At 32.7% G+C, this 57671-nt stretch carries 51 protein-coding genes, 3 tRNA genes and 1 pseudogene; 28 read left to right on the top strand and 27 right to left on the bottom strand.

What is annotated here, in order from left to right; genetic code table 11:
* The first annotated feature begins 50 nt into the window (after positions 1-50).
* The 3 genes from RCH19_RS09750 to tsaB all read left to right on the top strand — a co-directional run bounded on the left by RCH19_RS09750 (position 51) and on the right by tsaB (position 3477).
* Complete coding sequence (locus RCH19_RS09750) at positions 51-1421, top strand: TolC family protein (RefSeq protein ID WP_343023052.1); 1371 nt, start codon at positions 51-53, stop codon at positions 1419-1421.
* A 6-nt stretch (positions 1422-1427) separates the two neighbouring features.
* The gene (locus RCH19_RS09745) at positions 1428-2729 is read left to right on the top strand and encodes an efflux RND transporter periplasmic adaptor subunit (protein ID WP_343023051.1); all 1302 of its coding nucleotides are present in this window, start codon (positions 1428-1430) and stop codon (positions 2727-2729) included.
* A gap of 79 nt (positions 2730-2808) precedes the next feature.
* Positions 2809-3477 (top strand): tRNA (adenosine(37)-N6)-threonylcarbamoyltransferase complex dimerization subunit type 1 TsaB, encoded by a 669-nt coding sequence (gene tsaB / locus RCH19_RS09740; RefSeq protein ID WP_343023050.1) that lies wholly within the window; start codon positions 2809-2811, stop codon positions 3475-3477.
* 17 nt (positions 3478-3494) lie between these two features.
* Here the strand turns inward: tsaB and RCH19_RS09735 are convergent, their stop codons facing one another.
* The 4 genes from RCH19_RS09735 to RCH19_RS09720 form a co-directional block, all read right to left on the bottom strand.
* A complete protein-coding gene (locus RCH19_RS09735; protein ID WP_343023049.1) occupies positions 3495-4352 on the bottom strand; it encodes a mechanosensitive ion channel domain-containing protein in 858 nt (285 codons plus the stop codon).
* A gap of 80 nt (positions 4353-4432) precedes the next feature.
* Positions 4433-5335: a hypothetical protein gene (locus RCH19_RS09730; protein ID WP_343023048.1), complete on the bottom strand. Its 903-nt coding sequence runs from the start codon at positions 5333-5335 to the stop codon at positions 4433-4435.
* A 287-nt stretch (positions 5336-5622) separates the two neighbouring features.
* Positions 5623-5823 carry a dodecin family protein gene (locus tag RCH19_RS09725; RefSeq protein WP_343023047.1) on the bottom strand — a complete coding sequence of 67 codons (201 nt, stop codon included), beginning with the start codon at positions 5821-5823 and terminating at the stop codon, positions 5623-5625.
* An 81-nt stretch (positions 5824-5904) separates the two neighbouring features.
* Positions 5905-6804: a NifU family protein gene (locus RCH19_RS09720; RefSeq protein WP_343023046.1), complete on the bottom strand. Its 900-nt coding sequence runs from the start codon at positions 6802-6804 to the stop codon at positions 5905-5907.
* 166 nt (positions 6805-6970) lie between these two features.
* Between RCH19_RS09720 and RCH19_RS09715 the strand changes: the two genes are divergently transcribed.
* Both RCH19_RS09715 and RCH19_RS09710 read left to right on the top strand, forming a co-directional pair.
* Positions 6971-7969, top strand: a complete 999-nt coding sequence (locus tag RCH19_RS09715; protein ID WP_343023045.1) for a type IX secretion system membrane protein PorP/SprF — start codon at positions 6971-6973, stop codon at positions 7967-7969.
* A gap of 13 nt (positions 7970-7982) precedes the next feature.
* Positions 7983-8495, top strand: coding sequence for a gamma carbonic anhydrase family protein (locus RCH19_RS09710; protein ID WP_343023044.1), 513 nt, complete (start codon positions 7983-7985; stop codon positions 8493-8495).
* Positions 8496-8509: 14 nt separating this feature from the next.
* Here the strand turns inward: RCH19_RS09710 and murI are convergent, their stop codons facing one another.
* From murI to RCH19_RS09670, 8 genes are all read right to left on the bottom strand, one after another.
* Positions 8510-9286: a glutamate racemase gene (gene murI, locus RCH19_RS09705; protein WP_343023043.1), complete on the bottom strand. Its 777-nt coding sequence runs from the start codon at positions 9284-9286 to the stop codon at positions 8510-8512.
* A gap of 108 nt (positions 9287-9394) precedes the next feature.
* Positions 9395-9895 (bottom strand): OmpH family outer membrane protein, encoded by a 501-nt coding sequence (locus RCH19_RS09700; protein WP_121923986.1) that lies wholly within the window; start codon positions 9893-9895, stop codon positions 9395-9397.
* A gap of 21 nt (positions 9896-9916) precedes the next feature.
* Entirely contained in the window at positions 9917-10927 is a 1011-nt protein-coding gene (locus RCH19_RS09695; RefSeq protein WP_343023042.1) for an OmpH family outer membrane protein, read from the bottom strand.
* 38 nt (positions 10928-10965) lie between these two features.
* Entirely contained in the window at positions 10966-13695 is a 2730-nt protein-coding gene (gene bamA / locus RCH19_RS09690; RefSeq protein ID WP_343023041.1) for an outer membrane protein assembly factor BamA, read from the bottom strand.
* Entirely contained in the window at positions 13628-14368 is a 741-nt protein-coding gene (locus RCH19_RS09685) for an isoprenyl transferase (protein WP_343023040.1), read from the bottom strand. Before RCH19_RS09685 ends, bamA begins: the two co-directional genes overlap by 68 nt.
* A gap of 4 nt (positions 14369-14372) precedes the next feature.
* Positions 14373-15059: a DUF6089 family protein gene (locus RCH19_RS09680; protein WP_343023039.1), complete on the bottom strand. Its 687-nt coding sequence runs from the start codon at positions 15057-15059 to the stop codon at positions 14373-14375.
* Positions 15060-15223: 164 nt separating this feature from the next.
* Positions 15224-16108 (bottom strand): NAD kinase, encoded by an 885-nt coding sequence (locus RCH19_RS09675; RefSeq protein ID WP_121923991.1) that lies wholly within the window; start codon positions 16106-16108, stop codon positions 15224-15226.
* Positions 16109-16202: 94 nt separating this feature from the next.
* Positions 16203-16862: a CBS domain-containing protein gene (locus RCH19_RS09670; protein WP_343023038.1), complete on the bottom strand. Its 660-nt coding sequence runs from the start codon at positions 16860-16862 to the stop codon at positions 16203-16205.
* Positions 16863-16976: 114 nt separating this feature from the next.
* Between RCH19_RS09670 and RCH19_RS09665 the strand changes: the two genes are divergently transcribed.
* From RCH19_RS09665 to RCH19_RS09630, 8 genes are all read left to right on the top strand, one after another.
* Positions 16977-17690 (top strand): pyridoxine 5'-phosphate synthase, encoded by a 714-nt coding sequence (locus tag RCH19_RS09665; RefSeq protein WP_343023037.1) that lies wholly within the window; start codon positions 16977-16979, stop codon positions 17688-17690.
* A gap of 77 nt (positions 17691-17767) precedes the next feature.
* Positions 17768-18526, top strand: a complete 759-nt coding sequence (locus RCH19_RS09660) for an alpha/beta fold hydrolase (protein ID WP_343023036.1) — start codon at positions 17768-17770, stop codon at positions 18524-18526.
* A gap of 51 nt (positions 18527-18577) precedes the next feature.
* On the top strand, positions 18578-18922 hold the full coding sequence (locus RCH19_RS09655) for a phage holin family protein (protein WP_121923995.1): 345 nt from the start codon (positions 18578-18580) through the stop codon (positions 18920-18922).
* 353 nt (positions 18923-19275) lie between these two features.
* Entirely contained in the window at positions 19276-19857 is a 582-nt protein-coding gene (locus tag RCH19_RS09650) for a DUF3347 domain-containing protein (RefSeq protein WP_343023035.1), read from the top strand.
* Between the two features lie 2 nt (positions 19858-19859).
* Positions 19860-20420, top strand: a complete 561-nt coding sequence (locus RCH19_RS09645) for an AraC family transcriptional regulator (RefSeq protein ID WP_343023034.1) — start codon at positions 19860-19862, stop codon at positions 20418-20420.
* Positions 20421-20505: 85 nt separating this feature from the next.
* Complete coding sequence (locus tag RCH19_RS09640) at positions 20506-22995, top strand: heavy metal translocating P-type ATPase (RefSeq protein WP_343023033.1); 2490 nt, start codon at positions 20506-20508, stop codon at positions 22993-22995.
* Between the two features lie 47 nt (positions 22996-23042).
* Positions 23043-23183: a hypothetical protein gene (locus tag RCH19_RS09635; RefSeq protein WP_343023032.1), complete on the top strand. Its 141-nt coding sequence runs from the start codon at positions 23043-23045 to the stop codon at positions 23181-23183.
* A 234-nt stretch (positions 23184-23417) separates the two neighbouring features.
* Positions 23418-23489 (top strand) — tRNA-Glu (locus tag RCH19_RS09630).
* 94 nt (positions 23490-23583) lie between these two features.
* Here RCH19_RS09630 and nhaA read toward each other — a convergent pair.
* The 4 genes and pseudogenes from nhaA to RCH19_RS09610 all read right to left on the bottom strand — a co-directional run bounded on the left by nhaA (position 23584) and on the right by RCH19_RS09610 (position 27071).
* Entirely contained in the window at positions 23584-24750 is a 1167-nt protein-coding gene (nhaA, locus tag RCH19_RS09625; RefSeq protein ID WP_343023031.1) for a Na+/H+ antiporter NhaA, read from the bottom strand.
* A gap of 534 nt (positions 24751-25284) precedes the next feature.
* The gene (locus RCH19_RS09620) at positions 25285-25641 is read right to left on the bottom strand and encodes a helix-turn-helix domain-containing protein (protein WP_121924001.1); all 357 of its coding nucleotides are present in this window, start codon (positions 25639-25641) and stop codon (positions 25285-25287) included.
* A 95-nt stretch (positions 25642-25736) separates the two neighbouring features.
* Positions 25737-25859: pseudogene (locus RCH19_RS09615) on the bottom strand (type II toxin-antitoxin system HigB family toxin); the annotation flags it as partial.
* Positions 25860-26195: 336 nt separating this feature from the next.
* Positions 26196-27071 carry a hypothetical protein gene (locus tag RCH19_RS09610; RefSeq protein ID WP_343023030.1) on the bottom strand — a complete coding sequence of 292 codons (876 nt, stop codon included), beginning with the start codon at positions 27069-27071 and terminating at the stop codon, positions 26196-26198.
* Between the two features lie 473 nt (positions 27072-27544).
* Here RCH19_RS09610 and RCH19_RS09605 point away from each other — a divergent pair, with 473 nt between their 5' ends.
* The 4 genes from RCH19_RS09605 to serB all read left to right on the top strand — a co-directional run bounded on the left by RCH19_RS09605 (position 27545) and on the right by serB (position 32699).
* Complete coding sequence (locus tag RCH19_RS09605) at positions 27545-28870, top strand: trigger factor (protein ID WP_343023029.1); 1326 nt, start codon at positions 27545-27547, stop codon at positions 28868-28870.
* Between the two features lie 398 nt (positions 28871-29268).
* Positions 29269-29976, top strand: a complete 708-nt coding sequence (gene clpP / locus RCH19_RS09600) for an ATP-dependent Clp endopeptidase proteolytic subunit ClpP (protein ID WP_343023028.1) — start codon at positions 29269-29271, stop codon at positions 29974-29976.
* 87 nt (positions 29977-30063) lie between these two features.
* Positions 30064-31296: an ATP-dependent Clp protease ATP-binding subunit ClpX gene (gene clpX, locus RCH19_RS09595; RefSeq protein WP_121924005.1), complete on the top strand. Its 1233-nt coding sequence runs from the start codon at positions 30064-30066 to the stop codon at positions 31294-31296.
* A 161-nt stretch (positions 31297-31457) separates the two neighbouring features.
* Positions 31458-32699, top strand: coding sequence for a phosphoserine phosphatase SerB (gene serB / locus RCH19_RS09590; RefSeq protein ID WP_121924006.1), 1242 nt, complete (start codon positions 31458-31460; stop codon positions 32697-32699).
* 50 nt (positions 32700-32749) lie between these two features.
* Here the strand turns inward: serB and RCH19_RS09585 are convergent, their stop codons facing one another.
* Positions 32750-32899 (bottom strand): hypothetical protein, encoded by a 150-nt coding sequence (locus RCH19_RS09585; RefSeq protein ID WP_343023027.1) that lies wholly within the window; start codon positions 32897-32899, stop codon positions 32750-32752.
* Positions 32900-32901: 2 nt separating this feature from the next.
* Complete coding sequence (locus tag RCH19_RS09580) at positions 32902-34428, bottom strand: GH3 auxin-responsive promoter family protein (RefSeq protein ID WP_343023026.1); 1527 nt, start codon at positions 34426-34428, stop codon at positions 32902-32904.
* A gap of 185 nt (positions 34429-34613) precedes the next feature.
* On the opposite strand from RCH19_RS09580, the gene RCH19_RS09575 reads away from it, so the two are divergent.
* Positions 34614-35408 carry a DUF2797 domain-containing protein gene (locus RCH19_RS09575; protein WP_343023025.1) on the top strand — a complete coding sequence of 265 codons (795 nt, stop codon included), beginning with the start codon at positions 34614-34616 and terminating at the stop codon, positions 35406-35408.
* A 56-nt stretch (positions 35409-35464) separates the two neighbouring features.
* On the opposite strand, the gene RCH19_RS09570 is transcribed toward RCH19_RS09575, so the two are convergent.
* A complete protein-coding gene (locus tag RCH19_RS09570; protein WP_343023024.1) occupies positions 35465-38074 on the bottom strand; it encodes an AsmA-like C-terminal region-containing protein in 2610 nt (869 codons plus the stop codon).
* A gap of 191 nt (positions 38075-38265) precedes the next feature.
* A complete protein-coding gene (gene sppA / locus RCH19_RS09565) occupies positions 38266-40026 on the bottom strand; it encodes a signal peptide peptidase SppA (protein ID WP_343023023.1) in 1761 nt (586 codons plus the stop codon).
* A 136-nt stretch (positions 40027-40162) separates the two neighbouring features.
* On the opposite strand from sppA, the gene folK reads away from it, so the two are divergent.
* Positions 40163-41308 carry a 2-amino-4-hydroxy-6-hydroxymethyldihydropteridine diphosphokinase gene (gene folK / locus RCH19_RS09560; RefSeq protein ID WP_343023022.1) on the top strand — a complete coding sequence of 382 codons (1146 nt, stop codon included), beginning with the start codon at positions 40163-40165 and terminating at the stop codon, positions 41306-41308.
* A gap of 183 nt (positions 41309-41491) precedes the next feature.
* Here folK and RCH19_RS09555 read toward each other — a convergent pair whose 3' ends face one another.
* Both RCH19_RS09555 and RCH19_RS09550 read right to left on the bottom strand, forming a co-directional pair.
* Positions 41492-42031 (bottom strand): RNA methyltransferase, encoded by a 540-nt coding sequence (locus RCH19_RS09555; protein WP_343023021.1) that lies wholly within the window; start codon positions 42029-42031, stop codon positions 41492-41494.
* 67 nt (positions 42032-42098) lie between these two features.
* Entirely contained in the window at positions 42099-42557 is a 459-nt protein-coding gene (locus RCH19_RS09550; RefSeq protein ID WP_121924013.1) for a DUF1573 domain-containing protein, read from the bottom strand.
* A gap of 164 nt (positions 42558-42721) precedes the next feature.
* Between RCH19_RS09550 and mutS the strand changes: the two genes are divergently transcribed.
* The 4 genes from mutS (at position 42722) to RCH19_RS09530 (ending at position 46383) form a co-directional block, all read left to right on the top strand.
* On the top strand, positions 42722-45325 hold the full coding sequence (gene mutS, locus RCH19_RS09545; protein ID WP_343023020.1) for a DNA mismatch repair protein MutS: 2604 nt from the start codon (positions 42722-42724) through the stop codon (positions 45323-45325).
* 152 nt (positions 45326-45477) lie between these two features.
* Positions 45478-45553 (top strand) — tRNA-Gly (locus RCH19_RS09540).
* 11 nt (positions 45554-45564) lie between these two features.
* Positions 45565-45650, top strand: a tRNA-Leu gene (locus RCH19_RS09535).
* A 385-nt stretch (positions 45651-46035) separates the two neighbouring features.
* The gene (locus tag RCH19_RS09530; RefSeq protein ID WP_121924014.1) at positions 46036-46383 is read left to right on the top strand and encodes a DUF1508 domain-containing protein; all 348 of its coding nucleotides are present in this window, start codon (positions 46036-46038) and stop codon (positions 46381-46383) included.
* A 155-nt stretch (positions 46384-46538) separates the two neighbouring features.
* On the opposite strand, the gene RCH19_RS09525 is transcribed toward RCH19_RS09530, so the two are convergent.
* The 4 genes from RCH19_RS09525 to RCH19_RS09510 form a co-directional block, all read right to left on the bottom strand.
* Positions 46539-46730, bottom strand: coding sequence for a hypothetical protein (locus RCH19_RS09525; protein WP_121924015.1), 192 nt, complete (start codon positions 46728-46730; stop codon positions 46539-46541).
* A 193-nt stretch (positions 46731-46923) separates the two neighbouring features.
* Positions 46924-49098: a S46 family peptidase gene (locus RCH19_RS09520; protein ID WP_121924016.1), complete on the bottom strand. Its 2175-nt coding sequence runs from the start codon at positions 49096-49098 to the stop codon at positions 46924-46926.
* 23 nt (positions 49099-49121) lie between these two features.
* On the bottom strand, positions 49122-49568 hold the full coding sequence (locus RCH19_RS09515) for a GNAT family N-acetyltransferase (protein ID WP_343023019.1): 447 nt from the start codon (positions 49566-49568) through the stop codon (positions 49122-49124).
* Positions 49555-50796, bottom strand: coding sequence for a glycosyltransferase N-terminal domain-containing protein (locus RCH19_RS09510; RefSeq protein WP_343023018.1), 1242 nt, complete (start codon positions 50794-50796; stop codon positions 49555-49557). Before RCH19_RS09510 ends, RCH19_RS09515 begins: the two co-directional genes overlap by 14 nt.
* Before the next feature lie 229 nt (positions 50797-51025).
* On the opposite strand from RCH19_RS09510, the gene RCH19_RS09505 reads away from it, so the two are divergent.
* The 3 genes from RCH19_RS09505 to RCH19_RS09495 all read left to right on the top strand — a co-directional run bounded on the left by RCH19_RS09505 (position 51026) and on the right by RCH19_RS09495 (position 53478).
* Complete coding sequence (locus RCH19_RS09505) at positions 51026-52156, top strand: DegT/DnrJ/EryC1/StrS family aminotransferase (RefSeq protein WP_343023017.1); 1131 nt, start codon at positions 51026-51028, stop codon at positions 52154-52156.
* 30 nt (positions 52157-52186) lie between these two features.
* Entirely contained in the window at positions 52187-53200 is a 1014-nt protein-coding gene (gene galE, locus RCH19_RS09500) for a UDP-glucose 4-epimerase GalE (protein ID WP_343023016.1), read from the top strand.
* 74 nt (positions 53201-53274) lie between these two features.
* Complete coding sequence (locus RCH19_RS09495) at positions 53275-53478, top strand: hypothetical protein (protein ID WP_343023015.1); 204 nt, start codon at positions 53275-53277, stop codon at positions 53476-53478.
* Between the two features lie 123 nt (positions 53479-53601).
* Here RCH19_RS09495 and fabD read toward each other — a convergent pair whose 3' ends face one another.
* Positions 53602-54474 (bottom strand): ACP S-malonyltransferase, encoded by an 873-nt coding sequence (gene fabD, locus RCH19_RS09490; RefSeq protein ID WP_343023014.1) that lies wholly within the window; start codon positions 54472-54474, stop codon positions 53602-53604.
* 215 nt (positions 54475-54689) lie between these two features.
* On the opposite strand from fabD, the gene RCH19_RS09485 reads away from it, so the two are divergent.
* Positions 54690-56333: a hypothetical protein gene (locus RCH19_RS09485; protein ID WP_343023013.1), complete on the top strand. Its 1644-nt coding sequence runs from the start codon at positions 54690-54692 to the stop codon at positions 56331-56333.
* Between the two features lie 136 nt (positions 56334-56469).
* Positions 56470-57671: IS1182 family transposase (locus tag RCH19_RS09480; protein WP_343023012.1), on the top strand; the 1202-nt coding region annotated here is incomplete at its 3' end.

Here is a 57671-nt window from a genome sequence, read left to right as displayed (position 1 = left end):
AAAAACTTAAATTTGTTTTGCAGCGATACTGCGCTTTTATTCAAAAAGATATGAAAAAAAGAATTTTACTCAGTTTGATCACCGTCGTAGTTGGTTGCTTAACTATGCAGGCTCAATCTAAGAAGTGGACTTTAGAAGAATGTGTGCAATATGCGATACAAAATAATATTTCAATCAAGCAAACTGAATTAGACTCTAAAACTGCATTGATAGATAAAAAAGGAGCGATAGGGAACTTTCTTCCTTCCTTAAATGCAAGTGCTTCTCACTCTTGGAATATTGGATTAAATCAAGATATAACTACAGGTCTTCTTCAAAACCAAACTACTCAATTTACTTCTGCTGGTGCAAATGTTGGAATAGATATTTATAGAGGTTTACAAAACCAAAATACTTTAAGAAAAGCAAATCTATCTATAGTAGCGGCCAAATATCAATTAATAAAAATGCAAGAGGATGTCGCTTTGAATGTGGCAAATGCATTTTTACAGGTACTGTTCAACAAAGAAAATTTAAAAGTACAGAAAGAGCAGCTTGGAATTAATCAAAAACAGTTTTCACGTTCGGAAGAATTAGTTAAAGCAGGATCAATACCACGCGGTGATTTATTAGATATAAAAGCCACTGTAGCTTTAAACAATCAAAATGTTATCGTTGCAGATAATGTGTTGCTAATTTCTAAATTAAGTTTAGCGCAATTATTACAACTAAAAGATTTTGAAAGCTTCGATGTAGTTGATGAAACTGACATTAAAGATGAAAATAATATTCTATCAGAAACTCCCGGAGTAATTTATCAAAAAGCTTTAGAAAGTAAAATCGAAAGTAAAATAGCTAGAACTAATCTAGAAATTGCTCAAAAAAATGTAGAAATAGCAAAGGGAGCTTTTCAGCCTACATTGCAAGGATTCTACAGTTTTAATTCTAGGGTTTCATATGCTGATGTTCCCGCTTTTAGCAATACCGGAACTATCATTGGCACAAAAAGTCCAGCACCATTTTTTAATCAATTTAATGATAATAAAGGGCAATCTTTTGGAGCACAGCTGTCAATTCCTGTATTTAATGGCTTTTCTGTTCGAAACAATGTAGAACGTTCTAAAGTAAATTTAGAAAAATCAAAAATTGCTGTAGAGCAGCAAGATTTAGATTTACAAAGAAATGTTTTTACAGCTTTTGCTGATGCTAAAGGAGCGCTTAATACTTATGAGTCATCTGTCGTTGCGCTTGAAGCGAGACAAGGTGCTTATGATTATGCTAAAGAAAAGTTTGATGTTGGTTTAATGAATGCATTCGACTTTAATCAATCGCAAACATTATTAACTAATGCACAATCTGAAGTTCTAAGAACTAAATACGATTACATTTTCAAAATTAAAATATTAGAATTCTATTTTGGAATTCCTCTAATCAAAAACTAATTTATTATGTCTAAAAAAACAATTTACATCCTGATTGGAGGCGCTGTAGTAATTATTGCTAGTCTTGTTATTCTTTCAAAATCAGGCGTAATAGGAAATAAAGATAATGGAACTGAAGTTGAAGTAGCGCAAGTTGTACCTATGACTATAGTTGAAACAGTTTCAGCTACGGGTAAAATACAACCTGAAATAGAAGTTAAAATATCATCAGAAGTTTCTGGTGAGATTATATCACTTAATGTTAAAGAAGGACAAGTAGTGAAAAAAGGCGATTTACTAGTTAAGATCAATCCAGATTTATACACATCAGGTTACAATCGTTCTGTTTCAAATTTATCAGGAACAAAAGCAAACTTAAGTCAAGCAGATGCTTCATTTAAAGAATCAAAATCAAGTTACGATAGAAATAAAACCTTATTTGATAAAGGAATTATTTCAAAAGCGGATTGGGATAAAGCAGTTGGTTCTTATGAAGTTGCAAAAGCAGCGAAGCAAACCGCTTATTTTAATGTTCAAAGTGCATCAGCAACTGTAAATGAAGCTAAAGACAATCTTGGTCGAACTACAATTTATGCTCCGGCAGATGGAACTATTTCAGTTTTAAATGTTGAGTTGGGTGAGCGTGTTTTAGGTACGCAGCAAATGACAGGAACTGAAATCTTGAGAGTTGCCAATTTAAATAATATGGAAGTTGAAGTAAATGTCAACGAAAATGACATTGTAAAAATTAAAGTAGGAGACGAAGCAAACGTTGAAGTGGATGCGTACTTAAAGAAGCAATTTAAAGGTACTGTGACAAGTATTTCTAATTCTGCTAGTACTGCTTTAACAGCTGATCAAGTAACCAACTTTAAAGTGAAAGTAAGAATTCTGAAAGAATCGTATCAAGACTTATTAGAAGGTAAGCCAGACACTTATTCTCCTTTTAGACCGGGAATGACTGCAACGGTTGATATTATTACACAAACAAAAAATGATGTGCTATCAGTTCCTATTAGTTCAGTGGTTGTGAAATCTGATACTACAGCAGTAAAAAACATTGTTGTTGTTGATGCAAATGATGATCAGAAAGCTGCTCCAAAAGCTGATAAGAAATTTGAATGTGTATTTGTCAAAGTTGGTGACAAAGCTAAAATCAGAATTATAAAAACAGGTATTCAAGACGATACAAACATTCAAGTTTTGACTGGTCTTCAAAAAGGTGATGTTGTAATAACTGGACCTTATGTTACTGTTACTAAAGATTTGAACTCAGGTGATAAAGTTTCTCTTAAAGGAGAAAATGATAAATCAAAAGCTAAAAAGTAAACTCTATTAATCTCAATAAATAAATCACAATTATAAAATTTTTATAGTTGTGATTTTCATTTTTAAATAAAATCTGAAATTGGAATATATATTAAATATTGAAACGGCTACTAAAAATTGTTCTGTAGCTTTAGCTAAAGGTGGGAAAAACATTTTATGTAAAGAAATTGCAGAAGAAGGTTATTCGCATGCTGAAAGACTACACGTTTTTATTGAGGAAGTTATAAAAGAAGCTGAAATCAGCATGAATGATTTATCAGCTATTGCAGTGAGTCAAGGTCCTGGATCTTATACGGGGCTGAGAATAGGAGTTTCTGCTGCAAAAGGTCTTTGTTTTGCTCTAGGAATACCATTAATAGCGATTGATACTTTACAAACATTAGCTTGTCAAGCTGAAGTAGAAAGTGGTTTAATTATTCCTATGATTGATGCGCGAAGAATGGAAGTATATAGCTCCGTATTCACATCAGCTTTCGAAAAAAAGCGAGAAGTACTAGCAGAAATTATAACGGAGGATTCGTTTTCAGAATTAAAAGAAACTCTTTATTTTGTAGGTGACTGTGCTGATAAATGTAAAGAAGTTTTAACAAAAGAAAATTATAGTTTTTTAGAAGGTATTAAGTATCCTTCTGCTAAAGAAATGTGTTCTTTAAGTTACAAAAAGTTCAAAACAAACGACTTTGTTGATGTCGCTTATTTTGAACCTTATTATCTAAAAGATTTTATGATCACTCCATCAAAGAAATAATTCAGTGACCAATCTAATTATCCTTTATTAGCTTCAGTAGTACCTGCAATAGATTCCTTTTTTGAAAGTTCCATAACAAATGGCTGGATACTAATTTCTGCTTTATCGAAAGCATTTTTACATTCAATGTAAGTTTCCGAGTAAACGCTCCAGAAATCTTCATTTTTAGCCCATGGTCTAACAGCAAGTTGAATTCCAGTATCGGTAAGACTTTTTACAACTACATCAGGCGCAGGTGTTTCTAATACTTTAGGATTGCTTTTTAAAACCGACATGATTACCTCTTTAGCTTTTCTAATGTCAGTGTCGTAAGATATCGCTATTGTCAAATCTGCTCTTCTAGATTCTAAAAGAGAGTAGTTAATAATCGTACCATTCGATAAGGAACCATTTGGTATAAAAATAGTTTGATTATTTGCAGTGATCATTTTCGTTACAAATATTTGTATTTCTGAAACAGTACCAATAACTCCTTGTGCTTCGATTGTGTTTCCAACTTTAAATGGTTTAAAAAGGATAATTAACATCCCTCCAGCGAAGTTTGATAATGAACCTTGAAGTGATAGACCAACTGCAAGTCCCATTGCACCTAATATTGCAACAAACGAAGAGGTTTCAATTCCTAATTTAGAGATGAAAGTAACAAATAGTAAAACTCGTAGAGCCCACAATAAAATATCAGCTAAGAACTTAGTTAATGTAGGTTCTAAATTCCGTCTAATCATTAGTCTTCTAATGAACCTATTTATAAGTCTGATGACATAAAGTCCAACAAATAGAATGATAAAAGCAGAAATTAATTTTGGGGAATAATCAATTAGCACTTTTATAAAACCATTAACGTAATTAGTCAGTTGATGTGGATCTAGATTCATTTTTTTTTAATAAAAAACCTTCCCGTAAGAGAAGGTTAAGTTGGAAAAGCAAAAGTACAACTAAATTGTTTTTTAATAAATTAATCTAGCTCTTCTTCTGTTTTATTTATGGTTTTTTTAGCAATTTCGCTTGCTCCGTCTGAAATATCATCAGCAACAGAATGCACACTATCTGAAATATTTTCTGCGTTTTCAGTTATTTCTTCTTTTGATTCAACTGCCATTTCGTGTACATTTTCTTTTACGTTCTCTACGTTGTCTTCTAATATGATTTTAGACTCAGCCGCTACTTCATCTAAATTTTCTTTGAATCCATCTACTTTTTCCTCTATTGCATCTTTAGAGTCACTCGTGAATTCCTCGGTATTTTCTTTTAAATCATCTATTTTTTCTGAAATTGTATCTTTTGCATCGTAAAATAAATCTTCAGCTTTTTCTTCAATCGGTTCTGACTTTTCTTTTATTGTATCTATCACCTCAGCAGCTTCTGTCTTTACTTCTGAAACAATTTCTTCTGCTTTTTCGTTAGCACTAATCGCTTTGTCTTTTATTTGTTCTTTCGTGTTGGAAATTGCACTTTTGGTTTCGCTAGCTAGCTCTTCTTTGTTATCAGATAAAATGCCTGCTTTTTCTTTTACAGTATCAAATGTGTTTTCTAATGATTGTCCCGCTTTATCTTTAAATTCATTTATCGTTTCTTTAGTCTGCTGCGCGTATTGCTCTGCTTTCTCAATAATTGGAGCGCTTTTCTCTTTTACTTTATCGATAGTTTCGTCTGTGAATTTCTCTGCTTTATCAACATAAGGTTTAGCAGTTTCTTTTGCTTTCTCATAGGTGTCGTCCGCAAAATTTTCTGCTTTTTCTAAATATGGAGAAGCTGTCTCTTTAGCATTTTCAAATGTAGTTTCTGCTTTATCGGCTAATTCGCTTGCTGTTTCTTTGGCGGAGCCAAATAAGTTCTTAAAAAATGATGTTAGTCCCATGTTGATTTATTTGATTAGTCTTACAATAATACTCATTTTTTTTCAGCATTAGTTTATTAATGTATTAATAATTTGCTGATTATCAGTATGTGTAGTGTTAACTGTAGTGTTATGACTTATATTGCTTATTTAAACAATGTTCTATTTTATCTTAAAGAGATTTGCTTCCGACGTAAAAGACACTCATTGTCTGTTTTTTATTTAAACATTAAAAATTAGATAGATTTCAAAAAATTTCCAGATAAAAAAAGCGTCTCAATTGAGACGCTTTCTAGTTATTGTTGTACCTATTCTAATTCGAAGGTGATTTTCATATTCACGCGAAATTCTGTGATTCCGCCATCTCTAACTTTTGCACTTTGCTCTTTGATGTAAACAGACCGAATGTGCTTTATAGTTTGTGATGCTTTTGCAACGCCTCTTTGTGCTGCATCTTCCCAACTCAATTCTGAACTTGAAAGAATTTCAATTACTTTTAATACTGACATGATTGCTATTTATTAAGTTAAATATAAATATAATGATTATTTTTAACATAGTAATTTGATTGCCAGTAAAATAGTTTTTAATTATCCGTTAACTGCTTCTACTTTTATACTTTCATCATTTAACATGCTTTTCAACATGTTCTCAATTCCACTTTTTAAAGTAAAAGTTGATGACGGACATCCACTACAAGCACCTTGCAAGATTACCTTAACCGTTTTGTCACTCTCATTATAAGATTCAAAAGCGATGTTTCCACCATCAGCCTGAACTGCTGGTTTTACGTACTCCTCTAATATGTTAATGATTTGTTGTGATGTGACGTCTAAATTGTCAAATGCAGCTGCTTTCGTGTCTTCCGCAACTATTGCAGTTGCAATATAATTTTCATCTAAAACATGTCCGCCATTTTCAATGTACTGTTTAATAAAACTTCTTAACTCTAAAGTGATTTCTTGCCAATCATTAATTTCATACTTGGTTACAGAAATATAATTTTCGTCGATAAAAATTTCTTTTACATACGGAAATTTGAAAAGCTCTTTTGCTAGAGGTGAAGCAGAAGTTTGATCAATATTTTTAAATTCAATCGCGTTTTTAGTTAGCATTTTACTAACAACAAATTTTAACGCTGATGGGTTAGGAGTAGTCTCACCGTAAACAGTAACTGGTTGCTTTTTTGCTTTATTTTCATCAACGGTTATAATAATTCCACCGTCTGCAATGAATTTTTCAATTTGTTCTGAGACTGCATCTTTTACATCATCCCATTCAACAATACTGTATTTCTCTATTGCTATAAAATTTCCAGATATGTAAACTGTTTTAACAAAGGGTAAATAAAACAGTTGCTGAGCAAGTGGTGAACTTTTTGCGTCGTCGATATTTTTAAATTCAAAACTTTCATTTTGAGTGATAAAGTCTTGAAATTCAAACTTTAGTATAGTTGGGTTTTGCGTTTCTTTTATAGTAACTTTGTTCATGGCTTTTCAAATTTTTACAAATTTAGTGAAGTTATTTTGGACGAATAACTATATTTGATTTTTTAATGAATAAATTAACTTTAGTTTAGTTTGAGAAAGTAATTTTCAGTGATTTGACTAAGTTTTATATGGATTTAGAATTATTTATCGTACTAAAAGTATTTAGATGTATCATAAAATCAAATTCTTAGCGGCCGTACTACTAATATCTCACTTTTCATTTGGACAAGAGGGAATTCCTGTATATTCCGACTACTTATCTGATAATTATTATTTGATACATCCTTCAATGGCTGGTGCAGCAAATTGCGCTAAAATTAGATTAACTGGTCGTAAACAATGGTTCGACCAAAAAGATGCGCCAGAACTTCAAACTCTTAGTTTCAACGGTAGAGTAGGGGAAAAAGCAGGCGCTGGTGTAATCCTTTTTAATGATAAAAATGGATACCATTCTCAAAAAGGTATAAAATTTACATACGCATATTACCTAATGTTTTCACGTGACGAGATTGATTTGAATCAGTTGTCTTTTGGAATGAGTGCAGGATTTATCCAAAGTCAACTTGATGAAACTGAATTCTTGCAGTCTGGTGGCTTCGATCCCATAATTGATGGAACTGTAGTTCAAAAAGATGCTTACTTTAATGTTGATGTAGGAGCTTCGTATAATTTTTTAGATTTCTATGCGCATGCAACTGTAAAAAATTTGATTGAAACTAGAAGAGATATTTACACAGAATATGAGAGTGATAATCTTAGAAAATATTTACTAAGTGCAGGATATATTTTTGGCAACAGAGATAAAATTTTGTGGGAGCCATCAATACTTTTTCAAATGGTGGAAAAAACTTCAGAGAAAGCTATCGACGTAAATTTGAAAGCATATAAAAATTTAGATTTTGGCAGAGTTTGGGCTGGTCTATCCTATCGTAGAAGCTTTGACGGTGCTAAATATAACAATGGAGCAAATGTGGTTTCACAAAAATTACAATATATAACGCCAATTGTAGGTGTTAATTTCAATAAATTTATGTTTGCCTATACTTACTCTCAGTTGTCTGGTGCTGTAAAGTTTGACAATGGTGGTTATCACCAAATCACTTTAGGAATAGATCTATTTTGTAAGCCCGTAAAATACGATTGTAACTGTCCAGCAATTAATTAATACAATTTTTATTATGCTTATTAAAACTGTGAATGGTAAAACGCCATCAATTCCTGATGATTGCTACGTAGCCGAAAATGCAACTATTATTGGAGATGTGACTTTTGGAGAGAAATGTAGTGTCTGGTTTAATGCTGTGATTAGAGGAGATGTGAACTTCATAACATTTGGTAATAAAGTCAATATTCAAGATGGAGCTGTTATTCATTGTACGTATCAAAAACACCCCACAATCATAGGTAATAATGTTTCGATAGGACACAATGCCATTGTACATGGTTGTGTCGTACATGATAACGTTTTGATAGGAATGGGTGCAATTGTTATGGATAATTGTACTATTGAAAGTAATTCGATAATTGCTGCAGGTGCGGTAGTTACTCAAAATACTGTAGTCGCTTCCGGTACAATATGGGCCGGAGTTCCAGCGAAGAAAGTTAAGGATATTGATCAATCTGACTTTGCAGGTGAAATAGAGCGTATTTCCAATAATTATGTGATGTATTCAGGCTGGCTAAAAGAGTAATATATTATCTATCACTAAAATACTCTTTCTTCAATTACATATTTTTGATTTAAAATTTCACGCAAAACTTTCGAATTTGTGTTTGTATAAAAAATAGGTTCGCTAGTTTGAGAAGACGATAGGCCAATTTTTTCACGCAATACTTTTTGCGTTTGTTTAGCCACTGCTTGACCAGAATCAATTATTTGGATATGATCTGGAAGAATATTTTTTATTTGCGGTATTAAATAGGGATAATGGCTACAGCCAAGGACTAGGTAATCAATATTAGCATCAATCATCGGTTTTAAATAGGATTGTAATAATCTGGTCATTTCTGGCGAATTTATATTGCCTTCCTCAATTAATTGCACTAATCCTGTACCAACTTGTTCAATGATTTTTGTATCCTGATACTTTTCAGCTGTTTTATTGAACAATTCACTATTCAAAGTTCCCTGTGTAGCTAGGATACCAATAATTTGCGTTTTAGAATGTGTTACAGCAGGTTTTATTGCTGGTTCAATACCAATGAAGGGAATGTCATATTTCTCCCTTAATTCTCGTATTGCATTTGTTGTAGCGGTATTACAAGCAACTACAATCAACTTACACTTTAATTTAATCAAAAATTCGATATTTTTCATGCTTAAAGCAATGATTTCATCTTTTGACTTTTGGCCGTAAGGCGCATTTTTACTGTCTGCTAAATAAATAGTTTTCTCGTTAGGTAAAAGTTCGTGAATCGCAGACCAAATAGAAGTGCCTCCAATCCCCGAGTCAAAAATTCCTATAGCTTGATTATTTTCCATTAAAACAAAGTTAACTGCTGGAGATTACTTTTCCTAAAATTGACTCCAACAAAAAACCGCTCATTCCAAATTTGAAATGAGCGGTTGATTATTGATAATTTCTATTTTCTAGAAACCTAAATCTTTTTTTACATCCATAGTTAAGTTTGGACCATCTGCAAGTAAAAGAGAAGAACCATCAAGAACATACTGGAATCCTTTTGCTTTACCTACTTTTTGGATTGAAGCTCTCACTTTTTCCATTAATGGCTTAACAATATCCGATTCTTTTTGTTGTAATTCTTTTTGAGCATTGTCTCTGTAATCAACAATTCTTTTTTGCATATCCTGCACTTCTTTAGAACGATCTCCGTTTACAGCCTCAGTAACAGTAGCAGCTTCTGCTTCGTATTTCTTTAACTTTGCTTGGTATTCTTCAACCATTTTTTTGTAGTCAGCATCATACGTAGTACTCAATTTATCTAATTGTTTTTGAGCATCTAACATCGCTGGCATTTTTGTCATAATTTCACTTACATCAACATGAGCTGTTTTTGCTTGTGCATTAATCGTTTGATTTGCTCCTAACATTAATATCGCAGCAATTAGTAGAGTTTTGATTTGTTTCATCGTTTTTAAAATATTTAGTAATTAATTATTGTTTGTATTTTCTTTAATTTTAGCTTCTTTTGCTTTTTTGATAGCTTCTCTATCTTCTAGCGTTTTTAATCTTTTTTCTTCTAATTCTCTCTTGCGATCCTCCATAAGCTTTTTGCGATCTTCAATTAACTTTAATCTCGCCTCCGTTTGGTTTTGCTTAGCTGCTTCTAATACCTCTTTTTTTGCATCAAAATTTGATGTTGGTGTTTTAGCAGCTTCAACTTTAGCATTTGCAGAAACCGTGCCAGCTTTTTTAGCTTCTCTCTCTTCTAAAATCTGCTTTCTTTTATCTTCAAATTCTTTTCTTTTTTGCTCTTGAAGTACTTTTCTATCCTCAATTAATTGATCTCTTGCGGCTTTCTTTTCGTCTAAGATTTTCTTTCTTTCAGCAAGAACAGGATTGTCATCAATTGCATCTTCTTTTAATTCTTTAGCCTCAGCTTCCTTTTGTTGTTTTTTAGTTAACTGCTCTCTTTTTTCAGTGCGGTTAAGTACACGTAATACTTGCTCGCTGATGTCAAATCTTTTGGCAGCAAATAACATTGTTAAGTCTGATGATTTATCAAATATGAAGTCATACTTCAATCGCTCAGAAATATCTTGTACCGCTGTGAAAACTTGATCTTGTATTGGTTTTACTAATACAGATTTTTGTGTGATCAAATCTCCGTTTGCGCCAAATCTTTTTTGCTGGTAATCTAATGATTCTTTTTCAAGAAAATTAATTTCAGCATCTCTTTCATCAATTAATTCCTTTGTTAATAATGCTTTCTCCGCCTTTAAAGCATCCTTAAGTTTATTTATTTCAATTTTTTTTGTCTCAATCTCTGATTTCCATTTCTGAGCCTTTTGTTCTAATTGAATTTTAGCTTCAGTATAATCTGCTACATTTTCTAAAATGTATTCCATGTCTATGTAACCTACTTTTGTTCCTCTGGACTGAGCATTAATAGTAGCCGTTGCTATAAAGGCTAAAATTATGTATAAAAATTGTTTTTTCATAAACGTAAACTATTAGAAGTTTTTATGTAACTATTTTATTAAAATTGCTGTCCAATGATAAAGTGAGTTTCCCAACCATTTGCTTTAGCTTGTCCTGGCAAAGCATCAAATCCATGTCCAAAGTCAATTCCTAATAATCCAAATGCTGGCATAAATACACGTAGTCCAACTCCAGCAGAACGACTTACGTCAAATGGATTGTAGCTTTTGAAATCAGCATAAGAAGAACCTGCTTCCATAAATGCTAATGCATAAATTGATGCTGATGATTTCAATGTTATAGGATAACGCAATTCCATTGAGAACTTGTTGAAAACTGTAGCTCCAATTTGCTCTCCAGCATTATTTACCGGTGTCAATGAATTGTTAGGATATCCTCTTAACTGAATTGTTTCTCTACCATCCATCGAGTAGTTAGCAAGACCATCACCTCCTAAGTAAAATCTTTCAAAAGGAACTGCTCCTCTTTCTTGATTGTAAGCTCCAAGGAAACCAAATTCAACTAACGTTCTAAGAACTAATTTACCATATATTTTACTATAAGTATCTGCTTTGAATTTAATTTTATAGTATTCTAACAAATTAAATCTCTTTTGATCCACTTTACTAACATCTGCCGCAGCTAAAGTAAAATCATTAACTTTATTTCCATTGATGTCTATATAATCACCAATGTTAACAATGTTTCCATTCGCATCAGGAACGTTTTGTCTATTAACTGTATTCTTTAATTTATACTCTTCTTGATCTCCTAAAGTAGCATAATTTGTTCCATTCAATAATGAATATGGAGGAGTCAATTTAGCAGTTAAACTGAATTCAGAACCGTACGTTGGGAATATAGGATTTAAACCTTTACTACTTCTTGTAAGTCCTACAGTGTACGCTAAGTTTCTAGAAGTACCGTTTCCAAAAGTAAATAATCCAGTATTATAATTATTTAAAGCATAGTGCTGGTAACTTACCGCTTGCGATAGTACAAAATAATCATCTGGCACAGTAAGTCTTTTAGCGATACCAACAGATAATGTCAAGATATCAAAACTTTTGGTTCTATCTGCTTTTTGTGTAATGTAGTTATTTAAAAACTGTTTACTATATGATAATGATGTGCTAAAAGAAACTGGTTTTTTACCACCAAACCATGGCTCAGAAAAAGAAACACTATACGTTTGAAAGAATGTACTTGCTTGTAAACGTAAAGATACTTTTTGTCCATCTCCCATAGGAAGTGGTTTGTAAGCATCTTTATTTAATAAATTCCTAGCAGAAAAGTTATTAAATGATAATCCAAGTGTTCCAATGAAACCACCACCACCGTAACCTCCTTGAAGTTCGATCTGACTAGCTCCTTTTTCTACAAGATTGTATTCAATATCTACAGTTCCAGCTCCTGAATCCACGTTCTTAAATTTTGGATCAATTGACTCTGGATCGAAAAATCCTAATTGACCAATCTCTCTAATTGTTCTTACTAATTGATCTTTACTGTATTTTTCTCCCGGCTTAGTTCTTAATTCACGATAGATAACACGGTCATTAGTTTTATCATTTCCTACAACAGAAATCTTGTTGAAATAAGCAATAGGCCCTTCTGTAACACGTATTTCAAAATCAATAGTATCATTAGCTGTTCTTACTTCTACAGCATTGATATTAGAGAATAAATATCCGTTGTTTTGGTATAAGTTAGTAATGTCTTCAGCGTCCGGTTTAGTCTTATCAGCAATTCTTTTTTCAAGTAAAACACCGTTGTAAGTATCTCCTTTTTTAACTCCTAATATTTGACTTAATCCTTGATCTGTATAAATTGTGTTTCCTAAAAACTTGATATCTCCAAAGTAATATTTATTACCTTCTTCAACATTAATTTTAATATCTAGTGCTTTCTTAGATGTATTATAAGCAACCGAATCTGAAATGATTCTCGCATCACGATATCCTTTTTCTTTGTAAACTGCAATTACTTTATCTAAATCTGCTTTGTATTTATCTTTAATAAATTTCGAAGCTTTTAAAATACGTATAGGATTTTTTTGCTTCGTATCTTTCATTGCTTTTCTCAAAGTCTTGTCAGATAGTTTTGTATTACCTACGAAATCAATGGTCTGGATTTTTACTTTATCTCCTTTGTCAATCGTAACAAGCATTTTTACTTGGTTAGTTGTCGTAGTATCTTTTACAGTATTAATGTTTACTTTAGTGTTGTAGTAACCATCTTTTTTGTATTTGTTTTCTATGTAGTTTTTAGTAGTTGTAATTAAGTTTTCATTAACTACTTTACCTTTGTTTAAGCTGTTATCCTTAATTAACGCTTCAACTTTTGATTTTTTAACTCCTACAAATTTTACTTCACTAAGTTTTGGAAGTTCGATGATATTTAAGTCAAGATAAATACTATCATTTTGTATCTTATTTACATAAAAAGAGATTTCGTCAAATAAACCTAGTTTACCTAATTTTTTAATGGCTGTGCTAATTTCCTCACCTGGAATTGTGATTTCTTGACCTTTTTGTAATCCTGAAAAAGTAACAACAGTTTGAGAATTGAAACTGATATCTCCTACGATGGCTACATCTGCTAAAATATATTTTTTACCTTGATCAAAAGGAACTCTTTCTTGTGCTTTAACGGATGCAAAACCTCCAAAAATCAAAACGGTAAGGGCTATTTTTATTCTTTTATTTAACACTAAAAAATTATTTAATTTGTTCACTTGTTTTTCCAAATCTGCGTTCTCTTTTTTGATAACTAATGATAGCCTCATATAAATCTTGTTCTTTAAAGTCAGGCCACAATATATCAGTAAAATACAATTCTGCGTAGGCAATTTGCCACAACAAAAAGTTACTTATTCTATGTTCTCCACTTGTTCTTATTAGCAAATCTACGTCCGGTAAATTTTGCGTGTAAAGATGCTCATTAATAATTGAATCGTCAATACTGTCTATTGAAATTATATTATTTTTAACTTTACTACATATATTTCTTACCGCACTGACAAGTTCTTCACGGGAACCATAGCTTAACGCCAAGGTTAGAGTCATTTGCGTATTGCCTTTGGTTTTGTCTATAACATCAAGAAGTTCCTTTTGTGCCGACTTTGGTAGCTTGTCTAAATTACCAATTGCAGTCAGTTTAATGTTGTTTTTTTGTAATGTAGTAAGTTCCTTTTTAAGTGAATTTATTAAAACTCGCATTAAAGTTTCAACTTCTAATTTAGGTCGGTTCCAGTTCTCAGTTGAGAACGCGTAAAGCGTAAGAAATTCAATTCCTAACTTAGCACTAGATTCAATAATAACTTTTACTGATTTTGTTCCGCTTTGATGACCCAGAGCTCTTAAAAGTCCTTGTTGTTTTGCCCAACGACCGTTTCCGTCCATAATTATGGCAAGATGTTTTGGTAATCGTGCTAAGTCAATATTTTGTAGTAAATTCATTTATTTATTGTGCACAATAACAGGGTTTTTCGCCAAAAGTATACGTTAACGTAGCTCCTGAGAATACATACCAATCATTATTATTTATATTTCCAATATTGTAATTAAAACTTCCGTCTATATTATCAGTCAAAGTATATCGCGCTCCCGCTTCCAAAGCAAGAACTAAACGAGGTGAAATATTTGACTTAATACCAATAATAACTGGTATCGCAATTGATTTTTTTCTTTCTGTTCGTCCTTCTGCAGGCATTCTTGGATCACCTGGAAATAATACATTATCAATTTTATAGCGAGTTAAAAAATATGCGATTCCTGACGATACATATGGAGTAAATTTTGTTTCTGAATCATGTAAATCGAAGTCAAAAAAACTGAATTCTAGACCTGCATAAACTTCTTTCAAGTTGCTTTCAAATTGATAACCTCTTGTATTTCTGCTGATTTCTTTAGAATCTAAATCGCTAGAAGTAATTTTAGATTGAGTATAAGAAAATCGATACGAATGTCTCGGACTTTTATTCCATTTGTACAATAGTCCAAAAGCTGGTTCGTTAGGTGATACATAAGTTGTAGGGCCTATATCACCAATGTAATTGCTTCCACCTAAAAAAACACCAACCTCATGTATCTGAGCATGTGCGCCCATAAAGGGTAAAACTAAAATAAGTAAGTAAAAAATCTTGTTCATTTAATCCAAAATTGCGTGCAAATATAATAATTATCAATTCGTTTCAATACCCATTCAGTTAATTCTCTCTTTTTTAAAGGGAATTTTAATCTAACACAGAATAAGTACTTGCTTCATTTAACGTTAAAAGTTGATAGAATCGTATTGCTTTACAATAAAATGATTTAATTTCTCTTGTCTTCTCCCCAAAGTAATTTTTTTCGTAGCGTTTTCACAAAAGTCTCTTCCGGTATTTCTACCATATTAATATGAAAAGGCGTTTTTCGTAAAGTTAAAATCGATTCGTTTTTCACTGATGTAACTCTAGAGTCTAGTGAAATCAAGTAATTAGGCTCTCTTCCAGAAACTTTTAATCTTATTTCTGTGCTATCCGGCACTACTAATGGTCTGGTTGTTAGATTGTGAGGAGCAATTGGTGTAATTACTAAGCTTTTTACATCTGGAGTTAAAATGGGACCACCGCAGCTTAAGTTATAGCCAGTAGTTCCAGTAGGAGTGGAGATGATTAAACCATCTGCCCAATAGGAGTTTAGGTATTCATCATTCAAATACGTATCAATTGTAATCATGGCAGTAGTATCTTTTCTGCTAACCGTAATTTCATTCATAGCAAAGTTCATTTCTTCAATGGACTCATTTGGCGTGGAGCATTCGATACTAATCAAAGCTCTCTGAGAAATTGTGTATTTTTTATCTAATACAAATTGAAGAAATTCAGAAATATTTTCTTTTTGAACACTAGCTAAAAAACCTAATCTTCCTGCATTTATACCTAAAATTGGAATTCCAGAATCTCTTACTAATGTTGCAGCTCTTAAAATTGTTCCGTCTCCACCTATGCTAATTAGCATGTCAAAACTCGAGTCTAACTCGGTGTGGGAACTAAAAGTTTTATAGCAGCTATCTACTAATTTACGTTCGTATATCATCGATAAAAAATTAGCTTCGATGATCATCTCTACATTATTTTTGGTAAGAAAAACAAAGATGTCGTTTATAATGGGTTGTGTACTATTTTGATAATATTGACCGTAGATCGCTACTTTCATTTTTTTTAAAAATTAATTAATAATAGGAAAAGCATCAGCTGCAAACAAGTTTTTAATTAAACCCTTTAGTTGATAATCTTCTTCAATCATTCCGTTATATATTAAGGTATTTGTCTAAGTATTCAGAACGCTCCTTTAAGTTGTTGATGTAATTGTCTTCTTGATGCTCAGAAATAATTTCGTAGTCGTATCTTCTAAAAGTTTGAATGATTTCATTCATCGCTCCTAAACTTATTTTTAAAGTGACTTCAACACTTTTTACATCAGCGTCAGAAATAAATATGCCTAAAACTTTTCCATTGTTGCTTTCTACAATTTGAGTAATTTGGCTCATTGAGTAATCTAAAATCGGTTTTTTTACGATTATGATTGCGCCAGATTCTTTAAGAAAAGGTGTTTCATGAAAGTATTTCATGATGTCTTCTATTTCGTAATAACCAACATAAGAATTGTTTTCATCCAAAACTGGAACTAAATTAGTATGATTTTTTGCAAAAACTTCTAAAACATCCAACCAAATAGTGTTTGTTCTAGCGTAAAAACCTTCTAGCGTAAAGCGATAATCAACAACTTTTTTATCACTATCAAATGTCTCAATATCTTCCGATGCAATACTACCAATGTAAACTCCCTCTTCCACTATAGGAAAATGCGAAAAGTTTAAGTCGTCAAAAAACGTTTGCACATCAGATATGGTATCTTGACTGTCAAGCGCTTTATAATCATTAGTAATATATTCTGTAATTTCTGTCATAAATCATTCCTCAATATTCGATGCAAAATAATCAAAAATAAGCAAAAACTCCTAGGTTTTACTTTGTATTTTTGCTCCTAGTTAATAGTAGTATCAAAATAAAATTCAGTTTTCATGACAAAGTTAAGTGTAAATATCAATAAAATAGCCACTTTGCGTAATGCTCGCGGTGGTAACGTTCCAGATTTATTAAAAGTAGCCACCGATATTCAGAAATTTGGAGCACAAGGAATAACAATTCACCCTCGTCCAGATGAGCGTCATATTCGCTATCAAGATGCGCGTGATTTAAAACCTATTGTTTATACTGAGTTTAATATTGAAGGAAATCCGCAGCACAATTTCATAGATTTAGTTTTAGAATGCAAGCCAGAACAAGTGACATTAGTTCCTGATGCTATTGGCGCTATAACTTCATCTGCAGGTTGGGATACAGTAAAACATCAAGCTTATTTAACAGAAATGATTCAGGAATTTCAGAGTCACGGAATTCGAACCTCTATTTTTGTGGATCCTATTCACGAGATGATCGAAGGTGCTAAAAAGACAGGAACGGACAGAATCGAATTGTACACAGAAGCTTTTGCACATCAATATGGTTTGGGTAATGAAAGAGGAATTGATCCCTACATCAAAGCGGCTGTTTTCGCAAATGAGCTAAATCTAGGAATCAACGCCGGTCACGATTTAAGTTTAGAAAATATCCAATTTTTTAAACAAAATATCCCGGGATTATTAGAAGTTTCGATCGGTCACGCGCTAATTTCCGAAGCTCTTTATTTAGGCTTAGAGAATGTTGTGAATATGTATTTGCATAAAATGAAATAGTAAAAAATAATAGTAATAATTTTAGATATCAGTTTATATCTGCAATCTAAAATCATTAATCTACAATCTAAAATCAAATGTTATATTCAAAAATAGAAGGTTCTGGACAACCACTTTTAATTCTTCATGGATTTTTAGGAATGTCTGACAACTGGAAATCACTTGCTACCCAATTTGCGGCTAATTTTGAAGTGCACACTTTAGATCTACGCAATCATGGTCGCAGCTTACAGTCGGAAGAGTTTAGCTATGAAATTATGGCTCAAGATGTATTCGATTATTGCCAACTACATGATCTTACAAACATCAATATCATCGGTCATTCAATGGGCGGAAAAGTCGCCATGCTTCTAGCAACAAGACATTCTGACTTACTTAGTAAGTTAATAGTTGCTGATATTGGTCCAAAGTTTTATCCGCAGCATCATCAAGATATTTTGGCAGGATTGAATGCCGTTGATTTCTCGGTCAAACCAAGTCGCTCAGATGTGGAAGAGATTATGAAAAATTTTATTCCCGATTTTGGAACGCGTCAGTTCTTGATGAAAAATTTATATTGGGTAGAGCCGGGTCAATTAGCTTTCCGATTTAATTTAGCTGTTTTTAATCATAAAATGGATGAAATAGGAGTTGCACTTCCAGAAGAACTAGTTTTTACTAAACCAACTTTGTTTATTCGCGGTGGAAATTCTAAATATATTTTAGACCGTGATTTCGAAAATATTAAAAAGCATTTTCCTGATTCAAGTTTAGAAACAATTCCAAATGTTGGACATTGGCTTCATGCAGAAAATCCAGCTGAGTTCTATCAACAAGTAACTGCTTTTTTAGAATAGTAAAAGCTACTTTATTATTACTACATTTATTAAAATTTAAAATATATCAAAATGAATTTACTTATTAAAATAATAGTTACTGCAGCTTTAGTGTTGCTTATTTCAAACTTTATGCCTGGCGTTCATGTGGCTGGATTCTCAACAGCACTAATTGTGGCAATAGTTTTGGGATTGCTTAATATTTTTATTAAACCAATTTTAGTGATTTTCACTTTGCCTGTTACCATTCTAACTTTAGGATTGTTTTTACTAGTGATTAATGCACTGATTATAATATTATGTAGCAACATTGTCGGTGGATTTAGTGTAGATACTTTCTTGACAGCATTATTGTTCAGTATTGTATTATCGGTATTGCAATCTGTAATGAATGCAGTGTTAGGTGAGGGGAAATAAATAACAAGCTTACTATAATTTATAAAATGCTTGAAATCTTACAGAGTTCAGGCATTTTTTTTATGCAAAATTTTAAATAAAATAGTTTAGTGTTTAGGAATTCAGTGTTAAAAAAGAATAGTACGGATTGTATCAAATTAATTACAAAATAATTTGAAGTCGTATGATTGTACGCAGGTAAATAAATTTGAGAATAGGTTTAATTTGTGGTAAAAGGTTTAATGATTTTGACTTTAACTTCATTAAAGTATACATGAAATAGTGAAAGTGCTTATAAAATCAGTAAATTTATAGTCAAATGTAATTTGGTTTTAAACCAAATTTAAAAATTCAATATTAAAATCAATAAAGCAATGAGCACAATAAAAAGCACAATGATAGCAATGATCGCATTGTTTTCAATTTCTAATGCAAACGCAACAATCACAAATCCTCAATCAGTAAATTTAAGTATTGATAAACAAAATGTTTTGTCAACTGATGCGTTCGAAAGCAATAAAATAGATAGTAAACTAAATGCTGTTTTTGAAAATTACTTTCTACTTAAAGATGAATTAGTAAAAACGGATGGTGTAACGGCTTCTGCCAAAGCAAAACAATTGTCTTCTTCTTTGAGTGCTGTGAAAATGGATGAACTTTCAAAAGACGTTCATAAAGTCTGGATGAAAGTGATGAAAAATGTAATGGCAGACGCTAAAGGAATCGCAGCAACAAAAGACGTAAAAGCGCAAAGAGTACTTTTTGTCTCTTTATCTAAAAAAATGTATGATTTAGTAAAAGTAGCTAAGTTTCAAACTCCAGTTTATTATCAATACTGTCCAATGGTAAATAATGGAAAAGGTGCCAACTGGTTAAGTAAAGAAAATGCAGTTAAAAATCCATATTATGGTTCTAAAATGATGACTTGTGGTGAAGTAGTAGAGACTATTAAATAATAATGAATCTTCATATAAAAAACATGGTTTGTAACCGATGTATAATAGCAGTGGAGTCTGAACTGATAAAGTTTGGACTTCAACCCATTTCGGTTGAACTAGGGATTGTTGAAATTTCTGAAAATTTAAATAAGGAACAAGAACAAAACCTCAATTCAAATTTACTTGCTTTAGGTTTTGAAATTATCGATGATAAAAAAAGTCGTGTTGTAGAAAAAGTAAAAAATTTGATTACTGATTTAGTTTACTTTAAAGACAATGAGTTCAAAACAAATTTGTCTGATTATATAGTTTCAACTATTGGCCAAGATTACAGTTACATCAGCAATTTGTTTTCGCAACAAGAAAATGCAACAATTGAACAATATTACATTCTCCAAAAAATAGAAAGAGTTAAGGAATTGATTATTTACGATGAATTGACTTTAAATGAAATTGCACACCAACTTCATTACAGTAGCCCCTCCCATTTAAGTAAGCAGTTTAAAAAAAGTACTGGACTAACTCCAACAGCCTTTAAAAATTCCAAGCAGCAAAAAAGACAATCGATTGAAAATCTATAAATGATGCATAACTGCACCAAAATTGTATAAGTTTTTATATCATTGTTAATAGTAATTTTGCTCCCAACATTAAATTCTACACATAATGACCTATAAATATACGATTACAGGAATGTTTTGCGATGGTTGCCGAACCAAAGTTGAGAAAACATTAAATGCAATGGAAGGAGTAGAAGCAACGGTTACTTTAGATCCGCCAATTGCTACTATTAGCATGCAGAAGCCGATTCAAACTACTGATTTTCAAGAAGTACTTACCGCCGCTGGAAAATATTCCATAAAGGTTTTTAATCCAAACGATTTAAAATTACCAGTAGAAGAAGTAGCTGTTGAGCTTCCAAAAAACGCAGCTGGGAAATATTACTGTCCTATGTTTTGTGAAGGTGAAAAAGTCTATGATGATGCGGGTGACTGTCCGGTGTGCGGAATGGATTTAGTAAAAGCACCAGACTTAGATTCGGCAAAATTACTTTTTACGTGTCCCATGCATCCAGAAATAGTTGAGGATCATCCTGGTGCTTGTCCTATTTGCGGGATGGATTTAGTTCCTATGGAACCGAAAGATAGCGAAGAAAACAAAGCGTACAATGAGCTTTGGTCTAAAATGAAGATTGCGTTATTGTTTACAATTCCCATTTTTATCATTTCTATGTCAGATATGATTCCTAACAATCCACTTACTAAAATATTAGATACGCAAACATGGAATTGGGTGCAATTGGTTTTATCTCTTCCAGTTGTTTTCTATGCGTGTTGGATGTTTTTTGTAAGAGCATGGAAATCTATTCTAACTTGGAATTTAAATATGTTTACGCTAATCGGGATTGGATCTGGTGTGGCTTTTCTTTTTAGCTTAGTGGGGTTATTTTTCCCAGATATTTTCCCAGACGAATTTAAAACGCATCACGGTACGGTACATCTTTACTTTGAAGCAACAACCGTTATTTTAACTTTAGTTTTATTAGGACAGTTATTAGAAGCTAAAGCGCACAGCAGAACTAGTGGCGCTATTAAAGAACTTTTAAAATTAGCACCAACACAAGCTACAATCGTAAATGATGGAGTAGACAAAGTGATTTCAATTCATGACATCAAAAAAGGTGATTTACTACGTGTGAAACCTGGCGATAAAATTCCCGTTGATGGAAAAATTACCACTGGAGAAAGCACCATTGACGAGTCAATGATTTCTGGCGAACCCATTCCAGTGGATAAAAAAGTAAATGATGATGTTATAGCGGGAACTATAAATGGAAATAAATCGTTTGTGATGGTTGCGGAGAAAGTGGGTTCAGAGACTATGCTTTCGCAAATTGTACAAATGGTGAATTCTGCCAGTCGTTCTAGAGCACCTATTCAAAAAGTCGCCGATAAAATCGCGAAGTACTTTGTTCCAATCGTTGTTCTCGCATCTATAATAACTTTTATTGTCTGGGCAAATTTTGGTCCTGAACCCGCTTTAGTTTATGGATTTATTAATGCAATTGCGGTTTTAATAATTGCTTGTCCATGTGCTTTAGGTCTTGCAACGCCTATGTCGGTTATGGTGGGTGTTGGAAAAGGAGCACATTCTGGAGTTTTGATAAAAAATGCTGAAGCCTTAGAAAACATGAACAAAGTTAATGTCGTGATCATTGATAAAACAGGAACAATCACCGAAGGAAAGCCATCGGTTGAAAAGGTGTTTTCAACACAAAATAATGAGGCTGAATTGCTGCGAAATTGTGCTTCGTTAAATCAATATAGCGAACATCCTTTGGCGCAAGCCGTAGTGAATTTTGCCAAATTAAAAGAAATCCCATTAATCGAAGTCAATGATTTTGAAGCGATTTCTGGAAAAGGGGTTATAGGAACTGTTGGTAATGATAAAGTAGCTTTTGGAAATAAAAGCTTGATGGAGCAAGTAGGTGCAACCGTAACTACTGAACTAGAAAATAAAATTATTGCCGAACAAAAACTTGGAAAAACAGTTTCTTACATTGCAATTAATAGCGTAGCGCTAGGTTTTATCGCAATTACAGATGCTATTAAACCAACCAGCGTAGCAGCGATTGAAGAATTGATGCGACAAGGGGTTGAGGTAATTATGCTTACGGGTGATAATGAAAATACTGCAAAAGCAGTAGCACACGAATTGAATTTAAGTTCTTTTAAAGCGGGTTGTTTGCCAGAAGATAAATTAAATGAAATTAAACGCTTGCAAGCTGAAGGGAAAATCGTGGCTATGGCAGGAGACGGAATCAATGATGCTCCAGCTTTGGCGCAAGCCGATATTGGAATTGCCATGGGAACTGGAACAGATGTAGCGATAGAAAGTGCTAAAATAACTTTGGTAAAGGGAGATTTGCAAGGTATTGTAAAAGCTAAAAATCTCAGTCACGCGGTGATGAAAAACATCAATCAGAACTTATTTTTTGCGTTCTTTTATAATGTACTTGGTATTCCAATTGCGGCTGGAATTTTATATCCATTCTTTGGAATTTTGCTTTCGCCGATGATTGCTGCCTTGGCAATGAGTTTTAGCTCGGTGTCAGTAATAGCAAATGCATTGCGATTGCGTAATGTGAAGTTGTAAGGTTATTTCAAGTGTTTATTATGTCAAATTTTTAAAAATTTAATGCTATGAATGATAATTTAAATGCAGGAATACCATCAGAAGCGTACTCGTTTTTTGGATTGCCTTTATTTTGGTGGGTTTCAATATTGATTTTTGCTGGTATCATATTAGCAGCAGCTCACTTGTATAGAAAAAGACGAAAATAAAATGCTTTTTTTGCGTTCTTATTTATTTCGTTTTTTTCTTTCATTTCATTTTTAAATGTTTTCGAATTGAATTTATGTTAGAATATAATTTCAATTCTGCTTTACGCTAATAGCTAGTTATGAATTGATTGTAAATTTGAAATAAAAAAAAGACGATTTCGTATCTCTAGTTTCAGTGTTTGATTTTGCGCATGTCAAAAATAGTGCTACTTTTGCACTTGAAATTAGAAGTAAGGCCCGTTCGTCTATCGGTTAGGACGCATGGTTTTCATCCATGTAAGAGCGGTTCGATTCCGCTACGGGCTACTAAATTAATTTTTATTTTCTTTAAAAAAAGCCTCAAAATAATTTTATTTTGAGGCTTTTTTTATGTGTTCCGGTTTTACTAAATGCGAGTACGCTATTCAACTTCCGATAGTTTTTTAGACTTACTTTTAGGTTTTAATGTAAATTTTAAAAATAGGAAACCTAACAATCCTGCAGTTATAGAAGCAAGTATTATAGCAATTTTTGAACTATTTATTAAGGCGACATCATCATAGGCAAGAATAGTAATGAAAATAGACATCGTGAATCCAATTCCACCTAAAAATCCAACACCAACAATATTTTTCCATTGCAATCCTTTTGGTAATTTGCACAATCCGATTAAAGCTCCAGTAAAAGCAAAAGCTACAATTCCTAGAGGTTTTCCTAAAATTAAGCCTGCAATAATACCAATGCTGTTTGACTCACCTAATCCATTTTGCCAATCAGCGCCAATAGCGATGCTGGTATTAGCAATTGCAAAAAGGGGTAGAATTATAAAGGCAACCGGTTTGTGTAGAAAATGTTGCAAAACATAAGATGTTGATTTTTTATCACCATTACCAAACGGAATTGCAAATGCTAATAAAACTCCAGTTATGGTGGCGTGAACTCCAGAGTTATACATAAAATACCACATTACAACTCCTCCTAAAAGATATGGTATTAAGTTTTTAACTTTCAGTCGGTTGAGTATTAATAATGCTGCAAATACTGCTAGAGATAATAATAAGTTTGCCCAAATAATAGTTTTTGTATAAAATATTGCAATAACGATAATAGCAATTAAGTCGTCGATTACGGCTAATGCAGTCAAGAATATTTTTAATGATAGCGGAACTCTATTGCCTAACAAAGATAGAATTCCAATGGCAAATGCAATATCGGTGGCCATTGGGATTCCTGCTCCAGCTTGTGTAGCAGTACCAAAGTTGAACAAAAGAAAAATACATGCTGGAATGATAAAACCACCCATCGCTCCAATAAGAGGGAAAGAAGCATTTTTTATATCAGAGAGTTCTCCTTTATAAATTTCGCGTTCTAATTCTAAACCAATTAGTAAAAAGAACACCGCCATTAACGCATCATTTATCCAGTGCGTAATGCTGTGACCACCCATGTCAAATTGCCAAAAGGCAATATAACTGGATTGAATAGGAGAGTTTGCTAAGGCAAGAGAAATAATAGTGACAAAAAGTAAAATAAGACCTCCTGCTTTTTCGCTTTCGTAAAATTCTTTAAATAGAGCAGTAATCTTCATGGATTTGTTTTTATGGAATCTTTGAAATTCTAAATCCAAGCAAAACAAGCATGAGACTTTAAATTATACAGATAGAAACCTTTGATTTTCCGCTTTTTCTACGGTTTTACCAAATATACCTTTTTAATAATTTAAATAATTGTTGTTTTGTGTCTGTTTTACAGTTGAGCGCTTTATCCCGAAGCTCGAAATTAAATTTCATCAAATATTATTTCGCCGTTTTTTATACTTTATTTCTGTTCCATTTTTTTAGATTTTTAATACTAGCGGGAAATTCAGTCAACTGTTTTTTTTCAAAATCGAATTTAATTTATTTTTTTATTTCTTTTTCAAAATCGAAGATTATTATATTTTATAAGTTTTAGTTAGTGCGAGCATCCCGCTGAAGCCAAAGTTATTTAGTTGAGGTTTTACCGCTCCAACTTTGTCATTCTGAGGAAGGAAGAATCATTGAGTTCGCGAGCGGTAATCAAATTCCAGCTGGGCGAATTTCTGATACAAAAAGAATGTTTATCTTTTATCCAACTTATTTATTTAGTAGGATTGTATTAAAACATCGGTTGGAATGTGTAAACTTTCATGAAGTTGTCTTATCATATCTAATGAAAGTTTTCTTTTGCGGTTTAAAATTTCACTAGCTCGACTTTTCAATCCTATAATATTTGCTAAATCAGTTTGATTGTACCCCATTTGCTCCATTCTGAATTTAATTGCTTCGATAGGATCAGGCAAACCAATTGGGAAATTTTCATTTTCATATTGATCAATTAAAATTCCAAGCACTTCTAATTCGTCGCCTTCTGGAGAATTCAATTTTGCATCAAAGATTATTTCAAGTCTTTCAAGAGCTTGATTATAATCATTTTCGGTTTTTATAGGTTTTATATTCATATGTAGATATTTATTGTTTTTTTAAGGTCATACGTAATTCGCATATCAACATCGGTGTTCACGACCGATTTGCGATCATGCTCATTTCATAACAATTAAATTTCATTAGCGTTTATCTTGTCGTATTCGGCATGCGTTCCAATAAAGCGAATCCAAAGAATTTGATAATCATAACTTATTTTCACAATCAATCTATACTTGTTTCCTTTAATATTAAAACAATTACTTTGTCATTCTGACGAAGGAAGAATCTTCGTTTGTTGCACTTGTTTGCTGAAATGACAAAAAACATTTTTTTTAATTATTTATGGTTATTACAATTCTTTGTGCTAGTGCGAGCGTCCCGCTCGTACCCAATATCAGAATCATTTGTTTTATATTCGAAAGTATGTAATTTTTAACAGCTTTATATTTCCATTTTAACTTACTATTTTTAATTATGAAATGTAAGGAACAAGTATTTATCTCAATTTAAGCTTATACTTTCTCCACCGGAAGAATTTATCGTTTAATTTGGCACGAGCGAGACTCTCGCGCTAAATGGCGTGGTACTTTTAGAACGGATTATCGTTATTTTCAACATTCTCTTCTGGTAAAAAGCATTTGCTTTCGATTTTTTTATTAATATAATCGACAAATAAGTTTACATTACTTATTACTTTTTTTACATCTTCTTTTGAAACCTCTTCAAAATTATTTTCATTATTAAGTCCACTTCGATGAACTAAATTATGGCGCATGTGGATGTTTACTATTATTGTGTCTAGTTGACTAAATTTTTGTAATTCAAAATTAAAAATATTAAAAATTCTTATGAGTTTAGGTATATTATGGTAGATAAAGCTGTTTAAATCTTCTTCTACCTTCTCTTTTATTTTGTTTGTTCTTTCGAAAATTTCATTGAGATTTATCTTTTCCTTTTTATAGGGTTCGTATTCATTTACAAATTTTTCAAATGTAATATTTGAGTGAAAGACTACAAGACAAAAAACTTCATTTAGATAGGTTTCAAGTGATGTTATTATAGCTGAATACAATAACCTATTAAGCGATTGTTCAATAATGTATTCGTCACAATGTAGTTCTAGTATTTTTTCTAATCTATTTATTTGAGTACTATAAAATGTTTTAGATTTTGCTGTAGTGGAGGGTTTATATTCGCCGGAATCAGTTGCACTAGACTTTTTTAAACAGCCATTAATCTTTTTTCCTCTTACTAAAATCTCCAACAAATTAGAATCAAATTTAATATTGTAATCGTACTTTTTTTCACATACAACACAATACAAAACGTCATTATTTGAATAAGGTAAGTTTTCATTAATAAAATTCAAATCAAGTTCTGTTGAAAATATCGATCGGCAATTTAAACAAGTAAGTTCAAGGCAAATTTCCTCGTTTGGTGAAAGCATTATTTCGAATTTATTCATCTTTTCTTGAATTTTTTTTATTTTTCTTTTATTAAGGATCCCCGCCGATTTAAATGTAAATAATGCAGAGTTAATATATTCTCTTTTGGTTAATAAGACTATTGGGAGCTAACTTTCTTGCTTTTCAAATGTAATGCTTAATAGTGCAGAATATAAATTTTTGTAATTAATTTTGAGTGAGTAAATCTCTTTATATGATGAATTAAATGTATGATAAAACGTGTTTCAAACATCAGGTGCGTGAAGGATTGCAGTGTAAATCCTTTTATGAAGTGCAGCGAAATAAAAGATTGAAGCGAAAAGCCTGACCCGCCGTAGAGGAACGAAGGTGGGACACGCCCAAAACACAGAACATATTTTAGATTTTTGGATGTAGAATCCACTGATAAGGTTCAGTAGTAAAAAGCTTGTGGAACTTGTAAAAATTTTATAATTTTGCAGTCCGAATTTATAATAATAAATTAAAGAAGAAGATGGATATCAAAAGAGTAGCAATAGACGCTGTAAACGAGACAATTGTAATGACTGTAGTTCACATGGATTACAAAGGTCAAGTAGCAAAAAGAATAAACGAAAAAATGCCTTTGGCAACCGTTAAAGGATTTAGAAAAGGTGCTGTGCCTAAAGATCTTGTTGAAAAACAATACGGAAAAGCAATCAAACAAGAAGAAGTTCAAAAAGTGGTTGACTTAGCTCTTGAGCGTTTTGTGCAATCAGAAAGATTAAACCTTCTTGGAACTCCACTTCCTAAAGTAAACGAGAATTTTTCTTGGGACGCTGAAGAATTGGTTTTTGAATATGAAATTGGACTAGTTCCTGACTTTACTTTAGATCTTGAAGGTAAGAATGACGTAGTAAAATATGTTGTTACTGCTGATGATAAATTAATCGATGGTCAAGTTGCACGTATCCAAAAACAATTTGGAACTGCAATTCCTCAAGAAGCTGTTGTTTCAGATTCAGATATTACTGGAACTTTTGTAAACGAAGAAGCTGGAATTAACAATGCAACTACTATTTCTTTGGATCTTTTTAAAGACAAAGCGACTGCTGATAAATTCATTGGTAAAAAAGTAGGTGACGTTGTGACTGTAAATACAAATGGTTTATTTGAAGATGCTCATCAATTGATGGACGTAATGAAAATAGGTCATGACGACGTTCACACAATCGCTGTTGATGTTGATTTCACAATCGAAGCAATCAACGGAGCTGAACTTGCTGAATTAAACCAAGAGTTGTTCGATAAGCTTTTTGGTGCTGGAACTGTAGCTACTTTAGAGGAATTGAAAGCTAAAATTAAAGAAGATGCTGAAACTCAATTCGCGCAGCAAGCAGACCAAAAATTATTAGCTGATGTTCAAGATTTCTTGATCGAAAGTACAAAATTTGATTTGCCAGCTGAGTTCTTGAAAAAATGGTTGCAAACAGTAGGTGAGAAAAAATTGTCTCCTGAAGAAGCTGAAGTAGAGTATGCAAGATCTGAAAGAGGATTGCGTTTTCAGTTGATAGAAGGTAGAGCAATGGCTACAAATGAAATCAAAGTTACTTTTGAAGACTTGAAATCATTCACTACAAAAAATATCCGTCAACAAATGGCACAATTTGGTCAAACAAACCCAACGGACGAAGAAGTTCAAGGAATTGTTGCTAGAGTGTTGTCTAATCAAGACGAAGTAAAAAGACTTTCTGACCAAGTGGTAGGAGAAAAAATGCTTGACTTGTTTAAAGAAAAAGCAAATCCAAAAACTAAAGAAGTTACTTACGAAGAATTTATTGCCGCTTCATACGGAGAATAAATTTAGTCTGTAAAGTGGTAAAGTCGAAAGTCAAAAGTCCCTCAGCGGGCTGAGATTAGTAAAATTTTATTATTTGCTTACCAATTGGAAACAATAAATAATAAGTATATTTGAGCGTCAAAGAAATATTTTTTGGCGCTCTTTTTATTTATAATACTGTCAGGAGCTAATCCAGTTATCCGTTGCAAGTTTTTTCATCGGGTTTGCTTTTTTCTAAGCAAGAAAAAGAGCTTCTTCCAGTCGCTCTTTTAGTGCAAGAAAAAAAGCAACACGATTTCAAAAAGCTTTTCACTGCTACCTGGGCTAAAAACGAGACATATTGACACTAACTATAAAGAGGTACGACCTTTGCAATACTAAAGGGACTAGATATAACGTAAAACTTAGAATAAAAAAATATGAACTACGGTAAAGACCCGAGAGCTGCGCTCGAACAGGCGAAGCAATTTAAAAAATTTGCTACAAAGCACCAAGGAGTGAACTCAATGTATTACGATAAAATCGTAGGTGCAATGACTCCTCCAACTAATATGACTCCTTATATTATTGAAGAACGTCAGTTGAATATTTCACAATTGGACGTTTTCTCAAGATTAATGATGGATCGTATTATTTTCCTAGGAACAGGAATCGACGACCAAATTGCAAACATCGTTCAAGCACAATTATTGTTTCTTGAAAGCGCGGATGCTTCAAAGGATATTCAAATTTATTTAAACTCTCCAGGAGGAAGTGTATATGCAGGATTAGGAATATATGACACGATGCAATACATCAAACCTGATGTAGCAACTATATGTACAGGAATGGCAGCATCTATGGGTGCAGTACTTTTATGTGCAGGAGCTGCAGGAAAACGTTCGGCATTACCACATTCAAGAGTTATGATTCACCAACCATCAGGAGGAGCACAAGGAGTTGCTACTGACATGGAAATCAACTTGCGTGAAATGTTGAAATTGAAAGATGAGTTGTACCATATTATTTCTCAGCATTCAGGACAAACTTTTGATAAAGTTCATGCTGACAGTGAGCGTGATTACTGGATGATTGCTGAAGAAGCAAAAGCTTATGGAATGATTGATGAGGTTTTAATAAGAAAGTAAAAATATAGTAGAAAGTCGAAAGTTGAAAGTCAACAGCAGTGCTAATGAGTTTCAACTTTATGACTTTATGACTTTAGAATTAAAAGAATGGCAAAAGCAGTATTAGAATGTTCGTTTTGTGCGAGAAAGAAACCAGAAACCAGCTTGCTGATTGCTGGAATCAATGCGCATATATGTGATAAATGTATCGAACAGGCGCACGGAATTGTTTTAGAAGAATTAAAATCTGGCGGGAGTTCAAAACTTGTTGGTGATTTGATTTTGAAGAAACCAAAAGAAATTAGAGCGTTCTTAGATCAATACGTTATTGGTCAAGATCAAACTAAAAAAGTAATGTCGGTTGCGGTTTACAATCACTACAAGCGTTTGATGCAACAGCAATTAGACGACGAAGTAGAGATTGAAAAAAGTAACATCATTATGGTGGGACAAACTGGAACAGGAAAAACATTAGTAGCGAAGACTATTGCTAAAATGCTTGATGTTCCTTTAGCAATCGTTGATGCAACAGTACTTACTGAAGCGGGTTATGTAGGAGAAGATGTTGAAAGTATTTTGACTCGTTTACTTCAAGCAGCTGATTATGATGTTGCTAAAGCAGAACGCGGAATCGTATTTATTGATGAGATTGATAAAATTGCTCGTAAGAGTGACAATCCATCAATCACACGTGACGTTTCTGGAGAAGGAGTGCAACAAGCTTTATTGAAATTATTAGAAGGAACCGTTGTAAACGTACCACCTAAAGGAGGACGCAAGCATCCAGACCAAAAATTTGTTGAGGTAAATACACAGAATATCTTATTTATTGCTGGTGGTGCTTTTGATGGTGTAGAAAGAATTATTTCTAAACGTTTGAATCGTCAGGCTGTTGGTTATTCTACTTCTAAAAATGTAGACAATATTGATAAAGACAATTTATTGCAATACATTATCCCTAAAGACATCAAAGATTTTGGATTAATTCCTGAGATAATTGGTCGTTTGCCAGTCTTGACACACATGGATCCTTTAGATAGAGAAACGTTGAGAGCAATTTTGACACAACCTAAAAATGCTTTAATCAAACAATATGAAAAGTTATTCTTGATGGACGACGTAGTTTTCACTATCACGGATGAAGCTTTAGATTTTATTGTAAATAAGGCATTAGAATATAAATTAGGAGCTCGAGGATTGCGTTCGTTATGCGAAGCAATCTTGACTGACGCGATGTATGAATTGCCAAGTTCTGACGATAAAACATTGGAAATTGATGTGAAGTACGCACAGGAGACATTGAATAAAAATTTACTAAAGCGTTTAGAGATCGCTTCTTAAAATTACATATTTCATAATAAGACTAGCCCGTTCATGACATTGAGCGGGTTTTTTTATTCCTATTTTACACTATTTGTTATTGTGCGCAAAAAGGAAGATTATTTTTTTTTATGATCATTAGAATGCCGATTTTTGTTACTTCATAATCAAATTAATACGGCATGCAAGTAGAGGATAAAGAAGTTATTTTATTAAAAGTTTCTGGTCAGGATAAATTAGGAGTTACCGCTGGTTTAACATCTGTATTAGCGAATTATGATGCTATAATTTTAGATATCGGTCAAGCTGATATTCATGATACACTTTCGTTAGGGATTTTATTCGAAATAAAAGCAGGATCAACTTCTGGGCCCGTTTTAAAAGATTTATTGTTTAAAGCGTATGAGCTTGGCGTTAAAGTTAAGTTTATTCCTATCTCAGTACCGGATTATGAAATATGGGTAAAAGGACAACGCCAACAGCGTTATAGCATCAATGTCCTAGGGGAAACGCTTACTGCTGTTCAGTTAGCTGCTGTTACCAGAATTTTATCTAATCAAAACTTAAATATTGATGCGATAAAAAGGTTAACAGGTCGCGTGTCTATTGTAGAAGAAGATGAATTTCCGCGTTCTTGTATACAGCTTTCCGTGACTGGTACTATTGTAGATAAAACTTTCATGACTGCTAGTTTTATGGAGATTTCTAGAACTTTAGATGTCGATATTTCTTTCCAAGAAGATAATATGTATCGAAGAAATCGTCGTTTAGTTTGTTTTGATATGGATTCTACGTTAATTCAAACCGAAGTTATTGATGAATTAGCTGAGTTAGCAGGAGTGGGAGAGCAAGTACGCACAATCACTGAAGCAGCTATGAACGGAGAAATAGATTTTAGCGAAAGTTTTAAGCAACGCATGGCTTTACTAGAAGGGCTTAGCGAAGATGTTTTACAAAATGTTGCAGAAAATTTACCAATCACAAAAGGTGCGCATCGATTGATGAAAGCCTTGAAATATTACGGATATAAAACTGCTATTTTATCAGGTGGATTTACCTTTTTCGGAAAATATTTGCAGAAGGAATTAGGAATCGATTATGTTCATGCAAACGAACTCGAAATTATTGATGGTAAATTGACTGGGAATTATCTTGGGGAAATAGTAGATGGTAAAAAGAAAGCAGAGTATTTACAAGCCATTGCAGACAAAGAGGGTATTCATATTAATCAAACAATAGCGGTGGGCGATGGAGCTAATGATTTACCAATGTTAAGTTTAGCAGGTTTAGGAATTGCTTTTCATGCAAAACCTACGGTAAAAGAAAAAGCAGGAAGTTCGATATCAAGTTTAGGTCTCGATGGAGTTTTGTATCTTTTAGGATATCACGACAGGCATATTGATATGATGGAAGATGATAATTAGAATTACAGTTTCACTATTAAGCTGTTAATAAATTTTATTGACAGCTTTTTTTATGCTTTTTCATTAGTCTTGTCGCTCGAATCATGAACAGAATGAATTGTAATTGTTTTACAAATTCCTCTCGCACCGCAGCCCATTCTTTTTGGTCCACAAGAAACTAGCAAAATTAAAAGAGCGAATATATAAAGTATTCTTTTCATAATTATACAATTATACTTTGTTGCATTTCCTTTAACTGTTCCAAATAATCTCTATGATTAGACAATCTAGGGATTTTATGTTGGCCTCCCAATTTATTATGGTCCTTTAACCAATCATAAAATAGATTTTTTCTTGCTACATTAATTATTAACGGGTTTAACGTCATGTTATTATGTCGTTTGGCTTCATAATCAGAATTCAAAGATTGTATAGATTCGTCTAATATCTTTTGAAAGCTAGAAATATCAGCTGGACTTTCTTTAAATTCTATCATCCATTCATGAGAACCTTTTTCTTTGCCTTCCATGAATACGGGAGCAACAGTATAGTCAACGACTTGAGTGTTTGTTAATCGACACGCTTTGGCAATAGCCTGATCCGTATTTTCTACCATCAATTCCTCACCAAAAACATTGATATGATGTTTGGTTCTTCCCGTAACTCTAATTCTGTAAGGATTTAAGGAAGTGAAACGAACGGTATCGCCTATTAAATAACGCCATAATCCAGAGTTGGTCGTTATCACTAAAGCATAATTTCTAAATAATTCTACATCAGCTAACCGAATTGCTTTTTGATTGGGTGTACTAAAAGTATCCATTGGAATAAATTCATAGAATATTCCGTAATCCAACATTAACAATAAGTCACTAGAATTGTTTAAATCTTGAATTGCAAAAAAACCTTCGGAGGCGTTGTATATTTCGTAATATTTAAAATCTTTTTTAGGTAGTATTTTTTGATATTGTTCGCGGTACGGTTCAAAGTTTACACCACCATGAAAATACACTTCTAGATTTGGCCAAATTTCAAGTAGATTCCCTTTACCAGTTTCCTCTAGCATTTTATTCATTAGAACTAGCATCCATGAAGGAACACCGGCAAAACTAGTTACATTTTCATTTTTAGTTTCATTTATGATGGCAGCGATTTTAGATTCCCATTCGCTCATCAACGAAATTTTATTACTTGGGGTGCTGCTAAACTCGGCCCAGATAGGCATGTTTTCAATTAAAATAGCGGAAAGGTCTCCAAAAAAAGTATCGTTGTCTTCATAGATCTGTGAGCTTCCGCCAAGTCGCAGACTCTTACCTAAGAATAGATGGGAATTCTCGTTGTTATTTAAATAAAGACATAGTAAATCCTTACTTCCTTTATAATGGCAATCTTCAAGCGCTTCGTTACTTACTGGAATGAATTTGCTTTTTGCATTTGTCGTTCCACTAGATTTTGCAAACCATTTTATTGGTTCTTCCCAAAAAACATTTTGCTCTCCTTGACGTGTTCTTTCGATCAAAGGTTGAAGTTCTTCATAAGTTGAAATCGGAATTCTTTCTGAAAAAGTGGCGTAGGAATTTATAGAATTGTAATCGTATTTTTTTCCTAAAACAGTGTTCTTAGATGACTGAATTAAATTCATAAGCAATTCCTCTTGAACTTCGTTTGGATATTTCAAGAATAATTCGATTTGATGTATTCTTTGTTTTAGAACCCAAGAAGCAAACGAATTGATTATGGTTAGTGGCATTTAGATTTCTGATTTTAGATTAACGATTGTTGATTTCAGATTTGAATATCGATTGACAAATACTAACTTTGTCAAGTAATCAAAAATAGTGTTTTTTTATAAAAAACAATTCTTTAATAATGTAAAGATTCCGACTCAAGAGAAATCTATCAAGAGTTGTGCTCAATCTAATATCTAAAATTACAATGACTTACGAAGGTGTTCTAACTAAAATGCAGACTGAATTTGGCAATCCAATTCAATATTATCTAGTTTTTGAAAATAGTTTCTTGAACGTCAATCAATTATTAGATAAGGATCTAGAGATTAATTTTGTTGGTTACCAATGCTTGAATTGTGGAAAAAAGAAAAAAATATTTCGACAAGGTTTTTGTTATGATTGCTTCTATTCAAGTGCTTCAGTGGGCGACTGGATAATGAAGCCTGAATTAAGCACTGCGCATCTGGGAATTGAAGATAGAGATTTGGCTTACGAGGAAAAAGTGCAATTGCAACCGCATATAGTTTATCTAGCTTTATCAAGTGAAGTAAAAGTCGGTGTTACAAGAAAAACTCAAATGCCAACGCGATGGATTGACCAAGGTGCTAATGAAGCGATTTCTATTGTCGAAGTTCCTAATCGTTATTTAGCTGGGATTACTGAGGTAGCATTGAAGAATCATTATGCGGATAAAACCAATTGGAGAAAAATGCTAACGAATACTGTTGAACATGTAGATTTAATTGCTGAGAGATTAAAACTGGAAAATTTAATTCCAAAAGAAGTTCAGGAATATTTCTATTCTCAAAAAAACGATCTTTATGAAATGCATTATCCCGTTATAGAATATCCAAAGAAAGTGGCTAGCTTAAGTTTAGATAAGACACCACAATTTCAAGGAAAGTTAAGAGGTATAAAAGGACAGTATTTAATTTTTGATGATGGTACAGTTTTTAATGTTCGAAGTTCAGAAGGATATATTGTCAACATAAACGTATAAAAAAATGCCTAAAAAGTAATTCACTTTTTAGGCATTTTTTTTTTGATGACGAAGTTTTAATTTGCTTTAGGCTCTTCTACTTTTTTCTTTTTATTGAATAAACCATTTAATAATTCAGCGGCTTTAGTTTTCACATCGTCTTTTGCAGTTGGTGTTGCAGTAGTATTGGCCGTAGTTGTATCAGCAGGTTTTTTGTTTTTATTTATAAAATCATTCAGTGCTGAAGTTCCTTGCTTTACTAATCTATCTTTTTGCTGATTCACTAGTTGTGTAGTAAGTTTTGTTACTGCGCTACTAATATCAGTTGAAATTTTTGGGTTTGTAAAGTTTCCTATTAAAGTGGCAGTAATTGGAATACTTTCTACTTTCGCAGCTTCAGCAGCAGATAATTTAGCAATCAAGGCATTTGCTTCTGATCCTAAATATTTTGCAGGAACATCAAATTTTATATTATAGTTCATGGATTGATCAAAACCATGCGTTCCGCCAATAGTTGCTTTTATATCTTGATATTTTACATCAAAAGGCTTCACGTTTACTTTTCCATCTTTGAAGGTAATTGCCGCTTTTAAGTCATTCAAATTGATTTTACTTACATCGATAAATTTAATGTTAGATGCTAGTGATGTTAGCAATGTAGAATTAGCAGAATTCACGGTTGTTGAAAGTAATTGCCCTAATAAATCACCTGTGATAGTTTTTAAATCAGGAGTGAATTCCGTCGCATTAAGATTTCCGTTTAATTTGATTGTCGAATTTAATTTTCCATTAACGATTCCCGCTATTGGCGCAATTTTTTTCAACATATCAAGCTGCGTGAAAGATTGCGCAATGTCTATTTGATTTAAATTTAAATTCATTTCAAAGACCGGAACTTTACCTTTAGTAGAAACAGCTCCATTAACTCCAATGGTTCCACCGAAGATAGATGTTTTTACGTTTTCCAAGGTTACTTTCTCATCTTTGACAATCAATTTTCCAGATACATCTCTCAGGGTTAAATTGTCATACAAAACAGTATTAGCATTTGCGGTAAGGGTACAATTTAAAAAAGATGGAATTTTCATAGCTTCAGCTTTCTTGCCTTCTGCTTTGGTTTCATCACCTTTGGTCATAAAATCGTCTACTGCTAGTTGCTTAGAATTCATAAAGAAGTTTCCTTTCAACTCTTGGTTTCTAAAAATAAAACCATAGAAATTTTCTAAAATTCCAGTCACATTTATATCACTTTTACCAGTTGTTGCGCTAAACTGTTTTAAGTTAACTTGACTCGGATTAAATTGTACTAACGCCGTACTGATATTCATGGTTTTTCCATTTTCATCAGCATAGTTAAATCCTGAAAGACTCATCGTTCCAGCATTGTTTATGTTTTGATACTGACTTTTCTCCACAGATTCCATATCAAACTTTGTTGTAACATCGGCTTTTAAAATTCCTGATAACGGTTTGTCTAATTTTACAGGATAAGCTTTTGTTACGTTTGCCAGGTTAATTGTGCCTTTTAATGCAGCATCAATAATTGCATTTTGTGTAATGTTACTAATTTTTGCTTTGGCATTAAATACATCTTGGTCAATCTGGAAAGAAAGCTTATCTAAGTTGACATAAGTATCGTTTAATATTCCAGTTTCATTTATTATTTTAGTGTCTATAACAATGTTTTGAACTGTTTTTGGTAAATCAGGATATTTAAATGAAGCATTTTTAGAAGCAATTTCGACATTGAATTTAGGAACGGTTGTAGCTGAATAAAGACCTTTTGCAAAACCAACAACTGTAAAATCTCCTGTAGTCTTAACATTATCTAAACTAGCAGAATAAGCTGCAGGAATTACCCCTAAGAAATTTTTGAAAGAGGAAGTTGGTGTCTTAAATTTTAAATCATATTCCTGTCCGTTTTCTACTAACTGAATAAATCCATCGAATGCTAATGGCAATTGATTGATAAGCGCTTTGTTTTCTTTGAAAGAATATTTGCTGTTTTGTAAATCAATTCCTAAAATAGCATCTAAAGTTAAAGCTACATTATTCATATAATTTACTTTATCGAGATCTAAGGAAATTTTTGCTGTAGATTTTGTTACTAAATCTAGTTTTTGAGCGGCAAAATCTCCTATTCCTTCGTGGTTTAAACTATCGATTTTCATTTTTATTTTAGATCCTTCATCAAAATAACGGAACTGAAAATTCTCAATTTTATAATTTTTTATTTTCAACACTAAAGGCTCGCTTTTAGTGTCGGCTTTGTTTTCTTTATTTTTTAAAGCAATATCATAATTACCAATACCATCTTTATTAAAGATGATATTGATTAATCCATTTTTAGTACTAATTCCATCTATTGCAATTGCTTCATTTTTATCTTTGAATAATTCTTTAATTGACATTTGTAAATTAACCTCGCCTAATGAAACTAAAGTGTCACCTTCAAAAGGAGGTTTATTAATGATGACCAAGGAATCGAGCGTAACATTTGCGCTTGGGAAGCTTTTTATTAAACTTAAATCCACATCAGAAAAACTAACCTTCGCATCTACTTTTTCATTTATAGCATCAGCAATTTTTGCTTTTATTTGATCCTCAAAAAAATATGGGATTGTAAATAAAGCAATTAAGAACAGGATTATTAGGGCTCCAATAACTTTTAAAATTGTTTTTAGCATGATTTGGTTTTCTTTAGATTTTAAGATTCAGCAAAAATGATGGCTACTTCAATGCAAAAATAAGCATTATAGTTTAGCGATTTTCATCACTTTTAACATTTAGCCTTGTAGCTTTTTTTCTACTCGTTATTATTTAAAATAAAAGTCCGTTTAAATTTAGATTTAAACGGACTTTATAATTTTATCGTTAACTAGTTTATCTTTAACTCAAAAGGCATTACTGCTTGAATTCCTGTCCGTGTTTGCAATTTTTTAATTTCTTGCATAATACGATAATTCTCCTCGCCAATCTCCTCTTTTATAAATGATTCTTTAGATTTTGCAAAAGGTAAGTTTGCGAATAAATCATCAAAATTCTTTTCGTACTCTGGATAGTTTTGAGTGCTAAACTTTTTAATTTTTGCTAATGAAGCTGCTTGAGCAATAGCATCATTAAGTCCGCCAATTTTATCAACTAGTCCTATTTTTAAAGCTTCAGATCCAGTCCACACTCTTCCTTGTGCGATGGCATCTACTTGCTCAAATGTCATTTTTCTTCCTTCAGCAACGTGAGTAACAAATGTTTTGTAAATGTGCTCGACACCTTCTAATGTTACTGCTTTGAATTTTTCGTCAATAGGTATAAATGGACTGTAGTTTGCTGCATTCTCATGCGTTTTTACTTGTTCAGTGTGAATTCCTATTCTAGTTGCTAGTGGAGTGAAGTTAGGCAAAACTCCAAAAACTCCTATCGAACCTGTAATTGTATTTGCTTCAGCAAAAATAGTATTGGCATTACAAGCAATATAATAGCCACCTGATGCGGCATAATTACCCATTGATACAACTATTGGTTTTACTTTTTTAGTCAGCTCAATTTCTCTCCAAATCAAATCAGATGTTAATGCGCTTCCTCCAGGACTGTCGATACGAAGTACAATCGCTTTTACGTTTTTGTTTTTTCTAGCTTTTTGCAAAGAGCGACGCATTGATCCTTCACCAATCACAGTAACATCTCCTTCACCGCTCATAATTTCTCCTTGAGCATAAATAATTGCAATTTCATCTTTACTTCCCGAAGATTGCGAAGTAGTAAGCACTTTTTGAGCATAATCAGTTACAGAGACTTTGTTGTAATCTTCGTCAGTAGCGACTTTTAGTGCTTTTCTAATCGCATTGTGATACACATCTTCATAAGCTACAATATCTACCAACTTAGCTGTTTTTGCCATTTCTGGCGTTCGTGCTAATAATCCATTTGCAATTACATTCAATTGCTCAATCGACACATTTCTACTTTTAGAAATATCTTTCACAATGGAGTTCCAAACTGAAGTTAATAGCGCAGTCGTTTGTTCTCTATTGGCTTCGCTCATCTCATTTTCAAGAAATGGTTCAACCGCACTTTTATATTTACCATGACGAATAACTTCCATTTTTAATCCTGATTTTTCTTGGAAATCCTTGAAGAACATGATTTCAGCTGAAAGCCCTTTGAAATCCATATCACCTACAGGATTGATATAAATTGTATTCGCAACTGAGTTTAAGTAATATTCTTTTTGAGAGTAAGAATTAGAATAAGCCATCACAAATTTGCCCGACTTCTTAAAATCTTCAAGTGCGTCTCTTACAGCTTTGCTTTGAGCCATTCCTAAAGAAGAATTATCATTTAAAATTGATATTCCTTTGATGTCGTCATCTGTTTTTGCATTTTCAATTGAATTAATAATATCAGTTAATCCTATCTTTTTGCCGTCAGAAAAAATAGTTACCCATGGATCTTTATATTTTCCTGCGTAGTCATTTTTGATTTTGCTTAAATTTAATTCGATTACCGAGTTGCTTTTTACAGTTACCGTCTCAGATTCACCGCCAAAAACAGCTCCAATCAATAGTATTCCGAAAAAGAACAACATAAAGAAAACAAAAATACCAATGATGGTAGCCAATACATTTCCTAAAAATTTCATATTTATATTTTTTTAATAAGTCTGCCACCCTTTCAATTCGTTACAAATTTAAGAGATAAAAATCTAAAATTAGTTATTAACACTCTTTATAAAGATACTTCTATTCTAAAATTGTTTTAGTTAATTTGCGTTTAATATGAAATCACAACATCAGGTAATTTTATCGCTAGGAAGTAATCAAGGTAATCGTCTAGAAATCATTGAGAACTGTATAGCGTTAATCCATCAAGAAATAGGAACTGTTATAAAAGTATCCCAGTTATATGAAAGTCCTTCTTGGGGTTTTGATAGTGATGCTTTTTATAATTGTGCTATTCTAATCCACACTACAAGCAGTGCGCAAAAAGTTTTGTCACAGGCTTTAAAAGTGGAAAAAAAATTAGGCAGAATTAGAGGTGCGGCTTCAGGATACCAATCTAGAATTATTGATATTGATTTAATAGCATTTGATGATGAAATAATAGAATCAGATAAACTCCAAATTCCGCATCCTTTAATGCAGAATAGGAATTTTGTATTATTACCTATTTTAGATTTAAAATTAGATTGGAAACATCCAGTATTTAAAAAAACGATTAAAGAATTATTAGATGCTTCTCCAGATGAAAGTGTTTGTAAAGTGGTGCAAAATTTAAGTAGTCCACTAGCAAATCTTGCTCTGGAACAATTTAATTATGTCGCTTTTGAAGGTAATATTGGTGCTGGTAAAACTACGTTAGCCACTAAAATTGCAGAAGATTTTAATGCTAAAACTGTTTTAGAGCGTTTTGCAGATAATCCTTTTCTACCCAAATTTTATAAAGACCAAAATCGCTATGCATTTCCTCTCGAAATGTCATTTCTAGCCGATCGATACCAACAATTGTCGGATGATTTAGCGCAGTTTGATTTGTTTAAAGATTTTATCGTAGCCGATTATCATATTTTTAAATCTTTGATATTCGCTAAAATCACTTTGGCAGATGATGAGTATAGATTATATCGAAATCTATTTGATATTATCTACAAAGAAATGCCAAAACCCGATTTATATATTTACTTGTATCAAAATTCAGAGCGTTTGCTGCAAAATATTAAAAAAAGAGGAAGAAGCTACGAACAAGAAATTCCTGCAGATTATCTTGACAAAATCAATAGTGGTTACTTAGATTATATAAAATCACAAACCGATTTAAATGTTTTGATTATCGATGTTTCTGATAGAGATTTTGTAAAAAATCAAGAAGATTATCTTTTCATCTTAAGCGAAATTCAGAATAAAATAAATAATGTATCAATATAAAAATTACACCTGAATTTAGCTTTGCGATTTCTAATTCTAATTAACATTGAAGTGCAGTGTAAACGAGAATCAGCTCGAATTTATGTAATCTTGTTGAATTTTATTGAAAGCGATTAAAGATTTTTCGATTCTAGTGAATAGTTTTCGAAAGTTATCGTTTCTATGAATTAAGAAATAAACAATCTAATTATCCAATTGCTTTACCTTTACAAATAAATCCCAAACTACAATTCCTGCACTTACAGATATATTTAAGGAATGTTTAGTTCCTAACTGAGGAATTTCAATACAACCGTCACAAATTGCAACAGCGTCTTGCGAAACTCCGTATACTTCATTTCCAAAAACTAATGCGTACTTTTTTTCTTTTTCAACTTTGAAATCATCAAGAAATACAGCACTTTCAACTTGTTCGATAGCAAGTGTAGTAACATTGTCTTTTTTAAGTCTTTCGATAACTTCAATAACGCTTTCGCAATGTTCCCAAGTTACAGTTTCAGTAGCTCCAAGCGCTGTTTTATGAATTTCTTTATTTGGAGGCGTAGCAGTGATGCCACATAAGTATATTTTTTCGATCAAAAATGCATCAGCAGTTCTAAAAACAGAACCAATATTGTGCAAGCTGCGGATATCATCTAAAACTAAAATAATGGGTGTTTTTTCAGATTGTTTAAAATCTTCAACTGATTTTCTATCCAGTTCGCTATTTTCAAGTTTTCTCATAATTGGGGAGTATTCAAAAAAAAAGCTTCCTAAATTAATGGAAGCTTTTTTTTAATATTTATTTTAATTAGCTTTTTGAACCGTCGATAGCTAAAACATTTCCTTTAATCGTAAGTACTTTTGTAGGTACAACTGCATTAGTTGTCAAAGTAATAGTTTTAGAGAAAGGCTGACCTGCTCTTGATGTATCGTATTTTACTCCAATCACTCCTTTTGCTCCTGGAGCGATAGGCGCTCTTGGATAAGTAGGAACAGTACAACCACATGAACCTTGTGCATTAGTAATAATTAATGGTTTGTTACCATTGTTTGTAAAAACAAACTCACGGTTACCATCAGAGTTGTAAGCAACAGTACCATAATCAATAGTCTCACTAGCGAAAACCATTCCTGCACCGTTTACTTTTGTAGTTGTAACTACAGTAGTTTTAGCTTTTACTTTCTTAACAGCTTTTGAGCTTTCTTGCGCGTGAGAAGCCGTCACTCCTACAACTAATAATAATGCTAATGTAATTATCTTTTTCATTTTATTTGTTTTTTAATTGGTTTGACAAATTTAAAGAAAAAATCATGCCAATGCCATAATTTAATCTTAAAAAGCGTTAATTTTTTCTGTAACCGCGATAATTGGCTATAAATCTATAAATTCGCTGATAGATTTTTTTTCATTCATTTTAAAGACAAAATACATTGGCATCTAAAGATAAACCGGTTAAGGAAACTCCATTAATGAAGCAGTATAATGAGATCAAAAGGAAATATCCCGATGCATGCTTACTGTTTCGTGTGGGTGATTTCTATGAAACTTTTGGTGATGACGCTGTTCGAGCATCAAAGATTTTAGGAATTACTTTGACTAAAAGAGGTGCAGGTTCAGAAGGTGAAACTGCGCTTGCTGGTTTTCCGCATCATTCCATAAATACGTATTTGCCTAAACTTGTTAAAGCTGGACTCCGAGTTGCTATTTGCGATCAATTAGAAGATCCAAAAATGACAAAGACAATCGTTAAACGGGGCGTTACTGAATTAGTAACTCCTGGTGTTTCGATGAATGATGAGGTTTTACAATCCAAAACAAATAATTTTCTTGCCGCAATATTTTTTGCTAATAAATCTATTGGAATATCGTTTCTAGATGTATCAACAGGAGAGTTTTTAACTGCTCAGGGAAATGCAGAATATATTGATAAGCTTTTGCAGAATTTTAATCCGAGTGAAGTCTTAATTCCCAAAAACAGTAAAAATGATTTTAAAGAAGCTTTCGGAGAAGACTATCATACTTTTTATTTAGAAGATTGGATTTATAAGGAAGACTATGCTTTTGAAACGTTGACGAGACATTTCCAAACTGTTTCATTGAAAGGTTTTGGGGTCGAAGAATTAAAAGAGGGAATTATTTCTGCTGGAGCAATTTTATATTACCTCTCAGAAACGCAGCATAATAAAGTCCAACATATTACTTCAATTCAGCGAATCGCTGAAGACGCTTATGTTTGGATGGATCGCTTTACTATTCGAAATTTAGAATTGTATCATAGTTACAATCCAAACGCAGTCACTCTTCTTGATGTTATTGACAAAACGCTTTCGCCAATGGGTGGGAGATTATTAAAAAGATGGTTAGCATTACCATTGAAAGATAGTAATAAGATAAAAAGTAGACACGAGGTCGTTTCTTATTTAAAAGAGAATCAATCGGTTTTGAAAAATATTCAAAATCAAATTAAGCAAATTTCAGATCTAGAACGATTAATTTCAAAAATCGCAGCGGGAAAAGTTTCACCACGTGAAGTGGTCTACTTAAAAGAGTCGCTGGATGCGATTATTCCAATAAAAAACTTGGCTTTACAAAGTCCGCAAGAAGCAGTAAAAGTAATTGGAGACAATTTGCATAGTTGTGAATTGTTGCGTGAAAAAATTAAAACAGTCTTGAATCAAGATGCTCCTATAGCTGTTTCTAAAGGAAATGCAATTGCTAAAGGCGTGAATGCTGAATTAGATGATTTACGTGCAATTTCAACATCGGGAAAAGAGTTCTTAGATGGAATTGAAAAAAGAGAATCTCAAGCAACAGGAATTTCCTCTTTAAAAATTTCCTTCAATAACGTTTTTGGTTATTATATCGAAGTTCGAAACATGCACAAGGACAAAGTTCCCACAGAATGGATTAGAAAACAAACTTTAGTTAATGCGGAGCGCTACATAACAGAGGAATTAAAGGAATATGAAACAAAAATTTTAGGAGCTGAAGAGAAAATACATAAGATAGAAGCAGAGTTATTTGAGCAATTAGTCAATTGGATTGCTACTTACATTAAACCAGTTCAAATGAATGCTAATTTGGTTGCACAGCTAGACTGCTTATGTTCATTCACTCAGTTAGCAATCGAGAATAAATACGTTTGCCCAGATTTAGACGAAACTTTCGAATTAGAAATAAAAAACGGAAGACATCCTGTTATCGAAAAGCAATTGCCTGTAGGAACGCCATATATTGCTAATGATGTTTTTTTAGATAGAGAAACGCAACAGCTAATTATGATTACAGGTCCCAACATGTCTGGTAAGTCGGCTATTTTGCGTCAAACAGCATTAATCGTGCTCTTAGCTCAAATGGGAAGTTTTGTTCCTGCAGAGAGTGTTAGAATGGGCGTTGTTGATAAAATCTTCACTAGAGTAGGAGCTTCAGATAATATTTCGATGGGCGAATCTACTTTTATGGTCGAAATGAATGAAACGGCTTCAATTTTGAACAACATTTCTGATCGCAGTTTAGTACTGCTAGACGAAATTGGTAGAGGAACGAGCACTTATGATGGGATTTCGATTGCATGGGCAATTGCAGAGTTCTTGCATGAACATCCTTCAAGGCCTAAAACCTTATTTGCTACGCATTATCACGAATTAAATGAGATGAGTGAATCATTGCCTAGAATCCAAAATTATAACGTGGCCGTGAAGGAATTAAAAGATACTGTTTTATTTGTTCGAAAATTAATAAAAGGAGGAAGTGCGCATAGTTTTGGGATACACGTTGCTAAGATGGCGGGAATGCCGCAAATAGTAATATTGAAAGCACAGAAACTTTTAAAGAAATTAGAGAAAAATCATTCTAGCGATGCGTTAAACGGAATCAAGGTCGCAAAGGACGAAATGCAAATGAGTTTCTTTAATCTAGATGACCCGTTGCTGGAAGAAATCAAGGAAGAGATTTTAGATCTCGATATAAATACGATTACACCCATGGAAGCATTGATGAAACTCAATGAAATTAAAAGAATGCTGGTTAGATGAAAATTTTATTGTTTTTAAATAATGGGTTATCAGAACGTTAACTTTTTTATTGAATTTTTTTGCAAAAAAGGCTTGTGTAACTCAATAAAAGTCTTAAATTTGCATCCGCAATACAGAACAAGTATCGCGGTTCGCCAAGTCGAACTGAAAATGCGAAAATAGCTCAGTTGGTAGAGCGCGACCTTGCCAAGGTCGAGGTCGCGGGTTCGAGCCCCGTTTTTCGCTCCACACCACATAATGCTCGGATGGTGAAATTGGTAGACACGCTGGACTTAAAATCCAGTGAACAGCAATGTTCGTGCGGGTTCAAGTCCCGCTCTGAGTACTAGAAAAGCTTCAAACTATGTTTGGAGCTTTTTTTATATATTAAATTTCGATCCAAAACATATTTTTTAATTTCAGCGGTAGAGCTTTAAATTTTACTTAAATAGCTTCAAACTGCGTTTGGAGTTTTTTTATGTTTTGAATCGATTATTTAGAATAGTAGTAATATTGGAGATCAATTGTGAAATACTTTAGTTTGGAATAAATATTTCAAATAGAAGTTTTGTGTCATTGTGAGTAGTGGATTCGAAGTCAACTCTGAAAACGAGAATCAGTATTATTTCTAAAATTATCGGAATGTTGATTTAAAAAAAATTTTCTTTTTGTTGAAAAGCAGTTGCTTTTTTTATTTGAACTTGATTTTGTGATTAATTTTTGTTTTAAGTATGGGAGCTTTTGTAATTAGTAAAAGATATAATGACGAATATAAATTTGTGTTCACTTCGAGGAAAGGTAAAGTTGTGTTCACGAGTTTAAGTTACGAGCTAAAGTTTGAATGCGAAGAAGATATTGAAAGGTTTAAAATTCAGATAGAAACGGCAGAGTTTCTAAAATTCAAATCGTCAGCTGGAAAGTTCTTCTTTAAATTGATGCTAGGCGGGCAGATTTTCGCAACAAGTAGAAAGTATACCACAGCATTGCGTTTGCAGAAAGGAATCGATGAAATCGTACGATACGGAGGTGTGTCTGAGATATTGGACTTCTCTGGGAATGATTTTGTTTTTCTTGATTAGATAAATCTAATAGTATTAAAAAAAGAGAGTGTCCTGAAGTTTCAGAACACTCTCTTTTTTTGTTTCGAGCCTCTTATTTTTAAAAAAATAAAACGCTAGAATAAAAAAAAGCCACCTGCATAGCGGATGGCTTCATTTTTTTTGTAATTTAAAAATTACTTAACTTCTGGAGTTACAGCAGTAGTGTCAGTAACAGTCATAACTGAATCAGTAACAACAGCAACAGTGTCAGTAATTACAGCAGTAGTGTCTACAGTCATAGTGTCTTCAGCGTTAGCGTCAGCTTTTTTACATGATACAACAGTTAATACAGCAACAGCAGCTAAACTTAAAAATACTTTTTTCATCTTAATTTATTATAAAAGGTTAATTATTAATTCGTGGCAAAGATATAAATTTTTTAATATGTAAATTATTTTTTTATTTATTTTTTTAAAAATTATATTTTCTCTCCACGCCAAAGCAAATAGCAATTATTATGCCAGTTGAAAACAAAGGTTAAATAGTATCAACTTTGATTAATTTAACCTTTAATTGATTTTATTTTTTTCTTAAGACCTTCTTCTTTAATGGTTTAGTCTGTTTTGGGTGAACTAACTTTAATTCGCTAATTAAGTTTTGAGCACCTGCATATTTATCCATAATGAATAACACATAACGTATATCAACCATTATATTTCTGCAAATACTAGGGTCATAATAGATATCACTCATTGTTCCTTCCCAAACTCGGTCAAAATTAAGTCCAATTAAGTTTCCATGCGCGTCAATTGCAGGACTTCCTGAATTACCTCCAGTAGTGTGATTTGTACCAATAAAGTTAACTGGCATTTTTCCGTTTTCGCTGTATGGACCGTAATCTTTTTTATTATATAGATCAACTAATTTTGCTGGAATATCAAATTCGTAATCTCCAGGAACATATTTCTCCATTACACCTTCTAAGTAGGTAACTGGTTGATAGAAAGTAGCGTCTTTAGGTTCGTACCCTTTAACTTTTCCATAGGTTACTCTTAATGTGCTGTTAGCATCTGGGAAAATACGACTATCAGAGTTTAACTCTAATTGCGCTTTCATGTACGTACGCTGTAATGCTGTAATGTTCATGTTGATTTCATCATACTTTGGGGCAATCTCTTTAGTATACTTATCAGATAATTCTTTTACAAGTATAAAAGCAGGATCAGCATTCAAGTTTGCAATAACCGTCTTTGCATCACCAGAAAGTAATTTTTTCAAACTTTCGTAATCTTTGAGTTTTGATTTGCCGTAAACTTCTGACGCTAAGTTTTTAGCATTTACATTTACTAAACCTTTTGGTAAAAACTGTTTAGATGATTTCGTGGCATATAAATCTATCAGTTGTTCAAAAACCTTTTCATCTACTGATGCGTTGAAGTTTTTGTAAAAATCAGCTAAACTAGTTACTAGGTTTGCTTTTCTATCGTTAAATGCTTGTTCTCCTCTAGAATTGTAAACCTGTTCTAACTGATACAATTTAAAACCAGTGCTAAGCATTTCTGTATTGCGTTGTACTGTTTCAGCGAAGTATTCCTTTGCAACTGCATAGGGAGCTATTTCAGTATAGTTTTTTTCGAAATCAGCTAATAGTGTTCCGTACTCTTTTTGCTTACCTGCTTTAACTACCTTTTCCTGAAAAGCTTTTTCCGCTTCTCTTTTTACAGCTACTGCGTTTGATTTTTTTAATCCTTGTGTTTCACCAATCCATTTTTTCCAATAGTTAGCAATACTTGCATATTTTGACGCGTACTGAATTTTGATCGCATTATCTTTTCTCATAAATCCATCAGCAACCTTCAATGCTCTATCTCTGATTTCGATTTTTGCTGGATTTAATTCGTTTACGATTTGCTCAATGGCAACAGCTGGTAAATACTCATTAGTTTTTCCTGGGTATCCGAATACTAGAGTGAAATCATCTTCCGCTACACCGTCAAGTGAAATTGGTAAAAAGTGTTTTGGCGTGTACGGCACATTATCTTTCGAATATTTAGCTGGACGATTATTTTTATCAGCGTAAATTCTAAATAAAGAAAAATCTCCTGTATGACGTGGCCAAACCCAGTTGTCAGTATCAGAACCAAATTTTCCAATAGATGTTGGTGGCGCACCTACTAAACGAACATCTGTAAATGTTTCCGTAACGAAAAGCATGTATTGATTTCCTTCAAAGAAAGTACGGATTTTATTTTCTTGCCAGTTTTCCTTTGGTAAAGAATTACTTAATGAAGAAATGTTTTCTTGAATTTTTTTCTGCTTATCAGCTTCATTTGTAAGTGATGCAGTTCCGTTTAAAACTGATGTAGTTACATCTTCTATTTTTACAATAAAAGTTACAGTCAAGTTATCGTTTGGTAATTCATCTTCCATTTTATAAGCCCAAAAACCATCAGCTAAGTAATTATTTTTAACTGTAGAATGTGATTGAATTTGAGAGTAACCACAGTGGTGGTTTGTTAAAATCAAACCTTTTGGCGAAATCACTTCAGAAGTACAACCTCCGTTAAAATGTGGAACAGCATCTTTAATGCTTGAATTATTCACATCATAAATCTCTTTCACAGACATTTTCATGCCTAGATTTTTCATTTCTGTTTCATTCATTCCTTTCAATAAAGAAGGAATCCACATACCACCTTGCTGGGCTTGCGTCTGAATAACAAATAATAATAGGAATAGTTTTAAAAATTTCATGTTTATTTATTTAGTTTGCAATTTTATTTGATTTTGTGGGCCATTAATTTCCGATTGTGCATTTCAAAACCGCTTGCAATATACAATTTTTGTGCATTTTGATTGTGGTTTTCGATCTCTAAGTAGATTAATTTTAAGGATAGTTTTTTACTTTCTTCTAAAACAAATGCTACGGTTTGACTTCCAATTCCTTTTCCTCTAGCTTTTTCTGACAGATATAATTCATCTAAAAATGCAATTGTGCCTTGATATTCAAAACTGAATATAAATGCTAGAATTACATAGCCTACCACTTCATTATCAGAAAAAATAAGCCAAGCTTTACCAAGTTTTTCATCAGAAATAAATTCTTGAAACAGCCTTTTAGATATTTCAGTGTCAATAGGATAATTATCTATTGCATAAAATTGTTCCATCATGTTAACTATTGTTTCAATCTCAGAAACTACTAATGGCTTAAATTGTATCATTCAAAATATTTTTTAAAATTACAGCAGTTGCTCCTTTATTCATTTGCACAAAAGTTTCGCAAATATGTCCTTTTTCATTCCTAATATCTTCATTTCTAATCAAATTTGAAAAAGCCTCGTTTAATTCAGTTGCGTTTTTTATAACTGTGCAGCCTTCCATATTGACTAATGCGGTTGCTTCCGCAAAATGGGAGTAGTTAGGTCCAATAACAATGGGAACGCCAAAAGTGGCTGGTTCTAATAAATTATGAACCCCTGGATTTCCAAAACCACCACCTACATAAGCGATATCAGCATAGCTGTATATTTTAGTTAAAATGCCGACAGTGTCAATAATAAAGACATCAAAATCAGCTAGATTTTTCCCTTCTTTTTCGGAGAACAAAACTGTTTTCTTATTCATACTTTCTTTTAAATTTTTGATCTGCTCTTCTTTAATATTGTGTGGCGCAATAATAAATTTAGTACTTAATGGATTTGAATTAATGAAATCTATTAAAATATTTTCATCTTTTGGCCAAGAACTACCCACAACAATTGTAAGCTTATTGTTTTTAAATTGAGCAATAAAATCTAGAGAATTATCTTTTTCTAAAATGGTTGCAACGCGATCAAATCGAGTATCACCAGATACTGAAACATTCGTTTTTCCTAATTGATGTAATAGCTTTTTTGAATTTTCATTCTGAACAAAAAAGTAGGTAAAAGTATTTAGTGCTTCTCTATAAAAACCGCCATACCATTTGAAAAACAACTGATTTTTTCTAAGAATTCCTGAAATCAAGTAAGTTTTAATTTCTTGTTTTTTAAGTTCAGCGAGGTAATTAGGCCAATATTCATATTTAATTATAAATACTAATTCTGGATGTGTTAATCTCAAAAATTCCTGCGCATTTTTCTTTGTGTCTAATGGTAGATAAACGGTAACGTCAGCGACTGTATTGTTTTTACGTACTTCGTAGCCCGAAGGTGAGAAAAAAGTAAGTACGATTTTATGAAAAGGAAACTGTTTTTTGATTGCTTCGATAACAGGCAAACCTTGTTCGTATTCTCCAAGAGAAGCCGCGTGAAACCAAATAGTTTTATCGGTCGATTTTATTTTTTGTTCTAATGTGGTGAAAACATCTTTCCGACCTTCGATAAAAAGTTTCATTTTCGAGCTAAAAAGAGCTGCGATTTTTAGTAAAAAACCAGCAAATTGAACTACTAAATTATAGAGAAAAAGCATCTTTTTGTATTTTTGGCTAAAATACGTTTTCTTTATTTTAATTACTTCCAAAGAAATGTTTAAATTCAAATTGATCTCATTCAACGCTATTATTTTATAACAATGCTATTTTTTTAATATACGTTCATTGGTTTGAACTCATTAAATAACTATTTTTGTTAATCGTTTTAAGAAAAGGTTTTTTGCGATTAAAAACTTTAAGCTTTTGACCTTTAAACAAAAGAAATCAATGAAGAAAATCCAGATGGTTGACTTGAAAAGTCAATATGATAAAATAAAAGAAACCGTTAATCTTTCTATTCAGGAAGTTTTAGAAACTAATACTTATATCAACGGACCTCAAGTACATCATTTCCAGAAATCATTAGAAGATTATTTGGATGTTAAGCATGTAATTCCATGCGCAAATGGAACCGATGCTTTGCAAATTGCGATGATGGGTCTGGATTTGCAACCGGGTGATGAGGTAATTACTGCCGATTTTACATTTGCGGCAACAGTTGAAGTTATTGCATTGCTGCAGTTAACACCAGTTTTAGTGGATGTTGACCAAGTTAATATGAATATTTCTATAGAGGGAATTAGAAAAGCAATTACTCCAAAAACAAAAGCTATTGTACCAGTTCATTTATTTGGTCGTGCCGCTAACATGGAAGCAATTATGGCTATTGCCAAAGAGTTTGATTTATATGTAATCGAAGATAATGCGCAAGCAATTGGTGCTAACTGTAGGTTCTCTGATGGTTCAAAAAAGAAAGCTGGAACAATAGGTCATGTTGGTGCAACTTCATTTTTCCCATCAAAAAACTTAGGATGTTATGGAGATGGAGGAGCAATTTTTACAAATGATGATGCATTAGCTCATAAATTACGTGGAATTGTAAACCACGGAATGTACGAACGCTATCATCATGATGTGGTAGGTGTGAATTCTCGTTTAGATAGTATTCAGGCAGCTGTTTTGAACGCTAAACTACCGTTGTTAGATGAATATAATAAAGCACGTCAAAATGCGGCTAGAAAGTATTCCGCGGCATTTGAAGGTCATAAAAATATCATTTCGCCAACGATTTGTGATATTTGTGATTGTCACGTTTTTCATCAATATACATTACGTATTATTGCAGCAGACAGAAATGGATTGATGCAACATTTATTAGACAAAGGAATTCCTTGTGCTATTTATTACCCAATTCCGTTGCACTCTCAAAAAGCATATAAAGATAGTAGATACAAGGAGGAAGATTTTCCAATTACTAATCAATTGGTGAAAGAAGTACTTTCTTTACCTATGCACACTGAATTAGATGATGAACAAATTAAATATATTACAGATAGCGTTTTAGAATTTTTAAAATAATTATTTGTAAACAAAAAACAGCAGAAAAAGATGAAAGTTTTAGTAACAGGAGGTTTAGGTTTTATTGGTTCTCATACCGTAGTTGAATTGCAAAACGAAGGTTTTGAGGTTATCATAGTAGATAATTTATCAAATACTTCGTTAAGTGTTTTAGATGGAATTAAAAAGATAACTGGTAAAACTCCAGCTTACGAAAACATTGATTTACGTGAAAAAGAGAAAGTCCAGGATTTTTTCAAAAGACATACCGATATTTCAGGAGTCATTCATTTTGCAGCTTCAAAAGCGGTAGGTGAAAGTGTAGAGGATCCATTGTTGTATTATGAAAATAATATTAGTGCGCTAATCTATGTTTTACAGCAATTGCAGCAAAAACCTGACGCTAATTTCATTTTTAGTTCTTCTTGTACGGTTTACGGTCAAGCCGAAAAAATGCCAATTACTGAAGATGCAGAATTACAGCAAGCGATTTCTCCCTATGGAAATACAAAAGCTGTAGGTGAAGAAATAATAGCTGATACTGCCAAAGTGACTAATATAAATGCAATTTTATTGCGTTACTTTAATCCTATTGGTTCACATCCATCAGCTGAAATAGGGGAGTTACCGATAGGAGTTCCTCAAAACTTAGTTCCTTTTATTACTCAAACAGGTTTTGGACTGCGAAAAGAGTTAGCAGTTTATGGAGATGATTATCCTACTCCTGATGGGACAGCTGTTCGTGATTATATTCACGTAGTAGATTTGGCGAAAGCCCACGTAATAGCATTACAACGTTTGTTAAATAAAAAGAATATTGCTAAAGTAGAAACTTTCAATTTAGGAACTGGTACAGGAAGTTCTGTATTAGAAGTTATAAATAGTTTCGAAAAAGTAAGCGGTAAAAAATTGCCTTACAAAATTGTCGGCCGTAGAGAAGGAGATATTACCTCGGCTTACGCCAATACGGACAAGGCAAATAATGTTCTTGGTTGGAAAGCACAATCTACTCTTGAGGAAGCGATGGCAAGCGCTTGGAAATGGGAACAAAAGATTAGAAGTTAAAAAATAGCTATTATTTTTAATGAGAATCCCAAAGTATCAAAATGATAGTTTGGGATTTTTTTATGTAAATTTGTTTGACTACGACATTAGTTATGAGTGATGTAAAATTAAATTCAAACAATGCTGAAGAACCAATTACAGCTTACAAAACCAATTCAAAGCAGAAGGGCATTGGAGAAAATTTTGATTTTGATAAGGAGTTCGAAAAAGGCTTAACGGCAGAAGAGGTAAAAGCTGAAATGCATCAAAAAATAAAGTCATGGAATTGGGGAAAGTAATTTTGCCAGTTTTTTTAAATAGTCAATTTGAGGAAGCAAATGATTTATAAAACAAAAATCCTCATAAAAATTTATTTATGAGGATTTTGTAATTCTAATTAGACTTACTATTGATCACTAATTTTATGCATTTGCAGTCGCAGCTTCTTTGTCAATTTTTCCAATTAATCCAGCTAATACTTTACCAGGTCCAACTTCAGTAAATAAAGTAGCTCCATCAGCGATCATTTGCTGTACAGATTGTGTCCATTTTACTGGTGCAGTCAATTGAATAATCAAGTTTTTCTTAATCTCTTCTGGCGATGAAACTGCAGTAGCAGTTACATTTTGATATACTGGACACGTAGGAGTTGAAAAAGTAGTTGCTTCAATCGCTGCCGCTAATTCCTCTCGTGCTGGTTCCATCATAGGCGAGTGGAATGCGCCGCCTACAGGTAATAACAAAGCTCTTTTTGCTCCAGCTTCTTTCATAGCTTCACACGCTTTTTCAACTGCTGAGGTTTCTCCAGAAATAACTAATTGTCCAGGACAGTTGTAGTTTGCTGCTACTACAACGCCATCAATAGAAGCGCAAACTTCTTCTACGATATTATCTGCTAATCCTAAAACCGCTGCCATAGTCGAAGGTTTGATTTCGCACGCTTTTTGCATTGCTAAAGCTCTTTGAGAAACTAATTTTAGACCATCCTCAAATGATAAAGCGCCGTTAGCAACTAATGCTGAAAACTCTCCTAAAGAGTGACCTGCTACCATTTCTGGTTTGAAATCTTCTAATGTTTTTGCTAAGATCACAGAGTGCAAAAAAACTGCTGGTTGCGTGACTTTAGTCTCTTTCAATTCTTCTGCAGTTCCTTCAAACATAATATCTGTGATGCGGAAACCTAATATTTCGTTTGCTTTCTCAAACAATTCTTTTGCTAAAGGTGAATTTTCATATAAGTCTTTGCCCATTCCTGTAAACTGTGCTCCTTGACCTGGAAATACGTATGCTTTCATAATTGCTTTTTTATCGTTTAAAAATTCATTTCGTTAATAACGAACCAAGTGCAAAAATACTATTTTTTACTGTATTTAAAACAATGGTTTTCGTATGCGATTTAGATGTAAAAATCTTAAAAAAAGATATGCTATCGTTGTAATTGCTTAGATTTTATGGGCTCCTTTGTAACATATATTAGATTTATCTACTAATTAAGTATAAAAATAAAGTTATGAAGAAAATAGTTTCAATTTTAGTGCTTGTTATTTTAGGCTTTGTATTGTTTTACATCAATTTACCAGTAATTAACTACGGTTTTACGGGTTTTGCTTTTATCTTATTAATCTTAGTTTTTGTAGCAATAGTTTTTTCAGCTGGGATAACGGTATCAGAAAAAACAAAGCAAGTAAAACTTGCTGCACTGCCAAGCAAGATTTTGTATGTTTTAGTTGCGGTACTTTTAGCATATATAATATTGCTTCCTCTTGTTACTAGTACAAAAATGTTACGAACTGATTCGTTTAAAAATTTAATTGGCAAGGTTGAAGATGGCCAGAAAATCACCAATCACATTGCGCCAATTTCTATTGATAAAATTAGAGTTGTCGACGAAAAATTAGCATATCTATTAGGTGAAAAGATATTGGGATCACAACCGGCTTTAGGAAGCCAAGTGGAATTAGGTGAATTTTGTATTCAAAAAGTTGGTACAGAATTGTATTGGGTTGCACCTTTACTGCATTCAGGACTTTTGAAATGGTTTAACAATAAAGATGGAACGGATGGATATGTAATGGTATCTGCAACTAATGAGCGTGATGTAAAACTTGTCCAGAACGTTGGTGGCAAACCTGTAAAAATTAAATACCAACCCGGAGCTTATTTTGGAAGTGAATTGCATCGTCATGTTTACTTTAATGGAAATGCAACTGCTGGCTTAACCGACTTTAGTTTTGAGATTGATGATGCTGGAAATCCATTTTGGGTGATCACTAAGTATGCTAAAAAAATTGGTTTTGCGGGAAAAGATGCTACGGGAGTTATTGTAGTTGATGCACAATCAGGTGCTATTAATGAGTATTCAATTGCTAAAACACCGCAATGGGTGGACAGAATCCAACCTTTAGATTTTATTGAAAATCAATTGAATTATTGGGGAAAATATGTTCATGGATATTGGAACTTTTCTAATGCTGATAAACTACAAACAACTGAAGGTCTAACTTTAGTTTATGGAAAAGATAATAAATCGTATTGGTATACCGGACTCACTTCGGTAGGGAAAGATGAATCTGCAGTTGGTTTTGTTTTAGTAGATACTAGAACAAAACAAGCCACATTTTACAAACAAAGTGGTGCGACTGAATATGCTGCTCAAAGCTCAGCAGAAGGAAAAGTTCAGGAAAAAGGATATAAGGCGTCGTTGCCTATTCCTTATAACATAAACAACATTCCTGCCTATGTGATGACGTTGAAAGATGACGGAGGATTAGTAAAAATGTTTGCGATGGTTGATATTTCTGATTATACGATTGTTGGAGTAGGAAACACCATGCGTGAAACGCTTACTGCTTTTAAAAACGTCTATAATATGGCGGATAATAAGATAAACCCGAATAGCGTTTCTAATAAAAAGACGGTAAAATCAATTGTCACTAGAATTCAAAATGACGTCAAAAACGGTAATAGCTTCTACTATTTTAAAGTAAAAGATTATCCTAATATATTCGTGGGTTCTTCTCAGATCTCAAATCAGTTGCCGGTAACAATAATTGGGGACAGTATATCGGTTTCTTTCGATTTAGATTTAGAAGAGGTCATTGATATTTCAACTTTTGAAAATCTCAATCTAAGAGATAGTCTAAAAACTAAGTAATAAAAAATGGCTTACAGATTATTGAGGGCACTGAAAAAGTCTTTCTAATAAATTGACACATAAAAAGGAGTAGATATCTATGGATTTCTACTCCTTTTTTCTTATATTTAAGTCTAATTATAAGTGTTTTTTTTAGATGTTAGTACAACAACAAACAATACAATTCAGCGAGTATTCTTCGTTGTATGATTTAATAGTTCCAAAAGAAAATTTATTAAGAAAAATCAATGATTTGATTGATTTTTCTTTTATTTACGATGAGTTGTTAAATAAGTACTGTACCAATAATGGGCGAATGGCAGAAAGTCCCGTTCGTATGTTCAAGTATTTATTACTAAAAACAATTTACACTGTTTCCGATATTGATGTCGTGGAGCGTTCTCAATACGATATGTCCTTTAAATATTTTTTGGATATGAATCCAGAAGACGATGTTATCAATGCGAGTTCGTTAACAAAATTTAGAAAATTACGTCTAAAGGATACCGACCTATTAAATCTATTGATAAACAAAACAGTCACCATTGCTATCGAAAAAGGTATTATTCGTTCTAAGTCTATCATCGTTGATGCCACACATACTTTATCAAGATCCAATCCATTTTTAGCCATCGATGTATTGAGAGAGCGTTCCAAGCTACTGCGAAAAACAGTATACAGCTTTGAGCAGGAATTCAAAGAACATATGCCTGAAAAAAATACCGACAATGACTTAGAAAAGGAACTAGCTTATTGTAAAGAGTTGGAAAAACGCATTGAAAATGAGCCGTCAATAAGTTCGATTCCAGCTGTGAAAGAGAAATTAAATCTACTCATAGAAACTGTAGAAGACACTCAAGAAAATTTTAACTTATCAAAAGATACAGATGCTAAAACGGGTCATAAATCCGCTGATAGTTCTTTCTTTGGATATAAGACTCACTTAGCTATGACCGAGGAGCGCATCATTACAGCGGCTGTAGTTACATCAGGTGAAAAAGGAGATGGACCAGAATTACCTAGACTTTTAGCGATTAGTCAAAAAAACGGAATCGATGTTGATACTATTATTGGGGATGGAGCTTATACAGGAAAAGAAAATCTCAAACTCACAAGGGAGCAAAATATTAAAGTGGTAGCCAGACTAAATGTTACTATAGCACAAGGAGCTAGAAAAGATGAAGATAAATTTGACTATAATAAAGATGCCGATAGATTTGTTTGCCCTGCTGGTCATATGGCCATACGAAAGGCTCGCCAAGGTAAAAAAAATGTTGGAACCAATCAAATACAAACCTACTATTTTGATGTGGAAAAATGTAAGACCTGCTCTTTAAAAGAGGGTTGTTATAAAGAAGG

This window comes from Flavobacterium sp. PL12, from assembly GCF_039123485.1.
GTDB lineage: Bacteria > Bacteroidota > Bacteroidia > Flavobacteriales > Flavobacteriaceae > Flavobacterium > Flavobacterium weaverense.
Note: the sequence above shows the minus strand (reverse complement) of the source record. Positions and strands in the feature narration are given on the sequence as shown.

What these genes read in the sequence shown, in the direction of transcription:
- RCH19_RS09750 (WP_343023052.1), top strand. Translation starts at nt 51, where the DNA reads ATGAAAAAAAGAATTTTACTCAGTTTGATCACCGTCGTAGTTGGTTGC.
- RCH19_RS09745 (WP_343023051.1), top strand. Translation starts at nt 1,428, where the DNA reads ATGTCTAAAAAAACAATTTACATCCTGATTGGAGGCGCTGTAGTAATT.
- RCH19_RS09735 (WP_343023049.1), bottom strand. Translation starts at nt 4,352, where the DNA reads ATGAATCTAGATCCACATCAACTGACTAATTACGTTAATGGTTTTATA.
- RCH19_RS09730 (WP_343023048.1), bottom strand. Translation starts at nt 5,335, where the DNA reads ATGGGACTAACATCATTTTTTAAGAACTTATTTGGCTCCGCCAAAGAA.
- RCH19_RS09725 (WP_343023047.1), bottom strand. Translation starts at nt 5,823, where the DNA reads ATGTCAGTATTAAAAGTAATTGAAATTCTTTCAAGTTCAGAATTGAGT.
- RCH19_RS09720 (WP_343023046.1), bottom strand. Translation starts at nt 6,804, where the DNA reads ATGAACAAAGTTACTATAAAAGAAACGCAAAACCCAACTATACTAAAG.
- RCH19_RS09715 (WP_343023045.1), top strand. Translation starts at nt 6,971, where the DNA reads ATGTATCATAAAATCAAATTCTTAGCGGCCGTACTACTAATATCTCAC.
- RCH19_RS09710 (WP_343023044.1), top strand. Translation starts at nt 7,983, where the DNA reads ATGCTTATTAAAACTGTGAATGGTAAAACGCCATCAATTCCTGATGAT.
- murI (WP_343023043.1), bottom strand. Translation starts at nt 9,286, where the DNA reads ATGGAAAATAATCAAGCTATAGGAATTTTTGACTCGGGGATTGGAGGC.
- RCH19_RS09700 (WP_121923986.1), bottom strand. Translation starts at nt 9,895, where the DNA reads ATGAAACAAATCAAAACTCTACTAATTGCTGCGATATTAATGTTAGGA.
- RCH19_RS09695 (WP_343023042.1), bottom strand. Translation starts at nt 10,927, where the DNA reads ATGAAAAAACAATTTTTATACATAATTTTAGCCTTTATAGCAACGGCT.
- bamA (WP_343023041.1), bottom strand. Translation starts at nt 13,695, where the DNA reads ATGAGGCTATCATTAGTTATCAAAAAAGAGAACGCAGATTTGGAAAAA.
- RCH19_RS09685 (WP_343023040.1), bottom strand. Translation starts at nt 14,368, where the DNA reads ATGAATTTACTACAAAATATTGACTTAGCACGATTACCAAAACATCTT.
- RCH19_RS09680 (WP_343023039.1), bottom strand. Translation starts at nt 15,059, where the DNA reads ATGAACAAGATTTTTTACTTACTTATTTTAGTTTTACCCTTTATGGGC.
- RCH19_RS09675 (WP_121923991.1), bottom strand. Translation starts at nt 16,108, where the DNA reads ATGAAAGTAGCGATCTACGGTCAATATTATCAAAATAGTACACAACCC.
- RCH19_RS09670 (WP_343023038.1), bottom strand. Translation starts at nt 16,862, where the DNA reads ATGACAGAAATTACAGAATATATTACTAATGATTATAAAGCGCTTGAC.
- RCH19_RS09665 (WP_343023037.1), top strand. Translation starts at nt 16,977, where the DNA reads ATGACAAAGTTAAGTGTAAATATCAATAAAATAGCCACTTTGCGTAAT.
- RCH19_RS09660 (WP_343023036.1), top strand. Translation starts at nt 17,768, where the DNA reads ATGTTATATTCAAAAATAGAAGGTTCTGGACAACCACTTTTAATTCTT.
- RCH19_RS09655 (WP_121923995.1), top strand. Translation starts at nt 18,578, where the DNA reads ATGAATTTACTTATTAAAATAATAGTTACTGCAGCTTTAGTGTTGCTT.
- RCH19_RS09650 (WP_343023035.1), top strand. Translation starts at nt 19,276, where the DNA reads ATGAGCACAATAAAAAGCACAATGATAGCAATGATCGCATTGTTTTCA.
- RCH19_RS09645 (WP_343023034.1), top strand. Translation starts at nt 19,860, where the DNA reads ATGAATCTTCATATAAAAAACATGGTTTGTAACCGATGTATAATAGCA.
- RCH19_RS09640 (WP_343023033.1), top strand. Translation starts at nt 20,506, where the DNA reads ATGACCTATAAATATACGATTACAGGAATGTTTTGCGATGGTTGCCGA.
- RCH19_RS09635 (WP_343023032.1), top strand. Translation starts at nt 23,043, where the DNA reads ATGAATGATAATTTAAATGCAGGAATACCATCAGAAGCGTACTCGTTT.
- nhaA (WP_343023031.1), bottom strand. Translation starts at nt 24,750, where the DNA reads ATGAAGATTACTGCTCTATTTAAAGAATTTTACGAAAGCGAAAAAGCA.
- RCH19_RS09620 (WP_121924001.1), bottom strand. Translation starts at nt 25,641, where the DNA reads ATGAATATAAAACCTATAAAAACCGAAAATGATTATAATCAAGCTCTT.
- RCH19_RS09610 (WP_343023030.1), bottom strand. Translation starts at nt 27,071, where the DNA reads ATGAATAAATTCGAAATAATGCTTTCACCAAACGAGGAAATTTGCCTT.
- RCH19_RS09605 (WP_343023029.1), top strand. Translation starts at nt 27,545, where the DNA reads ATGGATATCAAAAGAGTAGCAATAGACGCTGTAAACGAGACAATTGTA.
- clpP (WP_343023028.1), top strand. Translation starts at nt 29,269, where the DNA reads ATGAACTACGGTAAAGACCCGAGAGCTGCGCTCGAACAGGCGAAGCAA.
- clpX (WP_121924005.1), top strand. Translation starts at nt 30,064, where the DNA reads ATGGCAAAAGCAGTATTAGAATGTTCGTTTTGTGCGAGAAAGAAACCA.
- serB (WP_121924006.1), top strand. Translation starts at nt 31,458, where the DNA reads ATGCAAGTAGAGGATAAAGAAGTTATTTTATTAAAAGTTTCTGGTCAG.
- RCH19_RS09585 (WP_343023027.1), bottom strand. Translation starts at nt 32,899, where the DNA reads ATGAAAAGAATACTTTATATATTCGCTCTTTTAATTTTGCTAGTTTCT.
- RCH19_RS09580 (WP_343023026.1), bottom strand. Translation starts at nt 34,428, where the DNA reads ATGCCACTAACCATAATCAATTCGTTTGCTTCTTGGGTTCTAAAACAA.
- RCH19_RS09575 (WP_343023025.1), top strand. Translation starts at nt 34,614, where the DNA reads ATGACTTACGAAGGTGTTCTAACTAAAATGCAGACTGAATTTGGCAAT.
- RCH19_RS09570 (WP_343023024.1), bottom strand. Translation starts at nt 38,074, where the DNA reads ATGCTAAAAACAATTTTAAAAGTTATTGGAGCCCTAATAATCCTGTTC.
- sppA (WP_343023023.1), bottom strand. Translation starts at nt 40,026, where the DNA reads ATGAAATTTTTAGGAAATGTATTGGCTACCATCATTGGTATTTTTGTT.
- folK (WP_343023022.1), top strand. Translation starts at nt 40,163, where the DNA reads ATGAAATCACAACATCAGGTAATTTTATCGCTAGGAAGTAATCAAGGT.
- RCH19_RS09555 (WP_343023021.1), bottom strand. Translation starts at nt 42,031, where the DNA reads ATGAGAAAACTTGAAAATAGCGAACTGGATAGAAAATCAGTTGAAGAT.
- RCH19_RS09550 (WP_121924013.1), bottom strand. Translation starts at nt 42,557, where the DNA reads ATGAAAAAGATAATTACATTAGCATTATTATTAGTTGTAGGAGTGACG.
- RCH19_RS09530 (WP_121924014.1), top strand. Translation starts at nt 46,036, where the DNA reads ATGGGAGCTTTTGTAATTAGTAAAAGATATAATGACGAATATAAATTT.
- RCH19_RS09525 (WP_121924015.1), bottom strand. Translation starts at nt 46,730, where the DNA reads ATGAAAAAAGTATTTTTAAGTTTAGCTGCTGTTGCTGTATTAACTGTT.
- RCH19_RS09520 (WP_121924016.1), bottom strand. Translation starts at nt 49,098, where the DNA reads ATGAAATTTTTAAAACTATTCCTATTATTATTTGTTATTCAGACGCAA.
- RCH19_RS09515 (WP_343023019.1), bottom strand. Translation starts at nt 49,568, where the DNA reads ATGATACAATTTAAGCCATTAGTAGTTTCTGAGATTGAAACAATAGTT.
- RCH19_RS09510 (WP_343023018.1), bottom strand. Translation starts at nt 50,796, where the DNA reads ATGCTTTTTCTCTATAATTTAGTAGTTCAATTTGCTGGTTTTTTACTA.
- RCH19_RS09505 (WP_343023017.1), top strand. Translation starts at nt 51,026, where the DNA reads ATGAAGAAAATCCAGATGGTTGACTTGAAAAGTCAATATGATAAAATA.
- galE (WP_343023016.1), top strand. Translation starts at nt 52,187, where the DNA reads ATGAAAGTTTTAGTAACAGGAGGTTTAGGTTTTATTGGTTCTCATACC.
- fabD (WP_343023014.1), bottom strand. Translation starts at nt 54,474, where the DNA reads ATGAAAGCATACGTATTTCCAGGTCAAGGAGCACAGTTTACAGGAATG.
- RCH19_RS09485 (WP_343023013.1), top strand. Translation starts at nt 54,690, where the DNA reads ATGAAGAAAATAGTTTCAATTTTAGTGCTTGTTATTTTAGGCTTTGTA.